General features: G+C 68.4%; 52 protein-coding genes (1 of these 52 running past the window's edge). 27 read left to right on the plus strand and 25 right to left on the minus strand.

The window, feature by feature from the left end:
• The first annotated feature begins 401 nt into the window (after positions 1 to 401).
• From ABZ803_RS20765 to ABZ803_RS20780, 4 genes are all read left to right on the plus strand, one after another.
• Positions 402 to 1517 carry a hypothetical protein gene (locus tag ABZ803_RS20765; RefSeq protein WP_357040500.1) on the plus strand — a complete coding sequence of 372 codons (1116 nt, stop codon included), beginning with the start codon at positions 402 to 404 and terminating at the stop codon, positions 1515 to 1517.
• A gap of 358 nt (positions 1518 to 1875) precedes the next feature.
• On the plus strand, positions 1876 to 3147 hold the full coding sequence (locus ABZ803_RS20770) for a cytochrome P450 (RefSeq protein WP_357040733.1): 1272 nt from the start codon (positions 1876 to 1878) through the stop codon (positions 3145 to 3147).
• Positions 3148 to 3412: 265 nt separating this feature from the next.
• Positions 3413 to 4288, plus strand: a complete 876-nt coding sequence (locus ABZ803_RS20775; protein WP_062970277.1) for a DUF4231 domain-containing protein — start codon at positions 3413 to 3415, stop codon at positions 4286 to 4288.
• A 301-nt stretch (positions 4289 to 4589) separates the two neighbouring features.
• On the plus strand, positions 4590 to 4973 hold the full coding sequence (locus tag ABZ803_RS20780; protein WP_357040504.1) for a VOC family protein: 384 nt from the start codon (positions 4590 to 4592) through the stop codon (positions 4971 to 4973).
• A 132-nt stretch (positions 4974 to 5105) separates the two neighbouring features.
• On the opposite strand, the gene ABZ803_RS20785 is transcribed toward ABZ803_RS20780, so the two are convergent.
• The 3 genes from ABZ803_RS20785 to ABZ803_RS20795 form a co-directional block, all read right to left on the minus strand.
• Entirely contained in the window at positions 5106 to 5546 is a 441-nt protein-coding gene (locus ABZ803_RS20785; protein ID WP_357040507.1) for a hypothetical protein, read from the minus strand.
• Positions 5547 to 5668: 122 nt separating this feature from the next.
• Positions 5669 to 7228, minus strand: a complete 1560-nt coding sequence (locus ABZ803_RS20790; RefSeq protein WP_357040736.1) for a serine hydrolase — start codon at positions 7226 to 7228, stop codon at positions 5669 to 5671.
• 140 nt (positions 7229 to 7368) lie between these two features.
• Positions 7369 to 9090 (minus strand): GMC family oxidoreductase, encoded by a 1722-nt coding sequence (locus ABZ803_RS20795; protein ID WP_357040510.1) that lies wholly within the window; start codon positions 9088 to 9090, stop codon positions 7369 to 7371.
• Between the two features lie 186 nt (positions 9091 to 9276).
• On the opposite strand from ABZ803_RS20795, the gene ABZ803_RS20800 reads away from it, so the two are divergent.
• On the plus strand, positions 9277 to 9972 hold the full coding sequence (locus ABZ803_RS20800) for a WHG domain-containing protein (protein WP_357040513.1): 696 nt from the start codon (positions 9277 to 9279) through the stop codon (positions 9970 to 9972).
• A 136-nt stretch (positions 9973 to 10108) separates the two neighbouring features.
• A complete protein-coding gene (locus ABZ803_RS20805; protein WP_357040739.1) occupies positions 10109 to 11017 on the plus strand; it encodes a nitronate monooxygenase in 909 nt (302 codons plus the stop codon).
• 5 nt (positions 11018 to 11022) lie between these two features.
• Here the strand turns inward: ABZ803_RS20805 and ABZ803_RS20810 are convergent, their stop codons facing one another.
• From ABZ803_RS20810 to ABZ803_RS20830, 5 genes are all read right to left on the minus strand, one after another.
• Positions 11023 to 11217 carry a hypothetical protein gene (locus ABZ803_RS20810; RefSeq protein WP_357040516.1) on the minus strand — a complete coding sequence of 65 codons (195 nt, stop codon included), beginning with the start codon at positions 11215 to 11217 and terminating at the stop codon, positions 11023 to 11025.
• Positions 11218 to 11240: 23 nt separating this feature from the next.
• The gene (locus ABZ803_RS20815; RefSeq protein WP_357040519.1) at positions 11241 to 12560 is read right to left on the minus strand and encodes a family 1 glycosylhydrolase; all 1320 of its coding nucleotides are present in this window, start codon (positions 12558 to 12560) and stop codon (positions 11241 to 11243) included.
• A 314-nt stretch (positions 12561 to 12874) separates the two neighbouring features.
• On the minus strand, positions 12875 to 13360 hold the full coding sequence (locus ABZ803_RS20820; RefSeq protein ID WP_357040522.1) for a MarR family transcriptional regulator: 486 nt from the start codon (positions 13358 to 13360) through the stop codon (positions 12875 to 12877).
• A gap of 76 nt (positions 13361 to 13436) precedes the next feature.
• Entirely contained in the window at positions 13437 to 14132 is a 696-nt protein-coding gene (locus tag ABZ803_RS20825; protein WP_357040525.1) for an NAD(P)H-binding protein, read from the minus strand.
• 62 nt (positions 14133 to 14194) lie between these two features.
• Positions 14195 to 15028, minus strand: coding sequence for an NAD(P)H-binding protein (locus ABZ803_RS20830; protein ID WP_357040528.1), 834 nt, complete (start codon positions 15026 to 15028; stop codon positions 14195 to 14197).
• A gap of 174 nt (positions 15029 to 15202) precedes the next feature.
• On the opposite strand from ABZ803_RS20830, the gene ABZ803_RS20835 reads away from it, so the two are divergent.
• The 8 genes from ABZ803_RS20835 to ABZ803_RS20870 all read left to right on the plus strand — a co-directional run bounded on the left by ABZ803_RS20835 (position 15203) and on the right by ABZ803_RS20870 (position 23472).
• The gene (locus tag ABZ803_RS20835; protein WP_357040531.1) at positions 15203 to 15685 is read left to right on the plus strand and encodes a nitroreductase family deazaflavin-dependent oxidoreductase; all 483 of its coding nucleotides are present in this window, start codon (positions 15203 to 15205) and stop codon (positions 15683 to 15685) included.
• A 58-nt stretch (positions 15686 to 15743) separates the two neighbouring features.
• Positions 15744 to 18038 (plus strand): molybdopterin guanine dinucleotide-containing S/N-oxide reductase, encoded by a 2295-nt coding sequence (locus ABZ803_RS20840; RefSeq protein ID WP_357040534.1) that lies wholly within the window; start codon positions 15744 to 15746, stop codon positions 18036 to 18038.
• Between the two features lie 211 nt (positions 18039 to 18249).
• Entirely contained in the window at positions 18250 to 19215 is a 966-nt protein-coding gene (locus tag ABZ803_RS20845; RefSeq protein WP_357040537.1) for a LysR family transcriptional regulator, read from the plus strand.
• Positions 19216 to 19244: 29 nt separating this feature from the next.
• Positions 19245 to 19907, plus strand: coding sequence for a transcriptional repressor LexA (gene lexA, locus ABZ803_RS20850; RefSeq protein ID WP_357040540.1), 663 nt, complete (start codon positions 19245 to 19247; stop codon positions 19905 to 19907).
• A gap of 72 nt (positions 19908 to 19979) precedes the next feature.
• A complete protein-coding gene (locus ABZ803_RS20855) occupies positions 19980 to 20888 on the plus strand; it encodes an NAD-dependent protein deacetylase (protein WP_357040543.1) in 909 nt (302 codons plus the stop codon).
• Positions 20889 to 21080: 192 nt separating this feature from the next.
• A complete protein-coding gene (locus tag ABZ803_RS20860; protein WP_357040546.1) occupies positions 21081 to 21545 on the plus strand; it encodes a hypothetical protein in 465 nt (154 codons plus the stop codon).
• Positions 21542 to 23134, plus strand: coding sequence for an FAD-binding protein (locus ABZ803_RS20865; protein WP_357040549.1), 1593 nt, complete (start codon positions 21542 to 21544; stop codon positions 23132 to 23134). The genes ABZ803_RS20860 and ABZ803_RS20865 overlap by 4 nt, the downstream gene beginning before the upstream one ends.
• Positions 23131 to 23472 (plus strand): 4Fe-4S dicluster domain-containing protein, encoded by a 342-nt coding sequence (locus tag ABZ803_RS20870; protein WP_040872387.1) that lies wholly within the window; start codon positions 23131 to 23133, stop codon positions 23470 to 23472. Before ABZ803_RS20865 ends, ABZ803_RS20870 begins: the two co-directional genes overlap by 4 nt.
• A 257-nt stretch (positions 23473 to 23729) precedes the next feature.
• Here ABZ803_RS20870 and ABZ803_RS20875 read toward each other — a convergent pair whose 3' ends face one another.
• The 5 genes from ABZ803_RS20875 to ABZ803_RS20895 form a co-directional block, all read right to left on the minus strand.
• A complete protein-coding gene (locus tag ABZ803_RS20875) occupies positions 23730 to 24347 on the minus strand; it encodes a TetR/AcrR family transcriptional regulator (RefSeq protein WP_357040553.1) in 618 nt (205 codons plus the stop codon).
• An 83-nt stretch (positions 24348 to 24430) separates the two neighbouring features.
• Positions 24431 to 25939 (minus strand): NAD(P)/FAD-dependent oxidoreductase, encoded by a 1509-nt coding sequence (locus ABZ803_RS20880; protein ID WP_357040556.1) that lies wholly within the window; start codon positions 25937 to 25939, stop codon positions 24431 to 24433.
• Complete coding sequence (locus tag ABZ803_RS20885; protein WP_357040559.1) at positions 25936 to 26793, minus strand: SDR family NAD(P)-dependent oxidoreductase; 858 nt, start codon at positions 26791 to 26793, stop codon at positions 25936 to 25938. The genes ABZ803_RS20880 and ABZ803_RS20885 overlap by 4 nt, the downstream gene beginning before the upstream one ends.
• Positions 26777 to 27682, minus strand: coding sequence for an alpha/beta hydrolase (locus ABZ803_RS20890; RefSeq protein WP_357040562.1), 906 nt, complete (start codon positions 27680 to 27682; stop codon positions 26777 to 26779). Before ABZ803_RS20890 ends, ABZ803_RS20885 begins: the two co-directional genes overlap by 17 nt.
• Entirely contained in the window at positions 27679 to 29022 is a 1344-nt protein-coding gene (locus ABZ803_RS20895) for a cytochrome P450 (protein ID WP_357040565.1), read from the minus strand. Before ABZ803_RS20895 ends, ABZ803_RS20890 begins: the two co-directional genes overlap by 4 nt.
• 277 nt (positions 29023 to 29299) lie before the next feature.
• On the opposite strand from ABZ803_RS20895, the gene ABZ803_RS20900 reads away from it, so the two are divergent.
• From ABZ803_RS20900 to ABZ803_RS20910, 3 genes are read left to right on the plus strand one after another with little or no spacing between them, the layout of a single operon-like run.
• On the plus strand, positions 29300 to 30589 hold the full coding sequence (locus ABZ803_RS20900) for an ABC transporter substrate-binding protein (RefSeq protein ID WP_357040567.1): 1290 nt from the start codon (positions 29300 to 29302) through the stop codon (positions 30587 to 30589).
• Positions 30586 to 32400 (plus strand): hypothetical protein, encoded by a 1815-nt coding sequence (locus ABZ803_RS20905; protein ID WP_357040570.1) that lies wholly within the window; start codon positions 30586 to 30588, stop codon positions 32398 to 32400. The genes ABZ803_RS20900 and ABZ803_RS20905 overlap by 4 nt, the downstream gene beginning before the upstream one ends.
• 45 nt (positions 32401 to 32445) lie before the next feature.
• The gene (locus ABZ803_RS20910; protein WP_357040573.1) at positions 32446 to 34173 is read left to right on the plus strand and encodes a tetratricopeptide repeat protein; all 1728 of its coding nucleotides are present in this window, start codon (positions 32446 to 32448) and stop codon (positions 34171 to 34173) included.
• Positions 34174 to 34366: 193 nt separating this feature from the next.
• On the opposite strand, the gene ABZ803_RS20915 is transcribed toward ABZ803_RS20910, so the two are convergent.
• Positions 34367 to 35122, minus strand: coding sequence for an SDR family oxidoreductase (locus ABZ803_RS20915; protein WP_357040575.1), 756 nt, complete (start codon positions 35120 to 35122; stop codon positions 34367 to 34369).
• A complete protein-coding gene (locus ABZ803_RS20920) occupies positions 35115 to 35738 on the minus strand; it encodes a TetR/AcrR family transcriptional regulator (RefSeq protein WP_357040579.1) in 624 nt (207 codons plus the stop codon). Before ABZ803_RS20920 ends, ABZ803_RS20915 begins: the two co-directional genes overlap by 8 nt.
• On the opposite strand from ABZ803_RS20920, the gene ABZ803_RS20925 reads away from it, so the two are divergent.
• The 4 genes from ABZ803_RS20925 (at position 35677) to ABZ803_RS20940 (ending at position 39514) form a co-directional block, all read left to right on the plus strand.
• Positions 35677 to 37200, plus strand: coding sequence for an alpha/beta hydrolase (locus ABZ803_RS20925; protein ID WP_357040582.1), 1524 nt, complete (start codon positions 35677 to 35679; stop codon positions 37198 to 37200). The genes ABZ803_RS20920 and ABZ803_RS20925 overlap by 62 nt on opposite strands.
• Positions 37197 to 38144, plus strand: coding sequence for a fumarylacetoacetate hydrolase family protein (locus ABZ803_RS20930; RefSeq protein ID WP_357040585.1), 948 nt, complete (start codon positions 37197 to 37199; stop codon positions 38142 to 38144). The genes ABZ803_RS20925 and ABZ803_RS20930 overlap by 4 nt, the downstream gene beginning before the upstream one ends.
• A gap of 10 nt (positions 38145 to 38154) precedes the next feature.
• Positions 38155 to 38916, plus strand: a complete 762-nt coding sequence (locus ABZ803_RS20935; RefSeq protein WP_357040588.1) for an MBL fold metallo-hydrolase — start codon at positions 38155 to 38157, stop codon at positions 38914 to 38916.
• A gap of 268 nt (positions 38917 to 39184) precedes the next feature.
• Positions 39185 to 39514, plus strand: a complete 330-nt coding sequence (locus tag ABZ803_RS20940) for an EthD family reductase (protein ID WP_357040591.1) — start codon at positions 39185 to 39187, stop codon at positions 39512 to 39514.
• Positions 39515 to 39844: 330 nt separating this feature from the next.
• Here the strand turns inward: ABZ803_RS20940 and ligD are convergent, their stop codons facing one another.
• From ligD to ABZ803_RS20960, 4 genes are all read right to left on the minus strand, one after another.
• Positions 39845 to 40786 carry a non-homologous end-joining DNA ligase gene (gene ligD, locus ABZ803_RS20945; RefSeq protein WP_357040742.1) on the minus strand — a complete coding sequence of 314 codons (942 nt, stop codon included), beginning with the start codon at positions 40784 to 40786 and terminating at the stop codon, positions 39845 to 39847.
• Between the two features lie 142 nt (positions 40787 to 40928).
• Positions 40929 to 42134: a site-specific integrase gene (locus ABZ803_RS20950; protein ID WP_357040594.1), complete on the minus strand. Its 1206-nt coding sequence runs from the start codon at positions 42132 to 42134 to the stop codon at positions 40929 to 40931.
• Between the two features lie 69 nt (positions 42135 to 42203).
• Complete coding sequence (locus tag ABZ803_RS20955; RefSeq protein WP_357040597.1) at positions 42204 to 43706, minus strand: amidase; 1503 nt, start codon at positions 43704 to 43706, stop codon at positions 42204 to 42206.
• A gap of 921 nt (positions 43707 to 44627) precedes the next feature.
• Complete coding sequence (locus tag ABZ803_RS20960) at positions 44628 to 45770, minus strand: epoxide hydrolase family protein (protein WP_357040600.1); 1143 nt, start codon at positions 45768 to 45770, stop codon at positions 44628 to 44630.
• Between the two features lie 288 nt (positions 45771 to 46058).
• Between ABZ803_RS20960 and ABZ803_RS20965 the strand changes: the two genes are divergently transcribed.
• From ABZ803_RS20965 to ABZ803_RS20975, 3 genes are all read left to right on the plus strand, one after another.
• Positions 46059 to 47012, plus strand: a complete 954-nt coding sequence (locus tag ABZ803_RS20965) for a hypothetical protein (RefSeq protein ID WP_357040603.1) — start codon at positions 46059 to 46061, stop codon at positions 47010 to 47012.
• A gap of 381 nt (positions 47013 to 47393) precedes the next feature.
• Positions 47394 to 47990, plus strand: a complete 597-nt coding sequence (locus tag ABZ803_RS20970) for a DUF308 domain-containing protein (RefSeq protein ID WP_357040606.1) — start codon at positions 47394 to 47396, stop codon at positions 47988 to 47990.
• A 52-nt stretch (positions 47991 to 48042) separates the two neighbouring features.
• A complete protein-coding gene (locus ABZ803_RS20975; protein WP_357040609.1) occupies positions 48043 to 49473 on the plus strand; it encodes a S8 family peptidase in 1431 nt (476 codons plus the stop codon).
• A 448-nt stretch (positions 49474 to 49921) separates the two neighbouring features.
• On the opposite strand, the gene ABZ803_RS20980 is transcribed toward ABZ803_RS20975, so the two are convergent.
• Both ABZ803_RS20980 and ABZ803_RS20985 read right to left on the minus strand, forming a co-directional pair.
• A complete protein-coding gene (locus ABZ803_RS20980; protein WP_357040612.1) occupies positions 49922 to 50818 on the minus strand; it encodes a sterol desaturase family protein in 897 nt (298 codons plus the stop codon).
• Positions 50819 to 50865: 47 nt separating this feature from the next.
• A complete protein-coding gene (locus tag ABZ803_RS20985; protein WP_357040615.1) occupies positions 50866 to 51672 on the minus strand; it encodes a helix-turn-helix domain-containing protein in 807 nt (268 codons plus the stop codon).
• Positions 51673 to 52291: 619 nt separating this feature from the next.
• On the opposite strand from ABZ803_RS20985, the gene ABZ803_RS20990 reads away from it, so the two are divergent.
• Positions 52292 to 53284, plus strand: a complete 993-nt coding sequence (locus tag ABZ803_RS20990) for an alpha/beta hydrolase (protein ID WP_357040618.1) — start codon at positions 52292 to 52294, stop codon at positions 53282 to 53284.
• A gap of 169 nt (positions 53285 to 53453) precedes the next feature.
• Complete coding sequence (locus ABZ803_RS20995) at positions 53454 to 54524, plus strand: alpha/beta fold hydrolase (protein ID WP_357040621.1); 1071 nt, start codon at positions 53454 to 53456, stop codon at positions 54522 to 54524.
• Positions 54525 to 54705: 181 nt separating this feature from the next.
• Here the strand turns inward: ABZ803_RS20995 and ABZ803_RS21000 are convergent, their stop codons facing one another.
• From ABZ803_RS21000 to ABZ803_RS21010, 3 genes are all read right to left on the minus strand, one after another.
• Positions 54706 to 55542: an alpha/beta hydrolase gene (locus ABZ803_RS21000; RefSeq protein ID WP_357040624.1), complete on the minus strand. Its 837-nt coding sequence runs from the start codon at positions 55540 to 55542 to the stop codon at positions 54706 to 54708.
• Complete coding sequence (locus ABZ803_RS21005) at positions 55539 to 56129, minus strand: WHG domain-containing protein (RefSeq protein ID WP_357040627.1); 591 nt, start codon at positions 56127 to 56129, stop codon at positions 55539 to 55541. Before ABZ803_RS21005 ends, ABZ803_RS21000 begins: the two co-directional genes overlap by 4 nt.
• Before the next feature lie 235 nt (positions 56130 to 56364).
• Positions 56365 to 57036, minus strand: a complete 672-nt coding sequence (locus ABZ803_RS21010; RefSeq protein WP_357040630.1) for a hypothetical protein — start codon at positions 57034 to 57036, stop codon at positions 56365 to 56367.
• Positions 57037 to 57054: 18 nt separating this feature from the next.
• On the opposite strand from ABZ803_RS21010, the gene ABZ803_RS21015 reads away from it, so the two are divergent.
• Entirely contained in the window at positions 57055 to 57309 is a 255-nt protein-coding gene (locus tag ABZ803_RS21015) for a hypothetical protein (protein WP_357040633.1), read from the plus strand.
• 50 nt (positions 57310 to 57359) lie between these two features.
• Here the strand turns inward: ABZ803_RS21015 and ABZ803_RS21020 are convergent, their stop codons facing one another.
• Positions 57360 to 57671, minus strand: partial view of a haloalkane dehalogenase gene (locus tag ABZ803_RS21020; RefSeq protein WP_357040636.1) — the final stretch only. 549 nt of this gene lie beyond the right edge of the window; the window shows 312 of its 861 coding nt (coding positions 550-861); the start codon falls outside the window, past its right edge; the stop codon is at positions 57360 to 57362.

Consider the following 57671-nt stretch of genomic DNA (forward strand, 5'->3'; position numbering starts at 1 on the left):
TCGATGGTCATGCGTGGCCCTCACCCCCGAGATGGATTCCGAGACCGTCGACGATGGAGCTGCCGAGAGTCTGCGTTCGGTCGGATCAGATCAGTGGTGCACAGCAAATCGATACGCGACACGGTGCCCGTGCGAACCGGGCGCCGTGGAAATCTTCTACCCAGCAGATCATTCTGGACGCCATTGATGGTAGACCGCGAATCCAGCTGCGTGTGGCGAAATTTCGGAGATAGATCATGGCAGTGCGGATGGCCGCAGCTGTCCCCGGCTTCTCCATAGCGTGGGAACATGAGGGATGCGTGATCGCAGCGGGGCCGTGTACGCTTTGCACAGCTACCGATCGGCGTAACAGAACTGCCCTGGGCCGCGAAACCCGCGTCCGGACAACAGAAGAGCCACAGATGACCAGATTCGCGCATTATGTCGGCACCCTTCCTGCCGAACTGATGACGGGTGATCGTGCCGTCATGCAATGGTTTGCCGACCACAGCGAGGGACGGCCGGTCACGGCGGTGCCCTGCGACCTCGATCCGGACTGGATCTTCGACTACCTGCGTACGCGCAAGCAGCACGCCGACGTCTTCGAGATCGTCCGGGCGGGCGAATACACCGACTACAGCGATTTCCCCAGCTACGGTGTGCGGCCCGGGTGCACGCTGGAGCCGCGGCACGTCTCGATGGACCGCGTCGAGCGCATCGGCCAGGTCCTGGAGACGTTCGAAGCGCTGCGCAGCGACCGGCCCGAGCTGGCCGGGGTGAAAGTGCAGATAAGTCAGCCCAATCCGCTGGACCTCGCGATGTTCGTGTTCGCGGGCGCGGCCGTCTCCGCTGGGCTCCCCGTCGGCCCGGCGGTGCGTGGTTCCCGGTTCGTGGTCGATGCGCTGCGGCACCTACCGGTGTTCACCGAAGCCGTATTGCAGGAGATGACCCAGGTCGTCGAGCGGTACGGCGACCGCGTCGTCTTTCAGGTGGAGTCGCCCATCGCGCTGCTGAGCATGGTCAAAGCCGAGCAACTACGTTCGCAATGGGCACTGGCGCCGCTCGTCGCCCGGCAGCTCGCCGGTTTTCTCGGGCGGATGCACGAGGTCGGGGCGGAAGCGATCGTGCACCTGTGCTACGGCGACTATCAGCACAAGAGCCTGCTGACTCCGCGCAGTCTCACCCCGGCGGTGAAGTTGCTGCGTCGTACCGCGCGGTTGCTGAACAAACAGGGGACGCGACTACCCCCGGTGCACATCCCGTGCGCCTACGGTGCCGAACCGGCACCGCTGGATCCGCGGTTCTACGCACCGCTGCGCAAGCTCGACGCCGAGTGGAGAGTGATCGCCGGTGTCGTCTCCCCGGACTCCCGCGAGGACAGCGCCCGCGCGCTCGCTCTCTTCGAAGAGGCGGCCGGACGCGCGGCCTACGGTGTCGCCACCGCCTGCGGCCTCGGCCGATGCACCGTCGACGCCGCGAAGCAGGCGGTCGCTACCACGGTCTCGTTGACCGGCGTCGGTGACGAACGCCAACCGTGATCCGCGCGGCGATAGCCAGCGGCCGGTGACCGCGGGCGGCGTGCCACGTCCTCCGCGCGTCGAGGACGAACTCGGGCAGGCCCGCGACCACCGTGCGCTCGGCTGCCGACCAGCGCCTCCGCTGAGGTATGGCCGTCGGATGCGTCGAATTGCGTTGTCGCGAACCCGCTCTCGCGTGTTCGCCGGTGCCGTCTTCGTCGGCGGCACGACCGGAGCGTTGCTATGTTGCTAGCGTAGGCGGGTCGCCGAACTCTGGATAACAGGTCTCGGCAGGCACGTGTACCCGCTCACTGACCACGATCGTCGAATTGCTGTTCCATAACCTGGAGTCACGTTCTTGACCACACCACAGTCCCCGATGGCCGCGCCGCACACCACTGGAACCGGAGCGTGCCCCGTCCAGCACGGATCCCCGACGGAGACGGACGCGCCGCGCGTCGAGCTGTACACCAAGGAGTTCGTCGCGGATCCGCATCTCGCGTACCGGGAGATGCGCCGTAAGCACGGCTCGCTGGTCCCGATCGAGTTGGCGCCCGGTGTGCCTGCCACCCTGGTGATCGGCTACCAGACGGCGGTGCGCATCCTCAGCGATCCCGACCATTTCCCCGCCGATCCCCGCACATGGCAGAAGACCATCCCCGCGGATTCGCCCGTGCGGCCGATGATGGAGTGGTATCCGGCCGCGCGGTACAACACCGGCCTCGCGCACGACCGCTATCGGCATGCGTCCGTCGACGCCATCGACGGGATCGATTTGTTCGACGTGCCGACTACGGTCGAGAAGCTCGCTGTCCCGCTGATCAATTCCTTCTGTGAAGCCGGGTCCGCCGACCTGGTGACCCAGTACGCGTTTCCGCTCGTTCTCGGCGTCCTCAACGAGATGGTCGGTTGCCCGGGCGAGATCGGCGAGCGGGTCGCGACCGGCATGGCCGCCCGCTTCGACACCGTCCGGGGCCCCGAGGGCATGAAAATGCTCAAGGAAGCGTTGATGCAGCTCATCCGGCTCAAGCGCCGGGAACCGGGCGACGACGTCACCTCACGGCTGGCGCATCACACCACCGACCTCGACGACATCGAGATCTTCGCCCAGCTCATGAGCTTCTACGGTGCCGGTTTCGAAGCGCAGCGCAATCTGATCACGAACGCGGTGCTGCTGATGATCACCGACGACCGGTTCCGCTTCGGCGACGTCCTCGGACGCAATCTGTCGACCACCGACGCTCTCGACGAGGTCTTGTTCAACGACCCGCCGATGGCGAACTTCTGCACGACGTATCCGCGGCAGCCGATCATGGTCGACGGTGTCTGGTTGCCCGCGGACCAGCCGGTCGTCATCAGTCTCGCCGGTTGCAACAACGATCCGGAGATCCGCGGGTCCGACGAACCCGGCGGCAGCCGGATCGGCAACCGCTCCCATCTGGCATGGAGCGCGGGCCCGCACGCCTGCCCGGCCAAATCCGTCGCGTACATGACGGTGCAGAACGCCATCGATCAGCTGTTCGACGCCCTGCCCGAAATCCAATTGGCCAGGCCCAAGAACGAACTGCAATGGCGACCGGGCCCGTTCCACCGGGCTCTGACGGCTTTGCCGGTCGTCTTCCCGAGGTCCGCGCCGGTGCGTATCGGGTAGGACGGGTCGCGGCCGGCCACCGAACGGCCGACCCCGCGTGAGATGACAACGATGTGCCCGGGCTGTTCCCGGTCCACTGGTGCGGCGACGGAAGTGGTCGACGATACAGCGGGTGCGGACGTCGGTGTGGATGTTCGTCGGCACAGGGCGGGACGGTGCGCCGTGCTGGAGAAGTTCGCAATTCCCGAGCAGCGCAAACGGATTCGAGCGACACCGGTTTCTTGTTACGCTTCGGCCATGTCGATTCGAACGCGCCTCGCGGCCCGTGCGGCACGCTGACGACTACCCCGGGCTGTTCCAGTCCGCGGACACGGCGTCGCTGTACGGCCAGAAGTTCTATCTCCGCGCCTACGGAGCTCGGCTCTGGCTGGCGGTGCTGGCGGCGGCGTGCGCGGCGTTCACCGTTCGCGTCGGCTCCGCGCGTACGGATGTAGCGGCCATCCTGACCGCCATGGCCTTCGTCGGAATCCTCGCCGTCGACGTGGGCGTCCTGCGCGGCCGTCCGGGTAAGTCCTGGTACGAAGGTCGCGCGCTCGCCGAGTCGGTGAAGACCTTGACCTGGAAGTACGCGGTGCGGGGCGCGCCCTTCGTCGGGACGCTGTCCCCGGCCGAGGCCGATCGGATGCTGATCGAGCGCATCATGTTGCTGCGCCAGGACATCTCGGCGCTCGCCCTGCGGCCGACCACCGCGCCGACCATCACCGACCGCATGCGGCAGCTGCGTTCGGCTCCGTTCGACGAACGGCGCCGCGTCTATCTGGACGATCGCATCAGGGAACAACAACGGTGGTACGCGGCGAAATCCGGCTACCACCAGCGCAGATCGCAGGTATACGGCACGCTGGCACTCGTTTTCGAGGTGGCCGGTGTGGCCGGCGCGCTGGCGAAGGCGTTCAACGCGGTCGCTTTCGATCTAGCAGGCATTTTCGCGGCCGCCGTCGCCGGTCTGGCCGCTTGGTCGTCGGCCCGCCAGCACAGCACCGGCGCCGCTGCCTATGCCGTCGCCTCGAACGAACTGAGCATCGTCGCCGAAGTGCTGGAACAGAACAGCACCGAAGCAGCCTGGGCGGACGCCGTATCCGACGCCGAGGAAGCGATCAGCCGCGAACATACTATGTGGCGAGCGTCGCACGGCGAATAGCACCCGCGACCGGCAGCCGTCTTTCATCGGACGTCCGATGGTCCGGCGTGGCTGCCGGATTTGACCGGGGACAGTGCTTATCATGATCATGCTGTGGGACGTGGCGGCGTCGCATGGCGAACGGGGAAGCGGCCCGTCCGGCGGAAGCGTGACGCCGGGCGGGCCGTTGCATTCGGTCGGTCCGCGCCGGATCGTGCGGCCGAATCCAGGAGGCGAGCGGTGAGCCTGCCTGTGCTGCCGCGTTTGTCGCCGGTCGGGGCGGGTAGGCATCGACGAATGGCGTAGGTCAGGAGGTCGGAGTATGACATCGAACAATGCGGTCGGACAGTTGCGCAGCGTCGTGCTGGACTGCCCCGAACCGCGAAAACTCGCCGGGTTCTACCGGGACCTGCTCGGGGGAGAGCTGCTCGAGGGCGATGACGACGACTGGGTGGTGCTGGTCGAGAACTCGGGCAGGCGCATCGCGTTTCAGACGGCGCCGCAGTACGAACCGCCACGCTTCCCGGACCCCGAGGCGTCGCAGCAGGTGCATTTCGACGTGTTGGTGGACGACATCGAGCAAGCAGAACCGGCGGCGCTCGCCTTGGGGGCGACACTCGTGCAAGGCGAAACCGACGGAGCGTTCCGTGTTTACGCCGACCCGGTGGGGCACACCTTCTGTCTGGTATGGCTCCCGGACGAGTAAGGAGCCGGACAGGCCGGGCATCCTGCCCGGCCTGTCACTTTTACGGCGATCATGCGATATGCGACGAATGCCCTGCGGGTGGATCGGCCGGGTCGTGGCGAGTGCCTGCCGATCAACCTCGCACGCCGCCTCTCATTCGGGCGGTGCCGGTCGACGGATGTCGTCGGCCACCGATCCGCCCGCGACGTCGGCGGCGACACCGATCTGTTCCTCGTAGGGCAGGTCGACCGGCACGCGGTCGCTGTCGGAGGTGATGTTTTTCAGCCTGTGGTCGTCGTCCTCGGGTCTCCCGCTTTCCGCCGTCTCGGGGACGCGGTTCGGATCGACGTCCGGTTCCTCCTCGGCGAGCCGGTCCCCGATCGGTCGCGGATGAGCTTGCTCCCACGGTGTCACGCCGTACTTCGTGACGCCGCTCCAGTGTTCCGGTGGGTCCATTCCGGCCTCCAGCGGGTCGGAACGCAGTCGGTCCTCGTCGAGATCCTCGGCGCTGCTGAGCGCCGCCGGATCGGATTCGACCGAGTCGGGTGCCCCAGTGTCCTGCGGCGGGTCGTAGGTCTCGTTCGGTTCGGTCATCACTGCCTCCTCTCCTGCATTCAGCGACTTCCCGGAACTGTCGGCAGCAAACCCTCGGAGAGGGGGCCGACAGCGCCCAGCGAGGGGCACACATCCCGGCCGCGGGCTCACGGCCGGGGAAGTCACCTACGGGTGAACACGCCGAGGTGTTCGGTGTCGTAGTACTCGAGGGTGAGCTTGCCGTCCTCGAAGGTCGCCCGGGAGACCGAGCCGTGGTTGGCGTTTTCTCCGGCCGGTGTGAAGACGAAACTGTCGCCGTCCCAGTGCTTCAGTGGGAAGGTCATATTGTTCGGGCCCAGACCGAGGGTCAGGGAATCGCCGGTGGCGGCGACTGTCGCCGGGCCGTAGTAGGGATTGTCGTAGGTGCCCGTATACGAGGCGGACGGTCGAGCGGGAGCGGCGTCGGCGGGCGGCTGCTTGCCTGCCAGCGCCCCTGCCGGGGCGCCCAGCGGCTGGAATGCTGTTCGATAGAGCGAGCGCCAGTCCTGCTGGATCTTCCCGAACTGGACCAGGTCGGCGAACTCCGCGTTCAGCGTTTCCGGCACACCGATCGGTGCCGCGTTGGTGAGTGTCACGATGCCGACGTCGGCGGAGGGAATCAGGGTGAACGCCGTGCCCGCACCGAGGCCGAACGCCCCCGAGTGACCGAGTACGACCCGGCCCGAGGCGGAATCGCCGACGTTGAAACCGAATCCGTAGAACCCGCCGCGCGCGTCGGGCGTCTTCGGGGGCGCCGACACCGCCTGCGGGGAGATGGCGGGCAGAAGATCCTCCGGTGGCACCAGGACGGAGCCACCCGCAGAGCCGTTCGCGAGCACCATCGTCATCCATTTGGCCAGGTCGGCGACCGAGGAACTGACCCCTCCCGCCGGAGACTGGGCGTCCGGCTGACGCTGGGGATTGGCGGGCTCGTACTTCCCGTCGACCAGAACGTGCCCCTCGGCCCGGTTCGCGCGAGCCGCGAAGTCGGCGAAGCGGGAGCTGGTCGATGTCATGCCGAGCGGGCGGTAGATCGTCTGTTCGGACAACGTCTCCCAGTCGGTTCCCGCGGCCGTGGCCACGGCGACAGCGGCTGCGGTCAGCCCGAAATTGGTGTATTCGTAGGAGTCCCGGAAGGCGCCCAGCGGCAGCAGCCGGAGCCGGTCGAGAATCTGTCCGCGGTCGTAGCCGAGGTCCTCCAGCAGGTCACCCGCGTGATCGGGCAATCCGGAGCGGTGCGCGTACAGGTCGCCGACCGTGACGTGCTCGGTGACGTAGGGATCGGCGAGCGCGAAGGACGGCAGCAGCCGGTGTACCGGGGTGTCCCATTCGACACCCCCCGCGGCGATCCGGCGAGCCACGACCGTCGCTCCGACCGGCTTGGACAGCGACGCGAGCTGGAAGACCGTATCCGGGTCCACCTTCTCCTCGGTCACGACGTCGCGGACGCCGAAGCCCCTGCTGTACACCACCTTTCCACCGTGCACCACGGCGACCGCCATGCCGGGAATGCCCGAAGCGGTGAGCAGGCTCTCGGCGAGGTCGTCCAGTTCACCCACGGCGTCGTCGATCCGTCCGTCCGGTATCGGCACACCGGCGAACCGGTCGGGCAGCACCGTGGAACCGGACGGTGCTGCCGCCTCGGTGGAGTCCGCTTCGTCGCCGCCGCACCCGGTGAGGGCGAGAAGGACGGCCGCCGCCATCGCCGTGGGAGCGAGCCATCCGCGCCGCCGTGTGCTCACCGGTCGCCTCCTGGCTGTCGTAAGGACAAAAGACCAGATAAAGGCTAGTTGAGCAGAGATAGCTGCGTGGCGTGTTCTGGCGTCAGGGTCCGGCCGCTGACCTACCCGGCGGCGGGCGTCTCCCGGATCTGCACGATCGGAAGCACCAGAGCCGCGGGTGAACTCGCCGGAACAACCGGGTTCACCGGTGCCACGGGAGCGATACGACGGTATCCCGTGCCCACCAAGGGGCGGGTGTCCACCTCACCCTTGTTGGGCCAGTACGCCGCCGCGCGTTCGGCCTGCGCGGTGATCGTCAGCGACGGGTTGACGCCCAGATTGGCCGAGACCGCCGCGCCGTCGACCACGCTGAGCGTGGGGTAGCCGTAGACGCGGTGATAGGCGTCGATCACGCCGTGCTCGGCGTCGGCTCCGATCACGGCTCCGCCCAGGAAATGGGCCGTGAGCGGGATGTTGAAGATCTCGCCCCAGCTGCCGCCCGCGATGCCGCCGATCTTCTCCGCGACCCGCCTGGTGACGTCGTTGCCCACCGGGATCCAGGTGGGATTGGGCTCGCCGTGGCCCTGTCTGCTGGTGAGCTTGCGGCCGAACAGGCCGCGCTTGGTGTAAGTGGTGATCGAATTGTCCAGGTGCTGCATGACCAGCGAGATGATGGTCCGTTCGCTCCAGTTCCTGGTGCTCAGGAAGCTGAGCAGGTTCATCGGATGCCGCAGTACCAGGCCCAGGAAGCGCAGCCAGCGCGGGATGCGCCCACCGCCGTCCACCATGAGCGTCTGGAGCAGGCCCATGGCGTTGGAGCCCTTGCCGTAGCGGACCGGCTCGATGTGCGTGTCCGGGGTGGGATGGATGGACGAGGTGATCGCGACGCCCTTGGTGAAGTCGACGCCGGGGCGCACCTTCTTGGTGGCCGCGCCGACGATCGATTCCGAGTTGGTGCGCGTGAGCATGCCGAGCCGATCGGACAGGTCCGGCAATACCTTTTTGTCGCGCATGGCGAACAGCAGCTTCTGCGTGCCGCGCGTGCCCGCGGCGAGCACGACGTGCGAAGCGGTGAGCGTACGGGGCTGCTTGCGAAGCCACGCGCCCGTGCGGGCGGTGGACACGTCCCAGGTGCCATCGGGATGCGGACGCAGCTCGGTGACCGTCGTCATCGGAATGATCTCGGCACCTGCCTTTTCCGCCAGGTAGAGGTAGTTCTTCACCAAGGTGTTCTTGGCGCCGTACTTGCAGCCCACCATGCAGTCGCCGCATTCGACGCACCCGGTGCGCTCGGGACCGACGCCGCCGAAGTACGGATCCGGCACCGTCTTGCCCGGCTCGCCGAAGAACACGCCGACGGGAGTCTGCACGAACGTCTCGCCGACGCCCATGTCCTCGGCGACGGCCTTGAAGACCTCGTCGGCGGGCGTCAGGTGCGGATTGCGGACCACGCCGAGCATCTGCTGCGCGCGCTCGTAGTAGGGGGTCAGCTCGTCGCGCCAATCGGTGATGTCACGCCACTGCGCGTCGCGGAAGAACGGCTCCGGGGGCACGTACAGGGTGTTCGCGTAATTCAACGAACCGCCCCCGACGCCCGCGCCGCCGAGGATGAGGACATTGCGCAGCGGATGGATGCGCTGGATTCCATAGCAGCCGAGGGCGGGCGCCCACAGGAACTTCTTCAGCTCCCAGCTGGTCTCGGGCAACTCGTCGTCGGCGAAGCGCCTGCCCGCCTCCAGTACGCCGACCTTGTAACCCTTCTCCACCAGCCGGAGCGCGGTGACGCTGCCGCCGAACCCCGAACCGACGATCAGCACGTCGAAATCCGTCGTCCGCTGGTCCATGTGGAACTCCTCGATCGTGTCGCCAGTGACTCGGCTAACACTACTCTCCGGTAAGTAACGGTCCGCAACTCGGCTGGAAACGGCGGATCGCTGCGGTAATGCGATTTGCCAGCTGTTGCCCGGCCCGTTTTCAGAGCGATGCTCTCATTAGTTGACAACGCTCTCTGAATGGCGCATGGTTTTGTCATGCCGACGACACCGCGTGCCCGAGCCAGGGCCCAGACCATGAACGACATCGTCCGGATCGGGCGCGAGCACCTGGCTTCCGACGGCGCCGCCGCCCTGTCGCTGCGTGCGGTGGCGCGCGACCTCGGCGTGGTCTCCTCGGCGGTGTACCGCTACGTCCGCAGTCGCGACGAGTTGCTGACCCTGCTCGTCGTGGACGGTTACAACGCGCTCGGCGACGCGGTCGACGGCGCGCTGGCGGCCGAGGCCGATCCGATCGACGGGTTACGGGTGCTCGGGCGAACCGTATGGCGCTGGGCGCTGGCCGAACCCGCCCGCTACGGGTTGCTGTTCGGCACGCCGGTCCCCGGTTACGACGCACCGGCTGCCGAGACCATCGCGCCGGGCACCCGCGTGATCGCCACGATGCTCACCCTCTTCGCTCGGGCATACGGAGCAGGCGAACTCGTGGCCCCGGCGGGGGAGCCCCGGATATCCACCGCTCTCGCGGACAGTTTCACGCGGATTCGCGACCAGTTCCAGCTGGAGGTGCCCGACTGGCTGATCGTCCGCGGCGTGACGTTCTGGGTCGGTCTGTTCGGGGCGGTGAGCGCGGACGTCTTCGACATGTACGGCGCCGACACCTTCGCCGACCGGGAGGAATTGTTCGAACTGCAACTCGACGGGCTGTTGGACATGCTCGGTCACCGGCCGTGATCCGCACCCGCGACGGGGGAGTCCGCGATCGGTCGTGGCGGCGTGTGTTGCGATGGGACACGTGACTTCCTCCGAACAGCCCCCGGCACCCGATATCAGTGCGGCGACGGCATGGGCGCGCCGGATCGGCGTGCGGATGCCACTGGTCAACGCGCCGATGGGTGGCGTAGCGGGCGGACGGCTCGCCGCGGCGGTGACCGCGGCCGGTGGACTGGGCATGATCGGGATGGGCAGCGCCGGCTCGGTCGCGGCGCTGGAGCGGGAACTGCCGCACGTCCGGGGCATGGACGGGCCGTTCGGCATCGGTCTCGTCGATTGGGTCGTCGCGCGGGAGCCGCGGCTGCTGGAGGTCGCGATCGAGGCTCGTCCCGCTCTGATCTCGGTGAGCTTCGGCACGGAGCTGGATTGGGCGGCTCGCGTCGCGGACGCGGGAATCGTCCCGGCCACCCAGGTCTACAGCGGGCAGGACGCGCGGCGTGCGCAAGACGCGGGCATCAGTGTGCTCGTGGCCCGCGGCGTGGAGGGCGGCGGCCACGGCGCCGTGAACGCGCCGCTGCTGCCACTGCTGGACGAGGTGCTGGCCGTGGCGACGGTCCCGGTGCTCGCGGCGGGCGGCATCGGGGCACCGCGGGATCTCGCCGCCGTACTCCGAGCGGGGGCCAGTGGCGCATGGCTCGGTACTTGTCTGGCGGCGTGCTCGGAATCGCTGCTGTCGGATGCGGGCCGCCGAGCCCTGCTCGACGCGCGCGGTACCGACACCGTGCTCACCCGCGCCTACGACGTGGGGATGGAATTGCCGTGGCCGGTGAGGTTTCCCGCGCGAGTGCTGCGCACCGGATTCACCGACCGATGGACCGGACGGGAGGAGGACCTCGCCGCGGATGCGGTGGCCAAGCACGCGCTCACGGCGGCGCTCGCCGCGAACGATCCGGCCGTCGCGCCGATCGACGCGGGCTCGAGCGTCGATCTGGTGACCTCCGTGGAACCGGCCGCTCGAGTGCTGGAGCGGCTGTGGTCGGGAGCGACGGGATCGGTCGCGGGCTGAGCGTTTCAATCCTCGCTGCTGATCCGCTCGCCGAGATAGCGGAGCAGCTCGGGATCGGAGGAGGTCAGTTGATCGACTTCCTCACCGCCGGTGCATTGATAGAGCGCGACGGTGACCGAACCGGATCGGCGCCCGGCGACCCGCCAGACCCCGCCCGCGTCGGTCCAGCGCCGGAGTACCGCGACCGGATCATCGGTCATCGCCTACCTCCACTCGCCCACATTCACCGCGGCACGGTGACCGGGTCGGAGCAGCTTGCCGGTCCGTCCACGAAAGAGCAACCCTTCGGCGCGCGGGTCGGCCGGTACCCGGGCGTGACGCCGCCGGCTCGGGTGATGTCCGTGTACGCGGCCACCGCGTCCGTGGGCTTGCGCGTCAGTGCCGGATCGGTGCGGACGTCGACCGTGTACAGGCCGAAACGTGGTGTGTAGGAACCCCACTCGTAGTTGTCGGTGAGGCTCCAGTAGTTGTAGCCGATCAGATCGATGCCGTCGGCCTTGGCGCGCTGCAACCAGTAGACGGTGTCGCGGAGGGAATCGGCGCGGCCGTATCCGTCCGCCCGTGGCAGGCCGTTCTCGGTGGGCATTCCGTTCTCCACGATGTAGAGCGGCTTGCCGGGGAACTGGCGCGCGTAGTGCTGTAGCGCGTAGTAGATGCCTTCCGGCTGCAACGGATTCTTCCACAATTCGGTGAGATTCCCCGTGGTAGTGAGACTGTCGGGGGAGAGGCCGTAGTAGTAGTCGATGCCGATGTAGTCGAGCTTTGCGGCGATCCTGTCCACCAGTGGCTTGTTCACCACGTCCTCGGCGGCCGGGATGTAGGCGACATTGCTGGTCACCATCGCGTCCGGCTGAACTCGGTGAATGAAGTCGTAGATGCTGTTGTGCGCCTCGGCGATCCGGTCCTGCATCGCGGGCGCGGCGGCGGGCGGCAATCCGCCGTTGCGCAGTTCGTTCACCACGTAGAAGGTCGGCTCGTTGAACGTGACCCACAACGGCTTGTACTCGGCGTAGCGGTCGACCACCGTGCGTGCGTTGGCAAGCCAGTCCTCGACGATTCCCGCGTTGTTCCAGCCGCCGCGGTCGACCGCCCAACCCGGATAGACCCAGTGGTCGATGGTGATCATGGGGCGCATACCCGCGGCTGTGATCGCGGCGACGACGTCGTCGTAGAACCGCAATCCCTCGGGGTCCCACTTGCCCGGCTCCGGCTGAAGCCGAGCCCACTCGATGCCGATGCGATACACCTTCACGCCCAGGCCCGCGGCGAGAGCGATGTCCGAGCGGTAGCGCGAATAGAAGTCGATCGAATCCTGATACGGGTCCGATGTCTTGCCGGACGCGACGTAACGGGACCAGTTGCTGTCTGGGGCATGGCCTTCCGACTGGTACCCCGACGCGGCGACGCCCCAGAGGAAGTCCGGGTCCATCGGCGTGACCACGGTGGGTGGCTCGGGCCGCGCCGTGGCCGGAGCGGCGACTCCGAGCAAGGCAGCGGCGACAGCCGCGAGGGCGGCCGAGACGCGGCGGGGGTGGGAACGCATCGAACTCCTGTTCCGAAAGGGGCGACGGGCGCTCGTGGACCTCCGGCGCGGGGGGTAGGGGGCCACGGGGGACAGGGTAACTGGTCGCTTGTCCGTTTTCAGGAAGATGGGAGGGGGGTCCAGGCGAGACGGACTCGCTGCGTTGCTCGGACGGCTACGTAGTGGGTGGGCGCGCAGCCTCTTGCGGCTCTAAAAAATATGGATACGTAGATATACGCATCTAACTATGTATCTAATCCAAGGATTCAACGTCCAGCCCACATCAAAAAACCAGCAAAGAGAGGAGGGGTCCTTGGTGAGGCCGGGGATTCCGGTCAGGCGAGCTCGTCGGCCGAGTCGTGGCCTGCGGCTGCGCTACGGCGGAGGAATTCCGCGATCAGCTCGAGTTCGGCATCGGTGTAGCCCTCGCAGATGGCGTCCATCCGGCCGTTCATTCCACTGAATATTCGGTAGAGCTCTGGGTTTCGGTCGTGCAGTGCACGCACGGTGACGGCGCGTCGGTCAGCGCCCTCGGGATCACGCTCGCGGATCACCCATCCGCCACGCTGGAGGCGGTCCAGAATGCCGGTCAACGTCGCCGGGTGCAGACCGGCGCGTGCCGCCAACGCCGTCGGCGTCAGCGGCCCGTGTCGGTTGATCAGATCCAGGCAGGTCCAGTCGACGTCCTTCAGTTCCACCTTGTTGCCGAAGCGGCGGTTGAGCACGGACAGCTGGGTGTTCAGATCCCGTAGCGCCTCTTTGACGGACGTGACCAACCGCCGGTGTCGCCGGGTCGCTGCCGGATCGGCTACGGAACTCATCCAAATCACCTTCACGATTCTTTGTATGGATTCCGTATTATACGCACCGCCAACTGGAAGAGGCCCCGCCGCGCGCTCAGTGCTTGCCGAGCGCCTCGGTGCGAATCAGTCGCAGCAGGCTGGGATTATTCGAGGTGGTGACGACGCTGACGATCTTCTGGACATAGCGGTCGTCGTCGACGAGCCGGAGCAGGCAGGCGGCCAGGTCCGCTCGGGAGGTGAACCGGCCCTCGGTGTGGCCTTCCGCGACGGTGTAATCGGTGACGAGCGCGGAGGTGTACAGGCCGCTCGGGCGCACGACCGTCCAGTCGAGTTCGGTTTCGGTGAGCAGGGATTCCATCGCACGCATATCGTCGTAGAGCGTTTTGCCCATGACCTGCGTGAGGTAGGGCTGCAAGACGCGATTGAACAGAAAGCCTGCGTCCGCATATGGTTTGGGGTCCACGGCACTGGACGAGACGACCGCGATACGGCGTACCGCGTGCTTGCGCATGGCGGCGACGATATTGGCGATCCCGGCCGAATACGTCGTGATCGGTTGCTTGCTGTAGGGCACACCGAGTGTCGACAGCACCGCGTCGCCGCCCGCGATCGCGCTGTCGACGGAGTCGGCCGCATGGACGTCGCCTTCGAACGTCGTGAGCCGGTCGTGTTCGAGCGGGAAATCGCGTGGCTTGCGAGTGACGGCGACGACGTCATGGCCGGCCGCGAGAGCCTGAGTGGTCAGCAAGCGGCCGGTGGGACCGTTCGCCCCGAAGACGATGAGACGCATGGATGTTCCTTCTGGGTTGGTGCGGGCCGCGGAAAGCGGCACCGGAAGCGGGGAAGGGGGCGTCACGACCATTCCGCCCGGTGATCGGCGGCCCATGTCGCGAACGAGCGTGCCGGACGGCCGAGAATCGCGTCCACCTCGTGAGTGATGGTGGGCGTTCGGTCGAGTTCACGGGCGTAGCGGTCCATGAGCGCGAGCGCGAAGCGCTCGTCGAGGCCTTGCCCGATCATTGCCCGCGTGGCTGCTTCGACCGGAACCTGTTGAAAGCGAAGGGGTCTCCCGATCGCGTCGCCGATGACGGCGACCATCCGCTCCAGGGTCACGGCCTCGGGACCGGTGATGGTTATGCGGCGGCCGAGGAGGCTGTCGTCCCACATGGCCCGGGCGATGACGTCCGCGACGTCCTGTTCGTGGATGACCGCCTCGGCGAAAGACGCGAACGGGCCGAAGACGGTGTCACCAGCGGCCACTTGCTTTCGCCACATCGCCGAAGTGTTCATGGCGAACGAACTCGGTCGCACGCTCACCCACGGCAGTCCGCTCGCGACGACCGCCCGCTCGACCTCCGTGTTGCGGTCACCATTGAATCGGGATGGCTGATGGGCGGGTTCGTCGTCGGCGTTGCAGGCGGACATGACGACCACCCGGCCGACACCGCGTGTCGCGGCGAGCCGGACCAGTTCGCCGACATGATCCTTGCTTGCCCGCGGGTGGACGAACAGGGCGTCGACCCCTTGCAGGGCATCGTTCACCTCGTCGAACGCCACGACTTCCACATCTTCGGGAAAGCCGGCAACGGCCTGTCGAGAGACAGCGCGGACTCTCGTTCCGGCGGATAGCAGAGCGCTGACGAGGGGGCGGCCGATGGTGCCGGTGGCGCCGGTGATCAGGTACATCACAACTCCTATCTAACGCATATCGTATGAATTAGATACTACATGCTGCGCCGTGCCGATCAATATGAGTTTCGTAATTTATGACTGAACCCGATCGTGCACGGACCTCGGTGCGAGGTGTTAGATCTAGAGCGCCTGCCAAGTCGCGACTTCGCTACGGAAAGGTGTCCCGATATGGTCTCGAATCCGGTGCCGGCCTTGGCTCGACGGCTGGCCCAGCGGCGCTGGGTCATGCGGTCGGCGCCGGTCGTGCTGCGGGTCGAACGCGTGATCCGGCGGGCGAGCGGCGGCCGGAAAGGCGTCCTGGATCTGGCGGGGTTGCCGTCCGTCGAGGTCACCGTGCCGGGGCGGAAGACGGGAATCCCGCGCACCACATCGTTGCTCTACGTGCCGCACGGTGCGGACTTCATCGTCCTCGGTTCGAATTGGGGCGGTCCGAAGCATCCGGCCTGGTCGGCGAATCTGCGTGCGGCGCAAACCGCCTCGGTCCGGCACAAGGGCGAGCAGTTCCCGGCCACGGTGCGCGAGATCACCGGCGTGGAGCGCAAACGCGTCTGGGATCTGGCTGTCGAGTTCTGGCCCGGCTACGCCATGGAGTACGAACTGTCCGGCGGCCGGGTGTTCCGGATGTTCGAGCTACGCCGCGTGTCCGACTGACTATGGCATCGGAAACGAGTGGCGGCCAGGTTTTCGGGTAGCCGGTTACGGTGGGACGGTGACCACGCATCTGACCCACTGGGGCGCGTTCGAGGCGGACAGCGACGGCGAACGGCTCACAGCGGTCCGGCCGTGGCATGGTGACCCGGAGCCGGTGCCGCTGATCGGCAATGTCGCTTCGGCGCAGCATCATCCGACGCGTATCGATCGGCCGTATGTTCGCCGGGGCTGGTTGGAGAACGGCCCGGGCCCGGGTGCGCGGGGCTCGGAGTCTTTCGTCCCGGTGTCGTGGGAGCGCGCGTTGGACCTGCTGGCGGGCGAGCTCGGCCGGGTGTATCAGGAGCATGGAGCGCAGGCGGTGTACGGCGGCTCGTACGGCTGGGCCAGCGCCGGGCGATTCCATCACGCGCAGAGTCAATTGCACCGCTTCTTGAACTGTCTCGGCGGCTACGTCCGGCATGTGAACAGCTACAGCCTGGGTACCTCGACGGTGTTCCTGCCGTATGTCATCGGTGATATCGGCTGGGTGACGCAACAGGCGACGGCGAAGTCGGTCTTGGCCGAACATTCCGAGCTCGTGGTGGCTTTCGGTGGTTTGTCGCCGAAGAACGCGGCCGTGTCGCCGGGCGGGGTCTCGCGCCACAACACGCGCGGCTGGATCGCGGCGGCGCGGGCGCGGGGTTGCCGTTTCGTGTCGATCGGTCCGCTGCGCGACGACACCCCGCGGGAGAGCGAAGCGGAGTGGATCGCGCCGCGGCCGGGTACCGACGTGGCGATGATGCTGGCGCTCGCCCAGGTGCTGGACGCGGAAGGTTTGGCGGACGAGCAGTTCCTGCGGGAATACACGGTGGGCTTCGACCGTTTCGCGGAGTACCTGCGCGGGTCGGTGGACGGAGTGGTCAAGGATCCGGAGTGGGCCGCGGGCATCACCGGTGTGCCTGCCGACCGTATCCGGACGCTGGCTCGCGAAATGGCTGCCGCGCGAACCCTGGTGACGGTGAGTTGGTCGTTGCAGCGGGCGCGCCATGGTGAGCAGCCGCTGTGGGCGGGTGTGGCGCTCTCGGCGATGCTGGGGCAGATCGGGCTTCCCGGAGGCGGGTTCGGGCACGGGTACGGCTCGGCCGCCGGTGTCGGTGAGCCTGCGCGCGTGCCTGCGCCGCGACTTCCGCAGGGGCGCAATGGCGTGGACGCCTTCATTCCGGTCGCGCGGATCGCGGACATGCTGCTCGAGCCGGGCGCGCCCTTCCGCTACAACGGCCGGGAGCTGGTGTATCCGGAAGTGCGGTTGGTGTACTGGTGTGGCGGCAATCCGTTCCATCACCATCAGGACCTGGCTCGGCTGCGTACGGCGTTCGGTCGTCCGGATACGGTGGTTGTGCACGACGCGTTCTGGACGGCGACCGCGCGGCACGCCGATATCGTGCTCCCGGCGACGATGTCGATCGAGCGCGACGACTACGGCGTGGGGGAAGGCGACCGTTCGTTCTTCCCGATGAAGGCGCTGACTCGCCCGTATGGGCAGGCGCGCGACGACTATTCGATCTTCGCCGAGACGGCCGATCGGCTCAATGTCGGGAAGGACTTCACCGAGGGGCGTTCGGCGGTCGAGTGGCTGCGGCATCTGTATGAGCAATGGCGTGTCGAGCAGTCGCGCGCGGGGCACGAGCTGCCGGATTTCGACGCGTTCTGGACCGGTGAGGTGCTCGAGCTTCCGGTTCCGGACCCGAATCAGGTGTTGGCCGCGGACTTTCGTGCCGACCCGGATCGGCACCCGCTGAGCACGCCCAGCGGGAAGATCGAGATCTTCTCCGCGATCATCGATGGCTTCGGGTACGCGGATTGCCCGGGGCATCCGGTGTGGTTGGAGCCGGAGGAGTGGCTCGGTGGTGCGGCGGCGGCGCGGTTCCCCTTGCAGTTGGTGGCGAATCAGCCGCGGACCAAGCTGCACAGCCAGCTCGACGTGGGGGCCTACAGCCGGTCAGTGAAGATCTCCGGGCGGGAACCGATCCGGATGCACCCTTCGGACGCCGACGCGCGTGGTCTGCGTGCCGGTGAGATCGTGCGGGTGTTCAACGAGCGGGGCGGTTGCCTGGCCGGTCTGGTGGTCGATGACGGGGTGCGGGCCGGTGTCGCGCAGTTGTCCACCGGAGCGTGGTACGACCCCGACCCGGCGGACCCGACGTTCTGCCGCCACGGTAATCCGAACGTGCTCATCGCCGATCGTCCCTCTTCGACGCTCAGCCAGGGGTGCGCCGGGCAGCTCACGCTGGTGGAGGTGGGGCGTTATACGGGCCCGATCACGGAGGTGGAGGTGATGCGGCCGCCGCCAACGGTGGTTCCGGGAGCGCTTTGAGGTCGCCGATGGCGGGCAGGGCGAGCCGCTCGGCTTCGAAGCGGACCGTGCCGATTGCGTCGTGCTGCGAGAACGATCGGATGAACACCGAATGGTTGTAGGCTCTGTCGGTCGATCGGGGTTACGCGTCCATGTGAGCAGTGATGACGAGCGATGTCGGATTTGGGATACGGCATGGGTGACAACGTAAGGTTGTCGCTGGAGGTGTTGGGTGGAGCTGGATCTAGCGGCGGTGCGCGCGTTCGTCGTGGTGGTGGAGGAGCAGCAGTTCGGTCACGCGGCCGCGGTGCTGGGGATCAGCCAGCAGGCGGTGTCCAAGCGCATCGCGAAGCTCGAGTCGCAGCTGGGAACGGAGCTGTTCGACCGAGGGCGGGGCGGCAGTGTGCCGACGGCGGCCGGTACTCGGTTGCTGCCGTACGCGCGTTCCTTGCTCGCAGGCTCCGAGGCCGCGGTGCGGGCGGTGCGCGAGGTAGTGCGGCCGCTGCGGGTCGCGGTGCTGGGGACCCGGGTGGCCGCGACCGATTTGATGGAGTTCTATCTCGCGCGTCATCCGCACCGCGACACCGAGATCGTCATCTCGAATATGATCACGACCTCGCGGGAAGCGTTGCGCGGTGGCATCGTCGACGCGGCTCTCGCGCGCGCGTACGGCGGCCCGGTGGCTCTGTCCGACGATATCGTGGCCGCTCCCGCGTATTTGGAGCCGTTGTATCTGCTGGTGGGTAAGGATCATCCGTTCGCGGGCCGGTCGACGATCGCGTTGCGGGAACTCGCCGGGCAGCCGGTGTGGGTGCCCGGTGCGGCCGTGCCTTCGGAGTGGGCCGACTTCTATCGAGATCTCAGCGCGTTCAGCGGGATTCCGGTCGACACCAGGGGTCCGCTGGTGGGTATGGCCGGGATCGTCGAACGTATCGCGGACTCGTCGTCGTTGACGACGTTCAGCGGCGACGGGGGCCGGACGCCGTGGCATCCGAACGTGCGGCGCCTGATGATCGTCGATCCGACCCCCGCCTATCCGCTGGCGTTGTTGTGGTCGGCGGGCAACCGGCATCCGGGGCTGCGCCATTTGGCCGAGCACGTCGCGGACAACTACAACCGGGATACCGCCGCCGCCTGCTGGGTTCCCGATTCCGATCGGGCGCTGTTCGGCGTGCCCGGTGTGGTGGCCCGGCGGTAGTGTCCGCTGGTGCCTCTACCATTCCCCGGGTGACCGGATACGACCCGCTCGACGCCTTCGAGCATCTCGACACCTCGACGCTACCGCCGCGGCAGCAGCGCATTCTCGCCACGATTCGGGACTGGGTTGTCCGGCACGGGTATCCGCCGAACACGCGTGAGATCGGTGACGCGGTGGGTCTGCGGTCGGCGTCATCGGTGTCGAAGCACCTGAAGAGCCTGGAGGAGCGTGGTTTCCTGCGCCGCAGCCGGACGGTGTCGCGTCCGATCGACGTGCGGATGTTTCTGCACGCGCCCGCGCGGCGGGAGGTCGCGGAGGATTCGGTGGCGGTACCGGTGGTCGGTGACATCGCGGCGGGCGCTCCGATCCTGGCAGAGGAGCACGGCGAGGACACGATGACGTTGCCGCGTGAATTGGTGGGGCGCGGCACGGTGTTCGGGCTGCGGGTGCGCGGCGATTCGATGGTCGATGCGGCCATCTGCGATGGCGACCTCGTGGTGGTGCGCAAGCAGCACGAGGCGCATTCCGGCGAGATCGTGGCGGCGATGATCGATGGAGAGGCGACGGTGAAGGTGTACCGGCGGCGCAACGGTCATGTGTACCTGGAGCCACGCAACCCCGCCTACGAGGTGATCGATGGCGACGAAGCGGTGGTGCTCGGCAAGGTCGTTTCGGTGATGCGGCGCGTCTGACCTCGACCGACTCTTCCCCGCGCGGGGCGGCCGTTCGGCCGTTGCGGTGGCGGTCGCCGTACCCTGAACGGCATGTCGGAGTTTGCGCGCACGTCTCTGGGCGCCGGGTTCGAGCAGCTGGTGCGGTTGCTCGACGGGCGCCGGGTCGTCGCGTTGACCGGCGCCGGGATCTCGACCGACAGCGGGATCCCGGACTATCGTGGTCCGTCCTCGCCGCCGCGCAACCCGATGACCTACCAGCAGTTCGTCGGTGATCCGGTATTCCGGCAGCGGTACTGGGCGCGCAATCACGTCGGCTGGCGGCGCATGGACGGGTCGCGCCCCAATCCCGGGCATCGCGCGCTGGCACGGCTGGAGCGCATGGGCGTGGTCACCGGGTTGATCACGCAGAACGTGGATCTGCTGCACACGAAGGCGGGGCATCGGCGGGTGATCGATCTGCACGGCACCTACGCGCGGGTGCGTTGCCTGAGCTGCGCGTCCCTGGTCTCGCGGATGTCGCTGGCCGACCGGCTGGAGGCGGCCAATCCGGGCTTCGCGGAGGCCGCGACCACCGATGGGCTCGAGGTCGCCCCCGACGCGGACGCGGTGGTCGGCGACACGGGAAGCTTCCGGATGGTGGATTGCGCGCGCTGTGGCGGCATGCTGAAGCCCGATATCGTCTATTTCGGGGAGAACGTGCCCAAGGAGCGGGTGGCCGCGGCGTATGAGCTGGTCGACGCCGCGGACGCGGTGCTGGTGGCCGGGTCGTCGCTGACGGTGATGTCCGGGCTGCGTTTCGTGCGCTACGCCGCGCGGCGGGGTTGTCCCGTCGTCATCGTGAATCGGGGCCGCACGCGCGGTGACGAGTTGGCGGCGCTCACGTTGGATGACGGGTGCTCGACCGTGCTTCCCGCCCTGGCCGAGTGCCTGAGCGAAACGGGTGTTCGAGTGATGGCTGCGCACCAGTCGGCCGGGCTGGACGAATCCGTCCAGCGATGACTCGACGGTCCGCTCGTCCCGGGCAAATCCGGGTCGGAGCATCCGAGCGCTGAGGCGAACACGCGTCTTTCCTGCTGAGCGCGGTGGCCGCGCCGGGCGCGGGTTCAGGATCGCGCTGATCGCAACCATTCTGTGAACCGGCGGCGGCCCTTACTGTTCCGGACAGTACTTCTCGTGTGAGGACCGTGTCCGATGACATTGCAGTTGGATCCGACCACATCGGTGCCACCTTCTTCCCCGGTTGAGGCGACCGGCGAAAGCCCGGCTCCGTTCACCCGCAGGCTGCTGGGCCTGGTCCGGGCGTCCTCCGGATTGATTCTGGCGGTGGGCATCTGGCAGTTGGGCGCGCGATCGTGGCTCGGCAAGGTCGTTTCGGCGCCGACCGAGGTGCTCGAGTCGGGGTGGGAGCTGATCCGGTCGGGTGAGTTGTGGCAGCGTCGGGCCGCTTCCGGTCGCCGGGTGGCGATCGGGCCGGCGATCGGCATCGGCCTGGTGTGGCGGCCGGACTGTTCCGGATCGCCGAGGATCTGGTCAACCTTCGATATCACCGTCGCCCGCTCGCGTTCGGTGGTCGACCCCGCATTCTCCGCACTCAGGCGCCGGTTGCTGCTCGCACTCGGCGTGAATCCCGAGGCACCGATAGGAGCAGACGCATGAGTGAACCGTTGCAGATCAGCACGGACGTCTTGGTGATCGGCGGTGGGCCCGCGGCCTGCTGGGCCGCGATCCACGCCAGGGAAGCGGGCGCGGAGGTGACGTTGGTGGACAAGGGTTACTGCGGGACCAGCGGCGCTACCGCCCCCGCCGGCACCGGCGTGTGGTACGTGGCGCCGGAGGCGACCGCGCGGGCGAACGCGAAAGCCGGCCGGGAGGCGCTGGGCGGGCATCTGGCCGATCACTACTGGATGGACCGGGTGCTCGATCAGACCTACGCGAACATGGATCGGCTCGCGGTGGAGGGTCGGTACCCGTTCCCCGTGGATCCCGGTACCGGGGCGCAGATCCGTACCGGCGTGCAGGGCCCGGAGTACATGCGCCGGATGCGGGCGTGGGTGAAACGGATCGGGGTGCGCATCCTCGACCACTCGCCGGCGCTGGAATTGCTGGTCGACGCCGAGGGTGTGGTGCGCGGCGCGGCGGGCTACCAGCGCCAGGCCGATCGGGACTATCGCGTGGTCGCCGGTGCGGTGGTGCTCGCGAGCGGGGGCTGCGCGTTCCTGTCCCGGGCGTTGGGCACCAACGTCGACACCGGTGACGGCGCGCTGATGGCGGCCGAGGTGGGTGCCCGCTTCTCGGGCATGGAATTTTCCAACGCGTACGCGATCGTGCCGAAGGGTTCGACGATCACCAAGACCGCCTACTACGGGTATGCGACCTTCTTCCACGAGGACGGGCGGGTACTCGAGGGCGCGGGCTCGACCAAGGGCCGTTCGGTGATCGCGCGGACCCTGCTGCGGGAGAAGGTGTTCGCCCAGCTCGATCGTGCCGATGCGACGGTTCAGGCGCAGATGCGGCTGGGGCAGCCGAATTTCTTCCTGCAGTTCGATCGGCGCGGCATCGACCCGTTCACCGACCGGTTCGAGGTGGACCTGCTCGCCGAGGGCACGGTACGCGGCACCGGTGGCATCGATGTCGTCGACGACGACTGCGCCACCACGGTGCCGGGCCTGTACGCGGCGGGTGACGCGGCGACCAGGGAACGGATCTGCGGCGGATTCACCGGTGGCGGCAGCCACAACTCGGCGTGGGCGATGTCGTCGGGCAGTTGGGCAGGGCGCGGAGCGGCGACGTTCGCGTTGCGATCGGGCGGCCCTCGCAGTGCCGATCTGCGTGGCGTCGGGCGCACCGGGTTGCGGCCGGAGCACGGTGGGTCGGTACGGGCCGCGGACGTGGTCGAGGCCGCGCAGCGGGAGCTGATCCCGTTCGAGAAGAATTACCTGCGCCATGGTGACCGGATCCGGCCCGCGCTCGCGGAGCTGGACGGTGTGTGGGAGCACGCCGCGCGCGGTCTGGGCGGCGGGACCGGAGACGAGCGAGTGCGGGCGCGGCAGGCCGCCGCGATCACCGCTGTGGGACGGTTGATGTATCGGTCGACGCTGGCGCGCACGGAGACGCGCGGGATGAGCAAACGCGCCGATCACCCGGATCTGGATCCGCGGCAGCACCATCACATCCTGTCCGGCGGTTTGGACGAGGTGTGGACGGCGACGGCCGCGGCGAGCGGCGCCTCGGCGGTGGCGGCATGATCGAGATCCTGCGCGCGGGTGACTGCATCGCCTGTGACAAATGCGTGGACGTGTGCCCCACGAATGTCTTCGATCGCACCGACGGCGGAATCCCGGTCATCGCGCGGCAATCCGATTGCCAGACCTGCTTCATGTGCGAGGCGTACTGCCCCACGGACGCGCTGTACGTCGACCCGGAGGCGACTCCGCTGGCCGATCCCGGCGCGGTCGGCGAGGACCACATCGGCCGCTACCGCAAGGAGCTGGGGTGGGGTCGCGGCCGCACACCCGGCAGTCTCGTCGCGGTGGGGCCGCGTCTGCCGCACGGCGCTCCGCCGCCGCGGCTGTCCGAACTCTGAACGACGAATGGCTCTGAACGACAAATGCGAATTATGCGCGTATTCAGGCTGATCGTGCCCGCTCTGGTGTCGGCGCTGTTGCCGGCCGTCACCGCCGGATGCGTGGCCGACTACGCGGGCTGACAGTTTCTGGTGGAGCAGAGGAAGATTCGGGAGATGCGGTGGCCACCGAACTCGACTGCAGCGCGGTGGTGCCGGTGTCGACCGGCGGAGCATTCGTCGACGACGCCCGGTGAAGCGGTGACCGTGGCCGAGCGTTAGGTGTGCGGTCCGATCAGCGCGATCGCGGATTCGACCGCCACCTCGACCATGCCGCCGATGTCGCCGCCGTCTTCCACGGTGGTGGCGATGAGTTCCCGGAAGCCGCCGAACAGGATGGTCGCCACCTGGCGGGACGGCGGCCGCAGTCCGGCGGCCGCGAATTCCGGTGTGTCGGTGAGTTTCTGGATCAGGGCGATGAACGTTTCGCCGACCTCGCGTTGCAGGTGACGGGCATCCTCGCCGAGGGCGGGGACGACGCGGATCCAGCTGAGGGTGATGGAGGGATCGTCCTGTGCGGTGCGTATCCACGCCTCGATGCCGTGGCGCACCTGCGTGCGCCACGGCATGTGCGGGTCGACCGCGGCCTCGATCTGCTGGATCGTCTCCTTGTTGCGCTCGGTCAGCAGGGTGATGAAACAGTCCTGTTTGCTGGTGAAGTGCTCGTAGAAGGTGCGGCGCGAGGTGCGGGCGTGGCGGACCACGTCGGCGACGGTGCAGTCCTGGTATCCGCGTTCGCGCACGGCGACGGCCATGGCGTCGAGCAGGCGGCGGCGAAACCCGGAATCCGAGCCGTCGTCGGCGGAGGTGCGGGGTACGGGCTCGGCGCGGGTCACGAGAATCAGGTTAGTTTCTCCGCTCGGGTCACCGCGCCCGGCCCGAGCCGCACGGCGGGCGGGTGTCGCGCACCGGCGCGTGGTCAGGCCGTCACCTGCCCGGAATCGCGCCCCTGGGCCCCGGCATGGGCATCGTCGGCCGGTGCGTCCGCGCCGGTGAAGCGGATGGTGCCGTCGTCGATGCGGCCGTAGCGCAGGGTGAGCACATCGTGGCCGTAGCTCATCCCCAGCCGCCACGGGGCCCGGGAGCCCGCCGTGGGGAAGCGGTCGATGTCGCGCAGCACGTAGCCGGCCGGGAAGTCCAGCAGTGGCTCGGGGGCCACGGCGGGGTCCGGCCACGGGGTGGTCTGCCGGTAGCCTCCCTCGTCCATGTGGCGCAGCAACCGGCAGACGAACTCGCTGACCAGATCGGCTTTCAGTGTCCAGGACGCGTTGGTGTAGCCGATGGTGAAGGCGAAGTTCGGCACTCCGCTGAGCATCATCCCCTTGTAGGCCATGGTCTGTGGCAGCGCGACCTCGTGTCCGTCCACCGCGAGCCGGATGCCGCCGAGTGCGAGCAGTCGCAGGCCGGTCGCGGTCACCACCACGTCGGCGTCGAGTTCGCGCCCGGAGGCCAGGCGCAGTCCGGTCGCGGTGAACGTGTCGATGCGATCGGTGACCACCGTGGCGCGGCCGTCGCGGATCGCGCGGAACAGATCCCCGTCCGGCACCAGGCACAGCCGCTGGTCCCACGGCTGGTAGGACGGTTTGAAGTGGGTGTCGACGTCGTAACCGTCGGGCAGTTGCTTGATGGTCAGATCGCGGATGAACTTACGCATCTGCTGGGGCCGCCGCCTGCTGAACTGGTAGATCAGGGTGCTGATCAGCACGTTCTTCCAGCGGACGACCGGGTATGCGCGCCGCGGGCCCAGCAGTCGCCGCAGCCGGTCGGCGACGGTGTCGCGGGCGGGGACGGGCAGGATGTAGGTCGGCGAGCGTTGCAGCATCGTCACCTGTGCCGCGGTCCGGGCCAGGGCCGGGACCAGGGTCACGGCGGTGGCGCCGCTGCCGATGACGACCACCCGCTTGCCCGCGCAATCCAGGTCCTCGGGCCAGTGCTGCGGATGCACCAGTCGGCCGCCGAATTCCTCGACGCCGGTGAACTGCGGTGTGTAGCCCTCGTCGTAACGGTAGTAACCACTGCATACGAGCAGGAAATCGCAGGTGATCTCGCTTGTGGCGCCGTCGTGTTCGGCCAGCACGGTCCAGCGGGACTCGGCGCTGGACCAGGACGCTTCGGTCACCCGATGCCCGTAGCGGATGAATCGGTCGATGCCGGCGTCGGTGGCGGCGTCGCGGATGTAGCGCAGGATGGCGGGACCGTCGGCGATGGCCTCGGCTTGCGTCCACGGGCGGAACCGGTATCCGAGGGTGTGCATGTCGGAGTCCGAGCGCACGCCGGGGTAGCGGAACAGATCCCAGGTTCCGCCGAGGTCGTCGCGTGCCTCGAGGATCGCGTAGCGGCGGGCGGGGAACGCCGCCTGCAGGTGGTGGGCCGCGCCGATGCCGGACAGGCCCGCGCCGACGATCAGGACGTCGAGGTGTTCGCTCATGCCGGTGCTCCGGTGGTGTCGCGGGTGCGCAGGCGGCGCTCGAGCAACGCGACCGCATCGTAGTAGTGGGTGGGTGTCACCCGCGCCAAGAGGTCGAACAGATAGGCGTCGGGTCCGACGAGGATGCGGGATTTGCCGTGTTCGACGCCGCGGCGGATGATTTCGGCCGCTTTCTCCGGCGTGGTGAGGGTCAGCGCCTCGAATTCCGCCGCCATCTGCTCGTGCGTGCGGCCTCGGCCCTCGGGGTCCTTGCGGACCCGGGCGTTGCGCGCGATGTTGGTGCTGATGCCGCCGGGGTGGACGTTCACCGCGGACACGCCGGTGCCGCGCAGTTCCTGGCGCAGGCCGTCGGTGAACCCGCGCACCGCGAATTTCGCCGCGCAGTATGCGCTTTGGTTGGGCATGCCGAGCAGCCCGAACACGCTCGAGGTGTTGACGATGACGCCGTGATCCTGCTCGACGAGGATGGGCAGGAAGGCGCGCGTGCCGTTGACGACTCCGTCGAAGTTGATCCGCCGCAGCCATTCGTCGTCCTCGGGGACGGCGTCGAGCACCGAGGAGGAGACCGCGACACCGGCGTTGTTGAACACCGCGGCCAGCGGTGCGGTCAGCCAGTCGCGGACTTCGTCGGCGAAGGCGAGTTGGTCGGCGGCGTCGCGCACGTCCAGGACCCGGGTCAGTACCGGGCCGGTGAGCGCGGCGGCGGTTTCCTTCAGCCCCGCTCGGTCGATATCGGCCATCGCTACGGGAGAGCCTGTGGCCGACAGCGATCGGGCGAGGCTGCGGCCGATGCCGGAGGCCGCGCCGGTGATCATCACCGGGCGGCCCGACAGTGGCCTACGGGTGCGGGGCATCGATGCTCCTGGTTTCGGAGGTGCGGATGTGTTCGTGGATGAGGTCGGCGAGAGTCGGCCACACCGCGGCGGGCAGGTCGTGGCCCATTCCTGCCAGGGTGCGCAGGCGAGCGCCGGAGATCGCGCGGGCGGTCGCGGTGGCGCCGGTCGGTGCGACCATCAGGTCGCGGTCGCCGTGCACGACCAGTGTCGGGGCGGTGACCGCGCGCAGTTCACCGGTCCGGTCGCCGGATTTCAGGATGCCCGCCAGTTGACGGCCGACGCCCGCGGCGGGGGCGGGATCGCGGTCCCAGGTCCTGGCCGCCGTCGCGCGCACCGCGGACTCGTCGAACGGGTAGGCGGCCGACCGGATGTGCCGGTACATGCGCACGGCCCGGTCGATGTGCTCGTCGCGGGTGCTGGCGGGCCTGCCGAGCATCAATCGCCAGGTCGACCACGCCGGGCGCCCGACGCGCGCGGCGCCGGTGGTGGACATGATCGAGGTCAGGGAACCGACCCGGGCGTGATGGCGGGCGGCGACGGTCTGGGCGATCATGCCGCCCATCGACATGCCGACCAGATGCGCTCGGGGCAGTTCGAGCGCGTCGAGCAGGCCCACGGTGTCGGTGGCCAGATCGGCCAGCGTGTATTGATCGCGGTGCCAGCGCCGGGCCAGCAGATCGACCGGGCCCGGTGGCGGGAAGTCGCCGTGCGTGGAGCGGCCCGCGTCGCGGTTGTCGAAACGGATGACGTGGTAGCCGCGCGCGACCAGGAGCTCGCACAACCCGTCGGGCCAGTCGTGGAATTGCTGGCCGAGCCCGGCGACCAGCACAAGCGGGATCCCGCCCGTGCCGTACTGCTCGTAGGCCAGGGTGACGCCGCCGCCGACGTCGGCGAGTCGCTCGCTCATGCCGTCGCCCCGGCGGCGTGGTCGAGCGCCGGGACATCGGGTCGCGGGGTGCGGCGGTGTACCACGGCGCGGCCTTTCTTGGCCGGGGCGAGGGCGACGCCGCGGAAGTGCGGGCGTTCGTCGCGGGCGTCGGTCGGCTCCAGCGTGAAATCCCGCAGCAGGGTGCGCAGCACGACGTTCATCTCCATCATGGCGAAGGCGGCGCCGATGCAGCGGCGGCTGCCGCCGCCGAACGGGATCCAGCTGAATGTGCCGGGCCGCACGCCGAGGAAACGATCGGGGTCGAAGGCGCGGGCATTCGGGAACAGTTGCTCGTTGTCGTGCATCAGCCGGATGCTGACCAGGACCTTCTGCCCTTTCGGCAACGTCCACCGGCCCAGCGGCAACGTCTCGGCCCGTACCTGGCGAATGGTGGCGTCGATGACCGGGCGCACGCGCTGTACCTCGAGCAGTGTCGCCTCGCGCAGTTGCGTGCCGCCGGCATCGGCTTCGGCGACCAAGCGGCGCAGGACCTCCGGGTGCCTGCGCAGCCGCTCGATGGTCCACGACAGTGTCGTCGCCGTCGTCTCGTGCCCAGCGGTGAGCAGGGTCAGCAATTCGTCGGCGATCTCGCTGCGTGACATGGCGGAGCCGTCGTCGTAGCGCGCTTGCAGCATCATCGCCAGCACGTCGTCGCGGTCGTCGATTCCGTCGCGCAGCGCGCGGTCGATGAGCAGGTCGACGATTTCGTCGTAGCGGCGGCGGTAGGCCGCGAACCGCGACCACGGGCCGAATCTGCCCAGTGCCCCCTTGGGCACCGGGAACGCGGCGAGGGCGGATCCGAGGAAAACGAGTTTGGGCAGCAACTGGCGTAGTTGCTCGAACTCGGCTCCCTCTGCGCCGAAGACCGCCCGCAGGATCACGTTCAGCGTGATCCGCATCATCGAGTCCATCGTGGCGAATTCGCGGCCGACGGGCCACGACCGCATCTCGCGGACGGCTTCGGCTTCGATCAGCGAGTCGTACACGGCGAGTCGGCGGCCGTGGAAGGGCGGGGTGAGCAGTTTGCGCTGTTTGCGGTGTCCGGTGCCGGTCAGCGCGAACAGCGATCCGGGCCCGAGGAATTCGCCGAGGTTGACGTCGACGTTGTCGACGACGTCGGTGCTCGCGGTGAACAGCGCTTTGATCTCGGCGGGGTCGGCGAGCACCACCGATCGCCCGAACCTGGGCATCTGGATGGTGAAGGCCGACCCGTAGCGCTCGTGCATGCGCCGCCATGTGCGGGTGCGTCCGGTCAGAATTTGCAGGCTCTGCACGATCGGTGGGGTCGTTGGTCCTTCTGGCAGTCGCACAGCGGGCATATGCCCACCTCCTCGCGTGGTACTCCGATGTACCAGTCGTACGGTACGCTCGTGTACCAGGCTGTGACAAGGCTTACACCGAAACGATCGCCGCGAGCGGCCCGGTCAACCCGCGTCCCACAGTTCGGCGCTGTGCACCGCGAGCAGGACGTCGATGCGGCCGAACCGCCGACGCGCACGGGAGTTCTTCGGCGGACGAAGATCGCGAAGTGCCCACCGGCGTGGCGGCTTTGTCGCATAATCGGGTTCGGTTGGCACGCAATGACATCGGGGGTCGATGAGCACGCGCAGAGCGGTGCTGCAAGCGGGAATGGTTGCCCCGCTGGCCGCTGCGTGCGCGCCGGACCTGCTGTTGGGCAGCTCGGATGCGGTGCGCGTAGGGGTGTCCTGGAGCGGACAGGAACTGGCGGCCTTCCACGCCGTGCTGGCCGGACTGGACCTCGGCTTCGCGGTCGAAGTGATCCCCCTCGGCGACAACACCGACACCGCGTTCACCGCGGGCGGCCGGTCCGCGCCGGACGTGGTGTTGCTTCCACAGGCGGGACGGGTGCGTGAACTCGCCGAACGCCACGAACTGCGACCTGTCGAGGAGACGGTGTGGGCCGACGAACTCGGCACCCGCTACGCCCAGCCCTGGCAGCAGTTGCTGCGCTACGACGATCAGTTCTACGGTGTGCCGTTCAAGGCCGCGGACAAGTCGCTGGTGTGGTTCGACCGGCAGCAGTTCGCCACCCACGGCCTGGGTGAACCGGCCGCCTGGATGCTCGGCGACTGGGTCGACCGGATGGAGGTGCTGGCCCAGACGCCGATCCGCCTGCTCGCGCTGGCCGCCGCCGACGGATGGGTGCTGACCGACTTCTTCGAGAACGTGCTGCTCGCCGAATCCCCGCGCATCTACGACGAATTGGCCTCCAAGCGCAGCCGCGAGTGGGACAACCCGGCGGTGCGGGCCGCGTTCGGGCATCTGAGGGTGTTGTGGGGGCAACGCCACGCCTTCCCCGGTGGCGTCGGCGTCACACTGACCAGGCAATTCTCCGACGCCGTGCGGGATGTGTTCCAGCACCGCCGCGCCGCGGCGGTCGTCGCCCCCGACTTCGCCGAACCCATCGTGCGCAGCGCGGTCCGCGCCTCCGGACGCAAGGTCGAAGACGCCGTAGGGGTCGTGCCGTTCCCGGCGGTGACCGCCGCGTCGGTGCGGCCCAAAATCGTCGGCGGCGACGTGATCGTGGTGACGCAGCAGGCGAACCCGCGCGCGGGCGAACTGGTCGAGAAACTGGCCGGGGACCGCGCCCCGCTGCCGTGGATCCAGCGCTACGGCGGTTTCCTCGCGCCGAACCTGCGCACCCAGGCGGATTACTCTCCGCTGCTGGCGCCCTCGGCGCGGGAGCTCGCCGCCCGCAGCACTTTCGATCTGTCCGACCGGATCGGGCCGGTCGGCGGCCGCGAAGGGCTGTGGCGGGTGCTGACGGAATTCCTCATCGCGATCGGTGACGGTGCGCAGACGCGGGTCACCGACGCCACCGAACGCGCGATCGCCGCGCTGGACGACGTCGAGCAGCGCCGATGACCTCACCGCCGCAGTTCGACATCAACGGTCTGCGCATCGAGCTGGCCACCCGCCGCATGCGCGGACCGCTGGTTCCCGGCGGCAGACCACGGCGGTGGCTGGGTTGGCTGGCGGGACTGCCCGCGACGGTACTGACGGTCGCGCTGTTGGCCCTGCCCGCCGGATGGACCGTCCTCATCGCCGCACGGGCACGCCCGGTGGAGGTCCTCGCGTGCGCGATCGTCGCGGCGAGTGCGCTGCTGCCCGCGGCGCTGCGCAGACGGCTGAAGGCGCCGCGGCGACGAATCACGGCGTGGGTCTTCGCGATCGGCGGAACCGTCGGCGGGCTGTGGCTGCTGGGCGGCACGATGACCGCCGACGGCCGGGGCGCCTACCTGCGCACGCTGCTGTGGGTGGCCTTCGGGATCGGGTTGCTGATCGTGGCGCTGGCGATCGCCTGGTGGGGGCGAGCGGCGCGATGGCTGTGGCTGCCGCTGATCGTGCCGTTCGGCGTGTCGGCGTTCGTATCCGGGGTGGCGTTCCGGGTGATCTTCGGCAACGGCGCCCGATGGCTGGACATCCAGGACGTCGGGCTCTACCGGTGGTGGCTGGCGGCGATGCTCGGGTCGGCGTTCCTGTGGACCTGGCTGGGCTTCCTCACCGCGCTGTTCCGCGCGGGAATCCATGCGATAGAAGCCGATCCGGCGCGCGCGGGGTACCTCTACCGCGACGACGGCAGGCCGCTGGCGATCCGCCTGTACGAGCTGCTGCGCCCGGTGCTGCTGATCGCCGGGCTGGCCGTGGGGGTCGCGGCCGCGCGCGTGTTCGACGTGGTGCTGATCGGGGTGCCCGGGGCGCTCGAGTACCAGGTCGACAGCGCGACCGTGCATTGGTGGCGGCTGGCCGCCGACGCCGACCCCGGCGTCGCCGCGGCCTACACGCTGCCGCTGGCGGTGCTGGTGGGCGCGGTCGCCTGGCTGCTGCAAGTGGACGTGCGCAGGCACCGCGCGAGCTGGTCGGCGGTGCGCGCGATCTCGGTGGCGGGACGGCGGCGCATCGGCCCCGGGCGCGCGGCGGGCATCGTGCTGGTCTCGCTGCTGGTGCTGTACCCGATCGGCGTCCTCGCCTACACCGGTGTGCGCGGACACGAGGGCTTCGGATTCTCCGCCGTCGCTCTGGTATTGGGCGACGACGGACTGTGGCGCTCACTGCAGACCACCGCCTGGGTCGCGGGGATCGCGACGGTGGTCGTGGTGACCGCGGCCGTTCCGGTGGCCTACCGGCTGGCCGCGCTGCGACCCAACGGCACCGCCGCCCGGCTGGCGGTCGTGGCACTGGTGGTGCTCGCGGTGATCCCGGCGCAGACCTACCTCGGGCCGCTCGACGGTCTCGTCGACGCCTACGAATTGTCGGGAACGCGGATCCCGCTGATCCTCGTGCACGCCGCCGCCGGACTGCCGGTCGCCATCCTCGTGCTGCGCGGCGCGATGCTCGCCCCACCGGGCAGCACGGCCTCCGACGCCCTGCACGGCCTGGCCAGTCCCGGCACCATCGCCCAGCGCGTGCTGGCCTCCTCCGGGCCCGCGCTGGGGGCGGTGGCGGTGCTCGAATTCGTCCAGGTGTGGAACGACTTCTTCATCGGCCTCGTGGTCAGCGGAGCGGGAGCGAGCCCGTGGTCGCTGCTGCTGTGGGGCGAAGCACGGCAATTCGGTGAGAACGTCGCGCAACTGGCCGCGGGAGCGCTGGTATCGGCCGTGCTGCCGGTGGCGCTGCTGCTGGTGACCTGGCGGCGCTGGGTCGTGCCCGGGCTGACCGGTGGAGTGCTGCGATGAAGCGGACCCCACCGGTCGCCACCGATGGGGCAAGGGAGGAACCGGGTGAGTACATCGACCGAACCCACCGAACCGGTCGGGCAGACCGCGACGCCGCGATCGTCCATCTGGATCGGTTTTCTGGGCACCGCGTCGCTGGTGGCCTACACCGTGCTGTTCGAGCTGGTGCGCACCCTGGTGGTGAACTCGTTCGGTGAGAACGCCCTCGTGCAGTTCTTCAACGGGCCGCTGCGCTGGTTGTCGGTGCTGTTCATCGCCGCGGCCGCGACCTATGCGCTGTCCCGGTTCGCCCGCGGTTATCGCACCAAGGTGCGCACCGCCCGTGAAATGGACCTGATCGCCGGCCTCGTCGAACCGGGCCCCGCACTGGCCGACGCCGGACCGCGGGTGGCCGCGCCGTCCCCACGGCAAGTCGCGACGCTGAACGGGCATCTCATCGCCGCGGTGCTGCGGGACCTGCCGGTGCACGACTACGAAACCGTCGCGTTGCTGGCAGTGCTCAACGCCATCCGGGACACGCCGGGACGGTTGCCGCTGGCCCGGGAACCCTCGGCGCGCACCGCGGCGAAACTGCTGGAGGGGCTGCGCCGCCGCGGGGTCCTCGCCCCCGATGGCGCGCAGCGGTTCTGCGTGCGTCTGGTGCCGGCGTCGCCGGATCGCGCGACGGTGACCGCCGGACCGCAGTGGGCCGCGGCGCTCACCGCGCTTCTGCACCACTACGCCGATCGAGCAGGCCGCTGGGCGATCGCGCTGGAGTCACGGCGCTTCGCCGTAGGCGCTCGCCGCTGGTTCGAGACCGAGGAACCCTACCTGCGCGCCCTGGTGGCCGCGTGCGCGGCGGCAGCGGACACCGAAACCGAGCCGGGCGTGGAATTCCCCCGGGTAGCGGTCGGGCACCTCATACGCCTCGGCCACGCCTTGGACGTGTGGTACGCCCGAAAGGGTTTGGGGGAGAACGCGAACGGGTTGGCCGACGACCTGCGCTCACTTCCCGGCATCGACGAACTGAACCGCGACCTGGTGATGCTGCGGGCGGGCCTGCTCAACGCGCGACCGCGGGGCTATCGGCCGCGGCGGTTGTCCACGAGCCTGGCCGCGCGCTGGGAACACCAGACGGCGCTGGGCGCGCTGGCCACCGCGGCGCCGGATCTCGACAAGGTGGCCGACCAGTTGGAGACCGCGTGGTGGTTGCTGCCGCGCGACGACGTCGCCGGTGAAGTGTGCGCCCTGATCAACCTCGCCGTCGTGCACATCCGGCAAGGACGCCTCGACGCCGCGCAGGATCGTCTCGAACTCGCCGAATCCCTCACCCGCGCGGGTCTCGATCCCGACGGGCGCGCGCAGACCCACGAGACCATGGGCGCTCTGTGGTGGGCCCGCGGCGAACCCCGCCGAGCGCTGCGCTGCTGGCAACTCGCCCTGACCGGCTACCGCGCGCTCGACGACGATCCCGGCATCGGCCGCTGCCTGCAACACCTCGGCTCCGCGATCGTCGCCGACCCCGATCACGCCACCCTGCTGCTGCCCAGCGACCCACCCCTCACCCGTACCGACGCCGTGCGCCAGGCCACCGGATGGCTCGCCGAAGCCCGCCGCAGGCATCCCGGCGCCCAGCACGTCGGATACTACGTCGGCCGAGCCCGTTCGAGAATCCGCGCCGATCGCGGCTTCCTCGACCTGCTCCCGGCCCGCCGCCGCACCCCCCTCACCCACATCGACCAGTGGCCCGCTGCCCTCGAAGACCACGCCCACCGGCCGCACGCCGACCGCTGACCACTGGTCTTCCAGGACGGCGCCGTTCGAGCCACCGGACCGGGTCTGGGGGAGTGAGCCGGGTGCGACCACAGCGGTAGCGGCACTTCGAGTGGCGGATGTGCAGTCCGTAGGGCTCTATGACGTGTGTGGGGTCGGCATCATCGGTGTGAGCGCCGCGCAGTTGGTGTCGAAGCTCGAGGCGAGCGTCGAGTTATCGTCGGCCGAGCTTGGCCAGTACCGGAAGAGGCAGGCGGCGCAAGGCGAATCCGATCGGGGCCCAAGGCCATGCGGGCACATGGGCGCGGGCGGATTCGGATTCGATGGCCTTGACCATCGCCCGCACACCCTTGTCGGTGGAGACTCGGAACGGTCTGGCTTCTTCAGTGGGACCGAGGTCGGATTCGATGAAGCCCGGGTAGAGCGTGGTGACAGCGATCGGCGTGGCGTGGGTATCCGCGCGGATCGCTTCGGCGAGCGTGGCGATGGCGGCTTTGCTGGCCGAGTATGCCTGCAAGCCCGGCATTCCCCGCAGCGCGGCGACAGAGGAGATCACGACCAGGTGCCCGGCCTGCTGTCGGCGGAATATCTCCATGGCTGCTTCGCATTGAGCGAGTGCGGCAACGAAATTGGTGTTTGCGATCGCCCGGTTGGCGGTGAAGCCGCCGGTGCCGATGGACTGGCCGCGGCTGATCCCTGCGTTGACGATGACGCGATCCAGGCCGCCGAGTTCCTGAGAAAGCCGGCCAAAGGCGGTGAAGACGCGGTCGTGGTCGTTCACGTCCAGTTGGGCGAGGGCGACGGTGATGGCGGGATGTGCGTGCTGGAGTTCGGTGCGCAGCTGTTCGAGGTGGTCGATTCGGCGGGCGCAGAGGGCGAGATTGCGTCCGCGCGCGGCGAATTCGCGAGCCATTGCCGCGCCCAGACCCGAGCTGGCGCCGCTGATGAGGATGTTGGTTCGTTCAGGCATGCGGAGGTTCCTTGTCCTCGTGTCCGGGCTGAAGGGCGCGGATCACGCGGGTGGCCAGTTCGGCGGCGAACTCGGCATCGGCGGGCTCGCGGGTGAGGAAGTGCCGGAAGTGGATCGGCGCTATGAGCAGTTCGAGGGCCAGGCGGGGGTCGGTATCGGCAGGGATTTCACCGCGGGCGACTCCGCGTCCGATCATTGCTTCGTTGGCCTTGTATCTCGTGTTCCAGAAGGCATTTCGTGCTTCGGTGATTTCCTCGGAGTCGGTGATGAAGGCGAGTGCGCGGGCCAATCCGTTACCCAGCGGGGTGTCGAGGTAGCCGATGAGCGCTGTGGCGAACGCGGTGAGGTCGCCGTGCAGGGTGCCGGTGTCGGGTAGGGGCAGGGTGCGTTCGCTTGCGGTGAGCATGACGTCCAGGGTCAGGTTTTCGCGGGTACCCCAGCGGCGGTAGATCGAGCTGTCGCGCACTCCGGCACGGCGGGCGATGTCGGGGATGCTGAGGCGGTCCACTCCGTGCTCGGCGACGGCATCGAGCACGGCCTGGTGGACGGCTTCCTTGACCTTCGCCGCGCGGCCTCCGGGCCGGCGCTGGGGCACGACATCTTCGACTTCGGCCATACCGACAACTAAAGCAGAATCTATTGCTTTTGGCTATTCCCTGTGTCTACGCTCGCTAAAGCAGAAACTTCTGCAAATCTGCGGTGTGAGGAGAGGCGCAACAATGACGTCGTTGCTGGAACTGACCAAACGAGTAGGGGTCAGCGCGTGCGCGATGACCCACACCACCGAACGCATGACCCATCGACTGGGGGTGGTGCCGTTCCTTCCTCGGTTGTCCGCGGACAGGTTCACCCATCTGGGCGGGATCGCCAAGGACGAGTTCCAGCGGCGGATGGGCGAGTGCCGTTCCTTCGAAGACGGACGCTGGGCCGGGTACTGGGAACGCTTCGCCGACGAGCACATCGCACGCGCCGACGCTGCGCTCACGCGCTTGAACGGTCCCGATACCCGGCAACTGCTGGACCCGGCCGCCGGGGTCGATTTGCGCCGACTGGGGGAACTTCTCGCGCCCGCGGTGACGATCCTTGCCGATCGCGGCACCGTGGCCGACCCCGATGCGGTGTCGCGGTTCATCGCCGCGCATCCCGAGCACGCCGACGCCGCGACCGCCGTGGACGGGCTGATCAAGGCTCTGGTGTATGAGTTCGTCGCGGCATGGCCCGGCTGGAGTCCGCGCCGGTTGCGCGCCTACGAGCGCTCGCATCGCCTGTGCGAAGTGCTGGTACCGGCGTTGGCGCCGGCAATGGGCATGAGCATCGAAGTGGTCCATATCCCGGTCGGCGCCCAGCAGGTGCGCGGCATCCTCATGCTGCCTGTCGGCGCCGAATCGGTGCCGACCGTGCTGGTCACGAACGGACTCGAAGGCACCATTGCCGAGGTGCTGCTTCCCCTGCTGGCTCAACGTGACAGCGGCATGGGCACTTTCGTGATGGAGATGCCGGGCACCTACTCCTATACCGAGCCGATGACAGCCGCATCCGAAGGCATCTATTCGACCGTCATCGATTACCTGTCCGCTGAGCCGCGCATCGACGCCGACCGGATCGGCATGACCGGCTTCAGCTTCGGCGGCTACTGGGCGACCCGGATGGCCGCGGTCGATCCCCGGCTGAAGGTCGTGGTCACCAACGGCCCGCTCACCCATCACAGTTTCGGTGCACGCAACTCGATCGGAATGCCCGAGATCATGGTCTCGACTCTGATGCGGACAGTGGGCGCCGCCGGCACCGCAGAGCTGTCCAAAAAGCTCAAAGCGTTGTCTCTGGCGCATCATTACCGCCGGATCGAGATGCCGCTGCTCGTGGTCAACGGTGCGCGCGACACCTTGGCCAGCACCCAGGACTCGATCGACCTCGCCGTCGAAGCCCCGAACGCGCAACTGGTGCTGTATGCCGACGACGATCATTGCGCCATGGGCAACGCCGAGCATTGGTCGGCGCTCACAGCAGATTTTCTCCGCAACCATCTGGTTCTCCGCGACCATCTGAACACCGTCGAGCCGGTGCAGGTGGCTCGATGAATCCTTCGACGCCACCGCTGCCGCGCATACGCCGCCTCCTCAACCGCGCCCGGCGCCGCATCGACGTAGAGGTCGACACCGGTGACGGGTGGCGTCCGGCCGCTGACGGCGGCTACGCTGCTTCCGCGGTTCCAGCCGCGTTCAGCACCGACTTCGAGCTGGCCCGCTACGACAGCTTGGGCCTGGCCGAGGGTTCCCCGGTGTTGCCGGTGTGCCCGGCCTCGTTCCGCGATTTCATGATCTTCGAGAAGCACGCGATCGATGGTGCCCGCGGCCTGGCCAGACGATTCGTGCCCGCCGGGTATCGGATCGGGCGGATCTACGAGGGGGTGACGCGCCGGACCTTCCCCCCGTTCCGCCCGCACGCACTGTGGTACCGCCAGCCGATCTACTACATGTCCAATGCGTTGACGATCGTGCCGTCCGGGATCGCGATCAGCGCGCCTTCCTACACTCGCGCACTGGATTTCGAACTCGAACTCGGCGTCGTGCTGGGCAGCCCGTTGCGGGATGCGACCGTGGCGGAAGCCGCCGCGGCGATCGCGGCGGTAGTCGTGATCAACGACTTCTCGGCCCGGGACATACAGCTGCCCGAGATGCGATCCGGCTTCGGGCCCCAACGCTCCAAACACTTCCAGACGTCGATGTCGGAGACCGCGGTCTCCGGACCGGCTGTGATCGACCAGCTCGACGAACTGTCCGCGTCGGTGGTCGTCAACGGAAACACGATCTCGCGCACCGGGACCCATGGCGCGCGGTACTCGATGGCCGAGGCCGTCGCACACGTCTCCCGCAGCGAACAACTCTATCCCGGTGAGCTGCTGTCCACCGGCACTCTGCCCGGCGGCTGCGGAATGGAGCTGGGGCGCTGGCTCGAACCCGGCGACGAGCTACGCCTGGAGATCGACGGCATCGGCGTCATCGAACACCGCATCCAGGCGTGAGGAGCCCTTCATGAAGATCGATCAGGTTTCCGACTCCGTCTATGCCGTGGCAGGTACAAACGTCAACTGGGCGTTGATCAGTGACGGCTCCGGGGTCACCGTGATCGACGCCGGCTACCCCGCCGACACCGCCGATGTCCTCGCCTCGGTGCGCCAGATCGGCCACCAGCTCACCGACATCGCCGCCGTCCTTATCACCCACGCCCACCTCGACCACATCGGCGCGATCCCGACCCTGATCGAGCGCGTGGGCATGCCGGTCTACACCGGTGCCGAGGAAGTCCGCCACGCCAAACGCGAATACCTGCAACAGATGACCCCCGCCGGAATGCTCGGACAACTGCGCACGCACCGAGGCCGCCGCTGGGTTGCCCACACTCTGCGCGCGATCCACGGCCACATCCGCATGAGCGTTCCCTCGGCGACCACCAGCGACCCCACGACCTTGGCAGGACTTCCCGGATCGCTCGTCGCGATTCCGACCCCGGGCCACACCAGCGGCCACACCGCCTACCTCATGCCCGCGGAGGAGGTCCTGTTCTCCGGCGACGCCTTGGTGACCGGGCATCCACTCGTCCGCCACACCGGGCCACAACTGCTACCGGCGGCCTTCAATCACGACGAGAGCCGAACCCGTGCCAGCGTATCGATTCTCGCGGCGCAACCAGCTCGGACCCTCGTACCCGGGCACGGCCTGTCGATCAGCGTCGACGCCGACACCATCGAACACGGCCTAGCGCTGCAGCACACCTCCGGATGCTCCCTTCGGTGAGGACTTCACAAAGTGACCACGCCTCCTTCCAGAACGTCGAGATCCACTACCCGGCCTCCCGCGAAAGGCCGTCGATGAAACTGTTCCTCCGCGCTGAACTCTCCGCCTGCGTCGCCACCACCCTCGTGGTCGCCGGAATGCCTGCGAGGTCGAAAGCGACCGCGGGCTATCCGTTCGTGCGAGGTACGCGCTGGCGTGGGCTGGAACCGCGCGGGTCGCGGCACGAGCGGATATTCGCTCGTGCTCCTTCTCGTGCGCCTTTAGGGTGGTGCCGGTATGGCGACGGCCCGAGATCTCCGGGGTGTTGTATCCCGAGCCCGCCGATCCCGACCACTTCCGCGACTACTACGTGAACAACCACCTCCCACTGGTCACGCGCATGCCCGGCCTGCTCGCGTGGCGCTACAGCTTCGAGGTGGCAGCGACGCAGGGGCAGACGCCGTACTTCGCGGTCTTCGAGGCCGAGTTCGCCGACGCCGCGGCGATGACCGCGGCGAGGTCGTCTCCGCAGGGCCGGCAGGTGGCTGCCGATGTCGCCAACTACGCCACCGGTGGTGCGGTCGTCATCCACTATCCGGTGCACAACGGCACCTGCTGAGCCTGGCCCTGAGGCACCTCCGTACCCGCGGTGAGCCATGTTCGCCACGTTCTCGCGGAATCGGTCCCCGCACTCTCTTCGGCATTACCGGATGGTTGGCCGGGTCGCAGTCGCCGGTTCAGGTTGGGGCATTTCGGTCGGTGGCGGCGAGGTGGTAGATCCAGTCGCGGGCAGCGAGCCGGCTCCAGCGCACAGCGGTGTTGATGTGTAGGCCAGCGGTCTCCGCGAGGACTGGGGTTCGGGACCGCGGGCACGCGTGATGCCCTTGCTGTAGGGCGTCAACCAGCGGGAACTGCTCACTCAAAAGCCAATACAGTGTTGCATCCGATGCTATAAAGGCACTTTCGCCTCATGGGGGGTCTTGTCCGGGCGCAATCCGCGCCAGCTGGGGTGGCGCAGGCCCTCGGGGGTGGCTTCGCGATATTCGATGTCGGCGACGAGGACGGGTTCCACCCAGTGCGCGGAGGCGGCGACCACGCGCGGCGGGGGGACGTCGAAAGGGGTGTCCGGGCGGGACAATTCGTTCAGGCGCGCTTGCAGGGCGCGGCGATCGTGGATGGTCCATCCGGTGCCGACGTTGCCGATATGTACCAACTGGCCGTGGTCGTCGTAGGCGCCGAGCGCGAGCGAACCGAACGTCGTGGAGAAACGCCCCGTGCCGGGCAGCCAACCCGCGACGACGACCTCCGTGGTCCGACGCAGCGGCGTCTTGATCCACAAGGGGGAGCGGCGGCCGGGGTAATAGGCGGAATCCAGACGCTTGGCGACGATTCCCTCCAGGCCGTGCTCGCGGGCGACCTCCATCAGCAGGTCGGGATCGACATCGGTGTAATGCGGCGGGGTGCGCGCCAGGGGCCGGTCGAGCGCGAGCCCGGCCAAGCGCTCGCGGCGCTCGGTATAGGGCAGAGGCAGGAAGACCTCGTCGCCGTCGGCCAGCACATCGAAGGCGAGATATTGCGCCGGGAATCCGCGCAGCAACTCCGCGCTGGGCGAGACCACATGCATCCGCCGCTGCAAGCGACCGAACGACGGCGCCCCCGTCCTGGGATCGGGCGCGACGATCTCCCCGTCCAGGATCAGCTCGCCGCGCTCGCCCAGATCCGCCAGCGCCGCCGTGAGCTCGGGAAACGACCCACTCAGATCACGACTGTTGCGACTGTAGAAGCGGCAGTCCCCGTCCCGGCAGCGCGCGATGGCGCGAATGCCGTCCCACTTCATCTCGAATGCCCATCGGCCGTGTTCCCGCGGTGGCCGTCCGGAGACGGCCAGCATCGGCGCCGGCACTGACAGCACACATCCAGCATATCTTCAGATTCACCGCAATTTGCCCGTCGGCACGCTATCCAACTGCGCTTACTGTGGGATATCCGTGAGAATTGTCTGCTCGATTTCTCGAGTGGCAAACTTTCTGCGGTCACAATCCGAGCTTGGTGACCGCGTTGTCTTCCAGCGGGTTGGCGGTGCGGATGTAGCCGTGGACGGTGCGCGGGTTGGACCAGCGGCCTTGGCGCATGATCTCGCGGTCGCTGGCACCGCCGAGCGCGGCCTGGGTGGCGAATCCGGCACGCAGCGAATGGCCGGAGAACAAGGCGGGGTCGAGCCCGGCCCGGGCCGCATAGCGCTTGACCAGTTCGGCGACCGCGCGCCCGGACATCGCGTGGGCGCCGATCGCGCCGTGGCGGGTGATGGTGGGAAAGAGCGGAAGGTCCGCGTCGGTGAGCGTCGTACCGGTGAAGCCGTGGCACCGGTGGATGTCGGCGGATCTCGCCGGAAGATCGGCCAGCCAGGCGCGCACGCCCGAAGCGCTTGCGGCGGCGTGCACTTCGCGCAGCCGCAACCAATCGGCGAAGGCGCAGACCGGGCAGGTGGCGGGGCGGCGGCCACGTGGAAGGGCCACGCGCTGTTCCGCGGCGCCGGTCGGGTCGGTCTTCGTCGCCGGCAGCCGGATCAGCAGGATCGGTTCGCCGGACGTGTGGTCGAGACCCACCTCGACGTCCCCGATGCGCAAACCGGCCAGTTCGCTGCGGCGCAACGCGCCGGCGAAACCGACGAGCAGGGCGAGCGCGTCCCTGCGGCGGGCGGGTTCGGTGGGCCAGCCCGGTTCGGGGAGCCCGCCCAGCAGTTGGTCGAGGGTGTGCAGCAGGACGGGGCGTTTGCGTTTGGGTTGCGTGCGACGGGTACGGCGGATACCGCGCAGCGTCAGGCGCACCACATCCGATCGGGTCGGCGACGGCAGGCCATTGGCCGCGTGCACCGCCGCGATGGCGGCCGACTTGCGTTCCAGCGTCGCCGGACCGAACGCCCATTCGCCGGTGTCGCGGCGTGCGTCGGCGGCCGCGGCCAGATAGACGGCGACATCCAGCGCGTCGGCGGGCAATGCCTGTCGGCCCTCGGTGGCGCACCACGCCGACCACGCCACCCAGTCGGACCGGTAGGCGCGCAGCGTGTTCGCCGATTGGGACGCTTCCAGATAGCGGCGCAGCGAACCGGCTTGGCCGTCGTCGAAGCGATCACGCACCAACCGCAATGCCGCCGCGTCCACCAATACGCTGCGCACCCCACGGCGCAACTCGCTGCGCACCGACTCGGGAACCGCTACCACGCTGGAACGATCGTCCATGGCTCGGCTCCCGCGTTTCCTATCGGTGTTCGGCTGTCCGCGCCGCAACGGCCGACGCGAGAAATCAGCCTACGACACCGCCGGGGCACGCCCGCGATCAGAAAGGTGCTCCAGTGCGCCCGATTCCGGTGCCTGGAAGCCGCCGATCTTCTGCTCGAGCAGTTCGGCCAGCCGCAGCGGGGTGCGGTCCTCGAACATCGGACCGATGAGCTGCACACCCACCGGCAGCCCCTCGGGGGACCGGCCTGCGGGGATGGCGGTGGCAGGCAGGCCGGGCATCGTGGCCACACCGGCCCAGACGACCTGGTCGAAGTACGGGTACTCGACGCCGTCGATGTCGATGTGCCGGTCCTCCAGATCTCCGTTGTGGTCGTGTGGGAAGGCGGGAGTGGGCGTGATCGGGCACACCACGGCATCGAACTCGGCGAACAGCCGCCGCCAGCCCTGGCGATGCAGTTCGCGACGGTTGTTCGCCTCGACCCAGCCGCGGTGGCTGAGCACCATGCCGCGCAGCCGCGCCGCATCGAGACTCCGGTCGCGCGCGCTCAGGGCGGCGGCGCGGCTGCGCAGCTGTTCGTACATGTCGGCCGGAAGGCTCGTGGCGGCGTTCGACAACATCAACAGCATGTAGAGCGTCGCCGCTTCGGTCGGATCGGGCAGCAGCGGACTGCGCCGTTCGACGCGGGCGCCCTCGTCGACCAGCGCCTCGGCGACCCGGTTCACGCCCGCCCGCACCGCCGATCCCGTCGCAATGAGCGGATGGTCCTCGATGATCAGGACACGGAAGTCCGACAGCCGCTCGTGACGCGCGGGCGGCAGTGCGACGTCGTAGGCGACGCCGTGGGTCAGCGCGTCCGGCCCGGCCATCACGTCGAGCAGCAGCGCGAGGTCGCGGGCGGTGCGCGCCATCGGGCCGACCACGGCGAGGTCGAGGTCGATCGGCAGCGCCGGCGCGGGCGGCGCGACCATGCCGCGGGTCGGTACCAGCCCGAGTGTCGGCTTGTGTGCGTAGACACCGCAGAAGTGCGCGGGGGTGCGCAGCGAACCGGCGAGGTCGGAGCCGATGGACAGCGCGCCGAACCCGGCCGCCAGGGCCGCCGCCGAACCGCCGGACGACCCTCCCGACGTGCGGCCGCGATCCCAGGGATTGTTGGTGGTGCCGTAGATCTCGTTGAAGCTCTGGAGATCTCGCAGCATCAACGGCACATTGGTCTTACCGAGCAGCACCGCGCCGGCTGCCTTCAACCGCGACACCTGTACCGCGTCCTCGGTCGGCACATAGTTCACGTATCGCGGCATGCCCCAGGTCGTGGGCAGCCCGGCCATGTTGTAGCACTCCTTGACCGTCACCGGAATACCGAGCAACGGCCGATCCTCACCGCGGGCGCGCGCCTCATCGGCACGGCGCGCGGCGGCTCGCGCACGGTCGAAATCCGGTACGCAGATCGCGTTGATCGCCTGGTCGTCCCGCTCGATACGCGCGATCGCCTCATCGGTCAGTTCCACCGATGTCACGTCACCGGCATGCAACGCAGCCGCGAGTTCTTCCGCCGACCGAAAATTCCAGTTCATGAAATCCGACGCTATTGGCCTGCCGGAAAGGACATAAAACGCCGCTTCGCGCAACGGAAAGTCGAACGGACCACCCGCACCGGTGAAATCACACGCCCGTTCTGCCATCGAGGACGTCCCACCGCAGGTCACAGCGTCGGCAGCGGGCCAAGTCCCTGAGCGCAGGGCATGAGAATGCCTCGCCGTGCAACGGGATAGATGTCTCAATACTCACCCACGTTTCTCCCCCGCCCACAGGCGATTCGCCCGACCATTAGCCGTGACGACGCGCGGCGGGATCTGTGTCGGCTTGGAAGTTCACGAGGCCGTCATCGGACGCCGCGCGTACTTCGTGAGGCTGCGAACCGCGATAACTCCTCAGCGCCGGATTCCGTACGAATGTTCTCGCCGGGTTCTGTTCGGTTCGACGGAGCGCCGGAATTTTCCTCAGCGCCGGATCCCGGGCGACTGTCCCTCAACCCCTCACCGCCGTCCTTGCGCAGATTCGCCGCGACTGCACCTCCGATGCCAGGCGGCGGGGGACCGGGTCGCTTTCGTTTTCCGGTCGATGCGGCGACCCGCCCGATGCGGCCTCATGCCGAGCCTTGTCCGTTCGCCGAGCGTTAGCCGTTCGCCGAGCCTCTCGTCGGTCGGGTCGATCCTCATCCGCTGAAATCTGCGCCCATCCGGGGGTGCACAGTTTTTGATACGTTCCGTTGATATTGCGTTTGGTTGCAATAAACGCTACGAAACGTATTTAGTTCATGATGATCGGATTGACGCACGCGGCCTGACCCCCGATAAGGTTCACTTATCGGAGGTCAGGCGGCGAGCGCCGACAAAGCCCTCGCGCCGATGGTCGGGCCGACCGGACAGCCCTCTGTCGAGGATTTCGCGCACGAGCGAGACAGGTGCTGCCGCGGATCGCGGAGAGTCGGTGTCCTATTTGCGGTACGCGCGGAACGTCGCGCGCAAGTCGTCGATGATGAGGTCGGGTTCTTCCATGGCGGCGAAGTGGCCGCCGCGCTCGAATTCGGTCCAGCGCACGATGTTGTGGTTTCGTTCGGCGATGCGGCGGACCGGGATGCCCAGGTCGTGCGGCATGACTGCCACGGCGACCGGCACATCGGTCTCGGGTTCGGGCATTCCCCAGGTGGCGGCGCCTTCGTAGTAGTAGCGCGCCGACGAGCCCGCGGTGGCGTTGAGCCAGTAGATCATGACGTTGGTCAGCATCGCGTCACGGTCCACGGCGTCCTCGGGCGCGTCGGTGGAATCGGTCCAGTCCTTGAATCGTTCGACGATCCAGGCCAATTGCCCCACCGGTGAATCGGCGAGCGCGTAGGACAGCGTTTGAGGGCGACTGGCCTGCAGCATCGCGTAGGCGCCGAGTTCGTACTGGGCGCGGCGAGCCAGTTCGACGGCACGCTGTTCGGCAGGGTTGTCGGGGTCGGCGGTCTCGGCGGTGACCGTGGCGGAGGCGATCATCGTCAGATGCACCGCGACCAGGTGCTCGGCGTCGATCACCGCCAGCTGCCGGGAGATCGCGGCACCGGTGTCTTCGCCGTGTGCGGCGTAGCGGTCGTAGCCGAGGCGGCGCATCAGTTCCGCCCATGCCCGCGCGGCGCGCGCGGTCGACCAGCCGACGGCGGGGCCGGAGAACCCGTACCCGGGGATGGTCGGCACGACGACGTGGAACGCGTCCCGCGCGTTGCCGCCGTGCGCCACCGGGTCGGTCAGCGGCCCGATCACCTCGAGGAATTCCACGATCGATCCCGGCCATCCGTGTGTGAGCACCAGCGGCAGGGCGTCGGGTTCGGACGAGCGGACGTGCAGGAAGTGCAGGTTGTGGCCGTCGATCTCGGTACGGAACTGCGGGAAGGAGTTGAGCCGGGCTTCCTGGGCGCGCCAATCGTAGGTGTTGCGCCAATAACCGGCCAGTTCCCTGGTGTAGTCGAGCGGGATGCCCTGCGCCCACCCCGCCTCGGGATCCGCGTCGGTCCAGCGGGTGGCGTCCAGCCGCCGATTCAAGTCGTCGAGCTGCTCTCGGGGGACGTCGATCCGGAAGGGGGTGATCTCTGTGCTCATGAGAATCACACTATGACCTACCTAGGACAACTCCGGCCCTAGGATCTGGAACAAACGGGAAGCGCCGGGTGCGTCAGGCAGCGGGTCGGGTTGCGCCGCCACCGGGGCTACGATTCTGCGGTGTCGAAGGTGTGCAACTACCCCGGTTGTTCTCGTCCCATCACCAGCGCGGCAGGGCCTGGTCGTCCCTCGGAGTACTGCGACCGGGCCGATCACACACGCTGGCGCGCATGGCGGGAACGGCAACGGCAGCAACAGGAGTCCGAAGCCGCGGCCGCTACCGTCACCGTGACGAAACCCGGACCGGTGACGGTCGCGCGGCTGCGAGCCGACGAGCTGCTCACCCAGTTCCGCGGACTGGCCGAACAGTTGAACACCACGCTGAATGCCGCCGTCGCGGAATTGTCCACGCTGGCCGACCCGGCGATCGCCGAGGCGCAGGTGCAGGCGGTGCAGGTGGACGCGGCACGGCGGATCGCCGAGGCGGAGGGCGCGGCCGTGGCGGCCGAGCAGGCCCGGCGGGAGGCGCAGGAGGCTCGGGAACTCGCCGAATCCGCCGCCGACGACGCCGCGAGCGCCGCCGAGCAAGCCGAAGCGCTGATCGCCGAGGCGAATGCGGCGCGGGAGGACGCGCTGCGCGAAGTCGAACGTGTCACCAAGCAGGCGGCCGACGACGTGTTCGCCGCCCGCAGCGCCGCGGAAGCCGAGATCCGCGGCGTGCGCCGCGAGTCCACCGAGCACGCCGAACGCGTCGAACAAGAAGCCGCAGAACGAGTTCAGCGCGCCGAACGTCGTGCGGAGACCGATATCGAGAACGCCCGGCGCGAAGCGTCGGCGCTTGTCGCGGCCGCCCACTCCGAACGCGATCTCGCCGTGCAGCGCGCGGCGGACGCCGAACGAACGACCGAACGAGCCGAGCGAGCCGCCGCCGAGCGAGCCGAAGCCGCTGACGAGGCGCGAGCCGAATGGCGCAGGGCGCGCACCGAACTCGACGCCACCCGCGCCGAGCTCGCCGAAACCCGACGCACCGCGGCGGCCGAACTCGCCGCTGCCCGAGCCGAAGCCGCCGCGGCTCTGGACAAGGTGCGTGCCGAAGCCGCCCAGCGTCTGGAAGCGCTCGACGAGGCCCGCGCGCAGACCCTCGCCCGCGCCGAACGCGCCGAAACTCAACTCGACGAACTCCTCGCCGAAACGCGCCGCAAATCGCCCGCGACCGAACCTGTGCCGCCCCATGAGGCCTGATGGACTGACTCCTCCGCGGCGGCGGGCGCTGGAGGCGAGCTGGCGGCAGGCCGCGGGAGTGCGCCTGTCTCCAGTGCGCACCGTCGGCACACCGTCTCTTGCAGGAAGATTCGGTTCGGCGCAGGATGGTGCGTCCCCAACGGACATCCTGGTGGATGACCGTGTCGTACCGGTCCATCGCCTCTTGGTGGGGCCGGGGCGGGGATCGCCGTCTGGTCAGTGCGCCATGGCGCCTCGGTCCTAATGCGACCGGCGTATTGCTCTCGCTCATCAGGTGATTCGGGTGTGGCGACCTTCGGCTGTGCCTTCGGCGCGGGAGACGATGCGGCCGTGATGGGGCAAACGAGTCGCTAACCGTCGCTTCGGTCATATCATGTAGCTATGCCCGAAACCGAGATCGGAGGGCGTGCGGAACCACTGGCCGGCACAGCCCGGCAGACGGTACTGGTGGCCGGTGCCTGCTCGATGATCCTGGGTGTGGCCCTAGCGGTGTGGCCGCACAAGTCGCTGCCGACAGCGGAACTGCTGTCCGGCGGCTACCTGCTGCTCAACGGTGTCCTACAGCTGGTGGTCGCGATCGGCGCCCGCTTCCTCACCGCGCTGCGAATGCTGGTGCTGGTCAGCGGCGGGCTGTCGGCCCTGCTGGCGATGCTGTGCTTCGCGGGTGGGAATTCGACTCTGCTGCTGTCGTTCTGGATCGGACTGGCGTGGGCGATCCGCGGGATCTGTCACGCCACCGTAGCGGTATGGGTCGACGACCTGCCCGGACGCGGACGCCAAGAGCTGTTCGGACTGGTCACGCTGGTGCTCGGCATGCTGGTGGCCACGGTGCCGTTCGACTCACCGGACGCACTGGGCTGGGTGGCCGGCCCGTGCCTGCTCGCGATCGGGACAATGGAGGCATGGTTCGCCGCGGGTACCCGGCGCGGCGTTGTCGCGATACCGGGCATGGTGGCGACCATGCGCCTCGACGGCTGACCCGGCACCCATCCGGTGGCGAGACGCGCGGTATCCAGGTTGACTGGGCGCCATGGCATCCCAGCATTCCGAGCTCCGGTCGCCCGCCGAGCTGATCGTGGTCACCCGCGGCGCCGACACCGCGATCACGCCGATGGCTCTGCGCGACAGTCACAGCGCGCAAGCACGTCTGGAGGAATTGCTGCCCCCCGGCGGGGAACTGGTGCGCATCTTCGGACCGGCCAACCGCTTGGAGCGCCGGCTCGCCGGTGGCCCGCATCTGGAGACCGGTGCGGAATATCTGAACTACTTCTACGTCACCGGTGTCACCGGCGAGCTCGACGAGCTGGCCGCGCGGTTGCGTGCCGCCGAAGAGGTGGCGGCAGCCTATGTGAAGCCGCCCGCCGAACCGCCGATCGCACCGGAGGGCGTTCGAGCGATCACGGGCCGCTCCGCTGCCGAGGCGCCGCCGGTGACGCCGGATTTCGTCGTGCGGCAGGGGTATCTGGACGCCGCGCCGCAGGGCATCGACGCGCGGTGGGCCTGGACGGTTCCCGGGGGCCGGGGTACCGGCGTGCGTGTGGTGGATATCGAGGGCGCATGGCGGTTCACCCACGAGGATTTGCGGGTCAACCAGGGCGGTGTGATCGGAGGCAGCCCCTCACCGGAGCTGGGCTGGCGCGACCACGGCACCGCGGTGGCCGGTGTGATCAGCGGTGACGTGAATGCCTACGGCATCACCGGCATCGTGCCCGAGGCCTACATCCGCGCGGTGTCGATCTTCGGAAACGGATCGGCGACCGCGATCCGCTCGGCCGCGGACACACTGAACCCCGGCGACGTGCTGCTGCTCGAACTGCACCGCCCGGGACCGCGTTTCACCTATGCCAACCGGCCGGACCAGCGCGGTTACATCGCGATCGAATGGTGGCCCGACGACTTCGCGGCGATCGGGTACGCGATCGGCAAGGGCGTGGTCGTGGTGGAGGCGGGCGGGAACGGCGGCGAAGACCTCGACGCCGCGCTCTACGACAACCGCCCCGCGGAGTTCCCGAGCACATGGCGCAATCCGTTCCGCGGTGGCAAGGCCGACTCCGGGGCGATCATCGTCGGAGCCGGTGCGCCCCCGCCCGGCTTCCACGGCCGTGACTACGGCCCGCCCCGCTCCCGCTTGCCGTTCTCCAACTACGGCGAACGAATCGACGTGCAAGGGTGGGGTCTGGAAGTCACCACCACCGGGTACGGCGATCTGCAAGGCGGTCCCGACGAGGACCTCTGGTACACCGACGTGTTCAGCGGAACCTCGAGCGCGTCGCCGATCGTGGTCGGCGCCGTCACGAGCTTCCAAGGCATGAGCGCGGCCGCGGCCGGACGCAAGACGCCCGCCGAGGTGCGTACGCGGCTGCGGGAAACCGGCTCTCCGCAAACCGATGCGCCGGAACGGCCCGTATCCCAGCGCATCGGCAACCTGCCGGACCTGAAATCGATGATCCTGCCGCGGTGAGCCGTCGAGGTGGCGCTCGGAAACACCTGTACGCCCGCGCGGCAAGAGCTGATTCCGCTGGGTGGAATTCACTGAGAACATAGTTGCCTGGAATGGAATCAGTAGCGCGGACCCAGGCGAGTGGTGGCCGACCGCCCACCGGAATCCGCCGCGGCCCGCGCCGTGGGTGCTATGTCCGTGGCGCGGCGCCGCTGATGATGCGGTGGATGGTAGATCCGTTCGCGCGGAACACCGAGCTGGTCGGTCGCGGGGTTCACCGGGACGGTTCACGGAACCCCGCTACGGAACACCCGTGAGCTGGGACCGGGCCCGCGCCGCCTGGTGTTCCGGTGGCCGATCGTCTAACGGAACACTGGCCGGACGCCCGGAACCAGCAGCCGGCTGCCAGACAGTCGACACGGCGCGCTGGGCGTGGTCAAAGGATCGGCAGGTCAGGAGGTATCCGCGTCTATGTGTTCGTGGTGGTCGTCCCGCAGCCGCCCGCGGCGGTGAACGGGTGGATCAGCTGGCGGGCGTAGTCGACCGGGTAATCGGGTTCGGCCGCCATGCCGAGCTGTTCGGAGGTGAAGCGCCGGCCGGGATCGTAGGAGTAGGTGCGGTAGAGGTGGTCCCAGAGCAGGGTGAACAGCCCGAAGTTCACGTCGCCGATACCGGCCCACTTGAGGTGATGGAAGCGGTGGCCCGCGTTGAGCGCGAGGACGTATCCGGCGGGACCGACACGGTAGTCGGCATTGGAGTGCTGTAGCAGCAGCTGGATCGCGACGGCGAGGGCGAGAACGGAGGCCACGTCGACGGGCAGGCCGAGCAGGATCAGCGGCGCGACGCCGGCGGCCATCTCGACGGTCTGGTGGACGGGATGTTTCATCAGGCCGTTGAGTCCGTAGAACCGGGTGACGCTGTGGTGCACGGCGTGGAATCGCCACAGCAGCCCGATCTTGTGACTGGCCAGATGCACCGTGGTGATGCCGAAGTCGGCGATCAGTACGGCAAGGAGGACCTGTCCGGCGAAGGGCAGCTCGCCGGGCCAGATCCGCGCGTTCGGGACGATCGCGGCCAGCAGCGGAATGGCGGCGACACTGATCAGGATCAGGGTTTCGTTGACCGTCGCGTGGATGCGGTCGCGGCGACTGTCGCCGAGGTCGTGGTTCCAGCCCTGCTCGTACGGGATGATCCGTTCGGCCAGAAACGAAGCTGCGATCGCCGAGGCCAGGATCGCGAGGAGCCAGTATTTCGGGGCGCCCGCAGCCGAGAGGGCGATACCGAGCCCGTTGAGCCCGAGCAGCATGAACGGTACATAGGCATACCGCGTGATCCGTTGTGCCGCCAACAGTATGGTCGTGTGCATGTGTTGAGCGTGCTGGCTCGACACCGCATCCGGCTTGAACGATTCGGCTATCGCGAATCGTTGTGCCAGGACAGGTTCCGGCTCAGCGCCGAGGGCGGCAGGCCGAAGGTCTCCCGGCAGGTGCGAGTCAGGTGGGCGCTGTCGGCGAACCCGGCGGCGTGCGCGGCGGTGGTGAGGTCCGCGCCGCCGGCCACCGCGTCCCGCGCGATCATCAGCCGCAACCAGAGCACGTAGCGGCGCAGCGGCAGCCCGACCTGGGCGGTGAAGAGATGTGTCAGTCTGCTCGCCGAAATGCCGACGCGGGCGGCGAGATCGGCGGTGCGAATGGTCCCGGAGGCGACGACGACCGGCAGGCAGTGCAGCGCGGAGGCCACCGCCGGGTGGCGGACGGCGTGGGAGACGGCTGTGCTGTGCGGCGCCAAGATCGCCATCAGTTCGGTGACGGCCGCGGCCACCGGCGCATCCTGATCGGGCAGGGACAGCGCCGGTCCGCCGGACCACCCGGCGGTGTGGGCGCGGTGCGTGGCGGCACGGCCTGCGGTGCTGTCCGGATCGAGGAACACCGCGATACCTGCGGGGGCGCCGCGCAGAACGCGATGCGATGCATCGGCGGGGATGATCATGTGGGTACCGGTGCACTCGGCGTGGTCGCCGGCAACGGTGATCGGGCCGGCCCCGACTATTACCTGGACGGCGTGGTGGGCGTGGGTGCCGGTCGGGCCGATCGATCCGCTGAAGGCGAGCACGCCGGGACGCAGCAGGACCTCGCCGCGCCAGGGCTGCGGACCGGTGCGCTCGTCAATGGTGGCGTCGGGAGCCTGCGTCCCGCATGCCGCCGAACGGAGTGGTGACACCGTCGTAGCGTAAGTGCAGCATCATCCCCTGATGTGCGTGCGGGGGTCGGCGTCCGGCACCAGTGCCACAGCTGTGTCCGGCATGACGAATACGAGGTGGTCGTAGCGCCCACCCGCGGGTGCGCAACCCGATACGGCTGATCTCACCGGGCTGGGGCAGGTCGCGGCCGTCGACGGCGGCAACACGGAACGAGGTGCCCGCCAACGCGAAGCGATGCGGATCGGAACTGGCGTTGATCAGCTGGAGGTCGAGATGCCGGTGACCCCGCTGCCGAGCGCGGTGAGAACGTTTTCGATGCCTTGCGGGCGGGCGTGAGCGATTCCTGCGCAAAGACGGGCGACCCGCCGAACTGCTGCACGCCATCCGGGTGATCGCCGACGGCGACGCCCTGCTGGTCGTCATCGCCTACCGGACCGGGCTGACCCGGCCCTGGCTGCGGCAGACCGCGACGGCGATCGCATTCGTCCGGCACAGCCGCCACGCGGCTCGGTCCTCGTCGACGTCCGCGCGGCTACGGCCTCCCGCGCAAACGTCTGCGATCCGCGTACGCGGATCGACGTAGCCAGTGCCGACCGCCGACGGACGCGGGACGTGCCCATCGGATCGAGAATCAATGGCGTGAGAGGCAAAGTTCCACTGCGAGTTCGCATTCTGTCCGCGCTCACCACCGAGCCGGACTGGGATTCGATCACCCCCGAACAGATCATCGAGGTACGTGAGGCTCAGGCCCACAAGCGCCGCTCGGCACTGGGCAGACTGGTCACCGGCAAGCCTGATCAGCGCGCACGCATCACCACGCGCACACTCGATCTCCCACAACGACGCGTGGACGTGCGGGTCTACCGGCCCGAACGGGAAGACTCGGCGCTGCCTTTGATCATTGCGTTCCACGGCGGCGGATTCCTCGGCGGTGCACCGGATCAGGACGATTGGCTGCTCGGGCACTTGGCGGCGAACCTTCCGGCCGTGGTCACCTCCGTCGACTACCGGCTGGCCCCCGAACATCGGATCGGCGCATTCGTCGAAGACGCCCACGACGCCGCGGCCCAGCTGGCCGAATCGGCCCCGGCGTTCTGCGCGGACCCCGACCGGATCGCCCTGCTGGGCGCCAGCGCGGGAGCCACACTCGCGGCGCTCACCGCGATCCACGCCCGCGAACTCGGGCTGGCGGTACGGGCGCAGGTGCTGATAAATCCGCAACTCGATTGGACCGACCGTATTTTCGACTACCCCTCGTTCACCGAGAACGCGGACGCACCGAGCCCGACGCCGGCCTTCTGCCGTGCCATGCTGCGTTTCGCGATTCCCGAACCGTTCGATCGCACGACGATCACCCCCCTGCTGCGTGACGACCTCGCGGGCGCGGCCCCGGCGCTCATCCAAGCCGCGGGGCTGGACCCTCTGGCCGACCAGGCCCCGGCCTACGCCGAGCGCCTGCGGCAAGCGGGCAACGACGCCACGCTGACGCACTATCCGGAAGCGGTGCACGCCTTCCTTTCCATGCCCGGACTGGTCCCCGCGGCCCGGCCGGCCCGCGCCGAGATCCTCGACTACCTCCGTACCCACCTGCTGGCACGGCCGCCGGTTGAGGGCTACGCAGCCGGTCGCTGACGCGGCGATGCCCGGCAACTTCCTTCCGTTCAACCCATTTCGTGAGAGGTGTTCCATGCGGAATACGACAACCGGCCCAGGCGTGCGGATCGCCGTACGACGCGCGATTTCGGCGCTGTTGGTCGCCGGATGCGCGGTACCGGTCGCAGGAGTGGCAACGGCGGACCCGGTGGCTTCGAGCGGCCCCGGAACCATCGTGTCGTCCCGGTCGCTGGAGGCGACCGAACTCATTCCCGCGGCGGGCGAGGGCTATCGGCTCGTCTATCGAACCACCGGCCGCGACGGCGAGCCGGAGATCAGCGGCGGAAACGTCTACCTGCCCGCCGGGGCTGCACCGCCGGGCGGGTGGCGGGTGGTGTCCTGGGCGCACGGCACGAGCGGGATGGCACAGGGGTGTGCACCCAATCTCCTCGGCGGCATCGCGGATACACACGACGAAACACCGCAGCTGACCGACCTGCTAGCCCAGGGGTACGCCGTGGTGGCCACCGACTACATCGGGCTCGGGGCGCCCGGGCGCTACGAGTATCTTTCCGGGCGCGCGGAAGGACACGCGGTGCTCGATATCGTCCGCGCCGGCCGCGTCGTGGAGCCGGACCTATCGGATTCGTATGCGCTGGCAGGACATTCGATCGGCGGGCATGCGGTGTTGCACGCGGCACAATTGTCTTCGAGCTACGCACCGGAACTCGATCTGCGCGGCACCGCCGCCTTCGCTCCGACGAGCAACTACGAGCAGTTGATCTCCGCGCTTTCCGGACCGGACCTGGCTGTGCCGTTCCCCGCGGGACTACAGATCAGGGTCTTGATGATCCTGGCCGGCCTCGACCACGCGCATCCGGAGCTGGGCGTCGCCGACCACCTGAGCGAACGAGGCAAACATGTGGTAGCTATCGCAGAGTCCGGGGAAGACTGCCTGAGATCAGCGGAACAAGCCCTCACCGGACGTCCCTTCGGTCAGCTGTTCGCCGAACCCGTGTCCGATCCGGCCCTGACAGCCGCACTCCGCGAGTACATGGCCGCGCCCACGACCGGCTACGACCGGCCGCTGCTGCTTCTGCAGGGCGGAGCCGACACTGTGCAACCGATCCCGACCACCGTCCTGCTCCAGCAGCAACTCGAACAAAGCGGCACCGACAGCCGCCTGCTTGTCTACCCCGCGGCCGATCACTTCACACTCTTGCCGCAAGCCCGCCACGATACAGCCGCATTTCTCGCCCACATGCTGCCCAGCCGCTGACCCAACGATGGGAACCGCCCCGTAGGGCCCGCGCGGACAATCGCAGCGCAGTCGATGTGACGGCTGCAAACGGTCTCGAGACCGCCGACTCGCCGTCCCTCTCACCGCTTCAGCCGCAACGGGTTCGGAAGCAGCTCGAGTCTGCGGCGGTCGCATCTCCGCCGGCCCGACCAGTTGTCGCTCAGTTCACGCGGGCGGCCAGCAGCAACTCGAGCATCAGCTGGACGAATTCATCAGGCGCGTCGGTGAATCCGCTGTGGCCGCCGGGGAACTCGGTCAGCGGGATGTTCAGTTGCGCGGCGAGGGTCTGGGCGGGACGGTACGGGAGTTTGCCTCTGCTTTCCCGGCCCGCCCCCAGTACGAGGCGGTCGGTGACCGGTTCCAAAGCCGCCACGTCCGGGATGTGGGAGGTGATCGTGCGCAATTCGTGTCTCATGTTGCGCGGCGCGTTGGCGTGCAGACGTTCGATCATCACCGCCGCGCGCGGTGAGAGCTGGGCGGCATCGGGCATCCGCACGCCTCCGCCGATCCCCTCGAGAAAACGCGCGCCCGCGGCGGCGAGGCCCTCGGTCTCGAACAATTCGTACACTTCGTCGACGAACGCTTTGTGCTCGGCGGCGTCGGGCAGCACGCCGAAAGACGGCGGCTCGTGCGCGATCACCAGCCGCAATCGCTGGGGATGGCGGGCGAGCAGGTCCAGCGCGACCACCGCGCCGCCGCTGCCGCCGAAGACGTAGGCGTCTTCACCCGCGGGTGTGAGGTGCTCGAGGAGCAAGTGAGCGTCCTCGCTCTGCACCTCGACCTCGATATCGGCGGGTGGGCCGGGCTCGAGCACGCTGCGCGAGTAACCGCGCGGGTCGATGGTGACCACGGTGAAGTGCTGGGCGAGAGGCTCGAGAATGGGATCGAAGACCGCCGCGTCGCCTCCGCTGCCCGGCAGCAACAGCAGCACCGGTCCGGCGCCGCTCACCTCGTAGTACAGCGTCGCTCCCGGGACCTGCAGAGTGCCGGATTTCATGGGTGTTTCTCCTTGCCGTCGGTCGGCCACTGCTCAAGGGTGACGTGCAGGGCGTCGATGATGCGTTCCCAGGAGTCGGCGGTGGAGCGGGCATGCCCGAAGCCGCCGGTCGCCTCCAGAACGCTGTAACCGTGAAAGGTGCTGCGCAGCAATCGGACCGCGTCGGTGCTGTCGGGTTCGGCCAAACCGTAGGCGCGCAGCATGCCGTAGGTCAGTTCGATGGCGCGCAGTGCGCCGGTCGTGGCGTGCGCCACTTCGGGATCGAACGGGAGCTGGGTCGCGGCGTAGCGCCCGGGGAAGCGCAGGGCGTAGTCCCGCCAGGCGTGGGCGTATGCGGCCAGTGCGTCGCGTCCGGCGCGACCGGCCACCGCCGCGGCGATCAGCTCGGTCTTCTCCGTAGCCGCCAGGGCCGCCACTCGCGCGCGGAGATCCCGGAGATTCTTGACGTGGGAATACAGGCTCGCGTCCTGGACGCCGAACCGCTTGGCCACCGCCGACATCGTGACGTTGTCCAATCCGACTTCGTCGGCGAGATCGGCCGCGGCGCGCGTGATCCGCTCCGCGCTCAACCCTGCTCGAGCCATCATGCACACCTCCGAAAAGCTACGATGCCTAGTTTATATCCTAGGAACATTAGGTTATGCAACTCGCGGAGTTCGGCGATGAACCCCGTCTTCCGGCCCCGAGTTCCGCAACAGATTCCGGCCACCGGCCAACGGAGCGGTGCCGACCGCGATCACATCGGGATCGACACGCGACTTCGGCTCGGTCAGGTCTGCGGCGCAACCAGACCGGCAACAGGCTGGAAGGTCGGCGGGTGATTCACGTTCGCGTGGTTCCGGCACTCGGCTGAGCCGGTGTCCGGACCGCTATCTCGCCGCTCAATGCGTAGTCGCCGGACAGGCGTAGTCCGTCCCCGCTCCAGAATCGGCCCGGGTCGTACCAGTCGGGGCTCCGGTGCGAGGGCAGCAGTCCCATCGCTTGATATGTGGCGGCCACGATTTCGGCGCAATACGCGTTCTCCAGTTCCCGGGCGGCCGATCGACTCGGCGCGCGACGGGGGAGGCGGGCACGGCCGCGTAGCCAGCGCCCCGCCATGCCCGCGGTGGTCGGGAACGGGGTGCCGTCGAGGCGGGCGATGGCGCGCAGCGCGCTGTCTTCCATCTCCCGGCTGACCGAAGGGTCCAACTGGCGCAACCAGGCCCGCTGGCCGTAACGGTGCGCCCACACGAGCACGGCGTCACGCAAGTTGTGCAGCTGAGCGCCGCGGTGGGCGGTTCCCGACCACATGTCGGTCAGGGATCGTCCCAGTTCCGCGTGCCAGATCAGCGCGGGCAGATCGTCGATCACGACGGACATCCCGACATGGTTCACCGGGCTGTTCGTCGTCATCCGGATCACCCGGTCGGCCGTGGAATGCCCACGGAAAAGCCAGATGTCGCCCGTTCTGGTGACCTCGACCGCTCGGTCGAGACTGATGCCGGTCCCCGTCATGGTCGTAGCCTATGCGGTATGAGGTGGTGGAAGGCAGTGGGATTGGCGGGTGCGGCCGGTGTGGTTGCCACCGGTGTCGTGGTGGTGCGCGCCGAGCGCCGCCGCCGCGCCTATACCCCCGACCAGGTTCGCGAACAATTGCACGCGCGATTCGCCCAGGCGGCATCGGTCCCGGAAACCGTCGGCACCGCTGCCGCGGAACCGCGGGGCGTCACCGGTATCGGCGGGCGTATCCGACGATGGTTCCGTCGCCGATCCGAGCAGCACGACTAGCCACGACGAATCGAGCTGCACCGGATCGATGTGACCCTCACCGAGCGTATTCACGGGAACCGCTGGGCGATCGCGGCCGCGATCACGTCCGGTGCGTGTTCCTGAATGAAATGCCGCGCGTGCGGCAGCTCGACCACGTCGAGATCGCGGAAGGCGGCGCGCATTCGCGGGATACAGGCGTTCGGGCGGAACACCATGTCCCGCATTCCCCAGACCAACAGGGTCGGTTTGTCGCCGAGCAGGACCGGCACGTCTCGGGCCAGTTGGTCCAGCAGCGGGCCTGCGGCACGAATTTCCCTGGGCGTCACGGCGAGTGCGGCCCGGGCCTCCGCGGTGGGCTGCACCATCCGATAGTGGTCGGC

This window comes from Nocardia sp. NPDC047648, assembly GCF_040642815.1.
GTDB lineage: Bacteria > Actinomycetota > Actinomycetes > Mycobacteriales > Mycobacteriaceae > Nocardia > Nocardia gamkensis.

Coding starts and splice junctions, on each gene's coding strand:
- ABZ803_RS20765 (WP_357040500.1), top strand. CDS start 402: ATGACCAGATTCGCGCATTATGTCGGCACCCTTCCTGCCGAACTGATG.
- ABZ803_RS20770 (WP_357040733.1), top strand. CDS start 1,876: ATGGCCGCGCCGCACACCACTGGAACCGGAGCGTGCCCCGTCCAGCAC.
- ABZ803_RS20780 (WP_357040504.1), top strand. CDS start 4,590: ATGACATCGAACAATGCGGTCGGACAGTTGCGCAGCGTCGTGCTGGAC.
- ABZ803_RS20785 (WP_357040507.1), bottom strand. CDS start 5,546: ATGACCGAACCGAACGAGACCTACGACCCGCCGCAGGACACTGGGGCA.
- ABZ803_RS20790 (WP_357040736.1), bottom strand. CDS start 7,228: ATGGCGGCGGCCGTCCTTCTCGCCCTCACCGGGTGCGGCGGCGACGAA.
- ABZ803_RS20795 (WP_357040510.1), bottom strand. CDS start 9,090: ATGGACCAGCGGACGACGGATTTCGACGTGCTGATCGTCGGTTCGGGG.
- ABZ803_RS20800 (WP_357040513.1), top strand. CDS start 9,277: ATGCCGACGACACCGCGTGCCCGAGCCAGGGCCCAGACCATGAACGAC.
- ABZ803_RS20805 (WP_357040739.1), top strand. CDS start 10,109: ATGCCACTGGTCAACGCGCCGATGGGTGGCGTAGCGGGCGGACGGCTC.
- ABZ803_RS20810 (WP_357040516.1), bottom strand. CDS start 11,217: ATGACCGATGATCCGGTCGCGGTACTCCGGCGCTGGACCGACGCGGGC.
- ABZ803_RS20815 (WP_357040519.1), bottom strand. CDS start 12,560: ATGCGTTCCCACCCCCGCCGCGTCTCGGCCGCCCTCGCGGCTGTCGCC.
- ABZ803_RS20820 (WP_357040522.1), bottom strand. CDS start 13,360: ATGAGTTCCGTAGCCGATCCGGCAGCGACCCGGCGACACCGGCGGTTG.
- ABZ803_RS20825 (WP_357040525.1), bottom strand. CDS start 14,132: ATGCGTCTCATCGTCTTCGGGGCGAACGGTCCCACCGGCCGCTTGCTG.
- ABZ803_RS20830 (WP_357040528.1), bottom strand. CDS start 15,028: ATGTACCTGATCACCGGCGCCACCGGCACCATCGGCCGCCCCCTCGTC.
- ABZ803_RS20835 (WP_357040531.1), top strand. CDS start 15,203: ATGGTCTCGAATCCGGTGCCGGCCTTGGCTCGACGGCTGGCCCAGCGG.
- ABZ803_RS20855 (WP_357040543.1), top strand. CDS start 19,980: ATGTCGGAGTTTGCGCGCACGTCTCTGGGCGCCGGGTTCGAGCAGCTG.
- ABZ803_RS20860 (WP_357040546.1), top strand. CDS start 21,081: ATGACATTGCAGTTGGATCCGACCACATCGGTGCCACCTTCTTCCCCG.
- ABZ803_RS20865 (WP_357040549.1), top strand. CDS start 21,542: ATGAGTGAACCGTTGCAGATCAGCACGGACGTCTTGGTGATCGGCGGT.
- ABZ803_RS20870 (WP_040872387.1), top strand. CDS start 23,131: ATGATCGAGATCCTGCGCGCGGGTGACTGCATCGCCTGTGACAAATGC.
- ABZ803_RS20880 (WP_357040556.1), bottom strand. CDS start 25,939: ATGAGCGAACACCTCGACGTCCTGATCGTCGGCGCGGGCCTGTCCGGC.
- ABZ803_RS20885 (WP_357040559.1), bottom strand. CDS start 26,793: ATGCCCCGCACCCGTAGGCCACTGTCGGGCCGCCCGGTGATGATCACC.
- ABZ803_RS20890 (WP_357040562.1), bottom strand. CDS start 27,682: ATGAGCGAGCGACTCGCCGACGTCGGCGGCGGCGTCACCCTGGCCTAC.
- ABZ803_RS20895 (WP_357040565.1), bottom strand. CDS start 29,022: ATGCCCGCTGTGCGACTGCCAGAAGGACCAACGACCCCACCGATCGTG.
- ABZ803_RS20900 (WP_357040567.1), top strand. CDS start 29,300: ATGAGCACGCGCAGAGCGGTGCTGCAAGCGGGAATGGTTGCCCCGCTG.
- ABZ803_RS20905 (WP_357040570.1), top strand. CDS start 30,586: ATGACCTCACCGCCGCAGTTCGACATCAACGGTCTGCGCATCGAGCTG.
- ABZ803_RS20915 (WP_357040575.1), bottom strand. CDS start 35,122: ATGCCTGAACGAACCAACATCCTCATCAGCGGCGCCAGCTCGGGTCTG.
- ABZ803_RS20920 (WP_357040579.1), bottom strand. CDS start 35,738: ATGGCCGAAGTCGAAGATGTCGTGCCCCAGCGCCGGCCCGGAGGCCGC.
- ABZ803_RS20930 (WP_357040585.1), top strand. CDS start 37,197: ATGAATCCTTCGACGCCACCGCTGCCGCGCATACGCCGCCTCCTCAAC.
- ABZ803_RS20935 (WP_357040588.1), top strand. CDS start 38,155: ATGAAGATCGATCAGGTTTCCGACTCCGTCTATGCCGTGGCAGGTACA.
- ligD (WP_357040742.1), bottom strand. CDS start 40,786: ATGCTGGCCGTCTCCGGACGGCCACCGCGGGAACACGGCCGATGGGCA.
- ABZ803_RS20950 (WP_357040594.1), bottom strand. CDS start 42,134: ATGGACGATCGTTCCAGCGTGGTAGCGGTTCCCGAGTCGGTGCGCAGC.
- ABZ803_RS20955 (WP_357040597.1), bottom strand. CDS start 43,706: ATGAACTGGAATTTTCGGTCGGCGGAAGAACTCGCGGCTGCGTTGCAT.
- ABZ803_RS20960 (WP_357040600.1), bottom strand. CDS start 45,770: ATGAGCACAGAGATCACCCCCTTCCGGATCGACGTCCCCCGAGAGCAG.
- ABZ803_RS20970 (WP_357040606.1), top strand. CDS start 47,394: ATGCCCGAAACCGAGATCGGAGGGCGTGCGGAACCACTGGCCGGCACA.
- ABZ803_RS20975 (WP_357040609.1), top strand. CDS start 48,043: ATGGCATCCCAGCATTCCGAGCTCCGGTCGCCCGCCGAGCTGATCGTG.
- ABZ803_RS20980 (WP_357040612.1), bottom strand. CDS start 50,818: ATGCACACGACCATACTGTTGGCGGCACAACGGATCACGCGGTATGCC.
- ABZ803_RS21000 (WP_357040624.1), bottom strand. CDS start 55,542: ATGAAATCCGGCACTCTGCAGGTCCCGGGAGCGACGCTGTACTACGAG.
- ABZ803_RS21005 (WP_357040627.1), bottom strand. CDS start 56,129: ATGATGGCTCGAGCAGGGTTGAGCGCGGAGCGGATCACGCGCGCCGCG.
- ABZ803_RS21010 (WP_357040630.1), bottom strand. CDS start 57,036: ATGACGGGGACCGGCATCAGTCTCGACCGAGCGGTCGAGGTCACCAGA.
- ABZ803_RS21015 (WP_357040633.1), top strand. CDS start 57,055: ATGAGGTGGTGGAAGGCAGTGGGATTGGCGGGTGCGGCCGGTGTGGTT.